Below are 54,513 nucleotides of genomic sequence, written 5' to 3' on the forward strand. Positions count from 1 at the left end.
CTCGGCGCTGCGCGGGGGGGGTTTGTCGGTGTTTGCGGGGGCCCCGCCGGGGTGGGGGGTGTTTTGGGGGGGGGGGCCCGGGGGGCTTCCCGGAGCGGGGGGGGGGGGGGGGGCCCCGCCCCCCCCCCCCCCGGCCGGGGGCTTTGCCCCCGGACCCCCAGGATATTTTCGCCAGAAGAAAGACCGGAAATGCGATGGGGCCGTCAACTGCCCGCGGGCCAGGGCAGGCTGGCCTTTCGATAGGGCGTCCAGTCGGTGATATCGGGGTAGTATCGCCGCCGCCAGGCGCGCACCCGCGGGTTCATCCGCCGCCGCCACAGCGGCGGGATCATCGCCAGCGCCGTCATCGCCGGGTAGCCCAGCGGCAGTTGCGGCGCCTCGCCCTCGGGATAGGTCTGCAGCAGCGGGAAGCGGCGCTGCGGCTTGGTGTGGTGGTCGGAATGGCGCTGCAGGTTGATCAGCAGCCAGTTCGACGCCGTATGGGCGGCGTTCCAGCTGTGGTGCGGCTGGACATGTTCGTATTTCCCTTCGCCCAGGTGCCGCCGGGTCAGGCCGTAATGTTCGACGTAATTGGTCAGCTCCAGTTGCCAGATCGCGACGAAGGCCTGGAAGGCGAACAGCGCAAGCCCGGCCAACCCGCCGATCCACAGCACCAGCGCGACCATGCCCAGTTGCAGCGCGGCATAGCGCCAGAACGGATTGGTGGCGTGCCAGACGGGGCGCCCGGCGCGGGCGAGTTTCAGCCGCTCCGCCCGCCAGGCCGATGGCAGCCCGGTGGTCAGCACGCGCCAGAAATAGCGGTGGAACCCCTCGTTATAGCGCGCGGTCACGCCGTCGCGCGGCGTGCCCACATGGGGGTGGTGGACCAGCAGGTGTTCGGTGCGGAAATGGCTGTACAGCACCGTGGCCAGCAGCAGGTCGCCCAGCCAGCGTTCCAACCGCGTGCGCTGGTGCAGCAATTCATGGGCATAGACGATCCCCACCGTCCCCGAGATCACGCCCACCCCGAAGAACAGCGCCACCGTTTCGCCTGCCGACAGGTGATCGGTATGGGTGACCCACCAGACCATCCCCAGGATCGTCGCCAGCTGGATCGGGAACCAGACCAGGGTGATCAGCCGGTGCCAGAACAGGTCGGCCTCGGGGGTTTCGGGGTCGGGGTTGCGCTCGTTCCGGCCCAGCAGCGCATCCAGCAGCGTGACCGAGACCCAGCCGTACAGCGGCAAGAGCGCCAGCGTCCAGCCGCCCTGGACCGCGCCGAGGATCGCCAGCGGGATCATCCCCAGCGACATCCAGAAGGGCAGCGCGGCGCGCAGGCGGGAAATCGGGGGGGTGTCGGTCATGGCATCGTCCCAGGGTTGCGCGCGCCCCTTGCGACAAGGGTATAGCGCGAAGCGTGGCCCGGGCTCAATCCGCCGCGAAGGCGCCGCGCGCCAGGTCGAAGGCCTTGCGCATCACCGTGGGCAGGTCCGAGGGGCGGAATGCGTGGCGGTCGACGAAGGCGCCCCGCGCAGGGGTGCAGCCCCCGGGCAGGTCGGCCACCATCACGCCCAGGCGCAGGTGGAAATGGGTGAAGGTGTGGCGCACCTCGGCCCCCAGCGGGCGCCAGTCGGCGGCGGCGGGGGGGGCGGAAACAGGCTCTGTTTCGGCCCATTCGGTGCTGGGCCAGCCCAGCATGCCGCCCAGCAGCCCACGCTCGGGGCGGCGTTCCAGCAGCCAGGCGCCATCGGCACGCCGGCCGATATAGGCCAGGCCCAGCCGCGTGGGCTTGGGCTTTTTCGGCAGCTTGCGGGGAAGGTCGGCGGCGATCCCCTGCGCCCGCGCCGCGCAGGCCCCCATCCAGGGGCAGATGCCGCAGGCGGGGCTTTTCGGGGTGCAGATCGTAGCGCCCAGATCCATCACCGCCTGCGCATGGCACCCGGGCCGTTCGTTCGGCGTCAGCCGGGCGGCCAGCGCGGTCAGTTCGGGCTTGGCCGTGGGCAGCGGCGTTTCGACGGCGAACAAACGCGCCATCACCCGTTCCACATTGCCGTCCACCACGGTTTCCGCCCGGTCGAAGGCGATCGCCGCGATGGCGGCGGCGGTATAGGGGCCGATGCCGGGCAGCGCCTGCAGCCCCTCGCGCGTGTCGGGGAACCGCCCGCCATGGTCCCCCGCCACCGCGCGCGCGCATTTCAAAAGGTTGCGCGCCCGGGCGTAATAGCCCAGCCCCGCCCATTCGCCCATCACGTCACCATCCTCGGCCGAGGCCAGCGCCGCCACATCGGGCCAGCGCGCCGTGAACCGGTGGAAATAGTCGCGCACCGCGGCCACGGTGGTCTGCTGCAGCATCACCTCGGACAGCCAGACCGCATAGAGATCGGGCACCATCCCCGCCGCCCGCGCCGCAGGCCCCACCCGCCACGGCAGGTCGCGCGCATGGGTTTCGTACCAGTTCAGCAGAACCCGGCTCAATTCCGCGTCACGCAATCTTTATGGCCCCCCGCTGGTCATTTGTCTGGCTGCCCGCCGTCCTGCCGCCTAAACTAGGGGCAGGCAAGCGAAAGCACAGGCAGGACGACAACGGGCATGGCCAACGCGGGCAACAGCCACGGCCGGCGGATGCGGGGCTTCGAACCCGCCTCGCGGCTTTTGGCGCAGCGCATCCGCCGCGCGGGCGAGTCGCGCGGATTCGCCGTGGCCAAGGTCCTGACCCACTGGACCGAGATCGTGGGCCAGGACATCGCCCGCATCGCCCATCCCGTCGACGTGAAATACGGCCGCGAGGGGTTCGGCGCGACGCTGACCCTGCTGACAACGGGGGCCAACGCGCCCATGCTGGAGATGCAGAAAGAGGCGATCCGCGACAAGGTGAACGCCTGCTATGGCTATTCCGCGATCTCGCGCATCCGCCTGACCCAGACCGCGCCCACCGGCTTCGCCGAGGGGCAGGCCAGCTTTGCCCACGCAACGAAACCGGCCAAGGCCACCGCCGACCCGGCGACGGCCGCACGCGCCGCCGACCTGTCCGCCCCGGTGCAGGACGAGGGCCTGCGCGCGGCCCTTGCGGCACTTGGCCAAAACGTCCTATCCCGCCCGAAACGCTAGGGAGACCCCTTCCATGATCCGCAGTCTTTCGATCTCGCTCGGCCTCGTCGCGCTCGCCGCTCTCGGCGGGTACTGGATGACCTCGCAGCCCAACGTGGGCCTGACCCCGGTCGCGGCCGCGCAGGCGCAAGAGGTGCCGCAGGTCGAATCCTTCACGCTGGGCGACCCCGACGCGCCGATCAAGCTCGAGGAATTCGCCTCCTTCACCTGCGGCCATTGCGGCAATTTCCACGAGGACGTGTTCAAGCGGCTCAAGGCCGACTACATCGACACCGGCAAGGTCCATTTCACCTATCGCGAGGTCTACTGGGATCCCTACGCGATCTGGGCGGGGCTTCTGGCGCGCTGCGGCGGCGAGATGCGGTTCTTCGGGATCGTCTCGGTCCTGTATGAAAAGCAGAAGGACTGGATCGACGCGAAAGATCCCGCCAAGACCGCCGAGAACCTGCGCCAGATCGGGCGGGCCGCGGGTCTGGGCGAGGCCGAGATGGAAACCTGCCTCAGCGACGCAGCGCTGGCCACCGCGCTGCGCGACCAGTCGGCAGCGACGACGGCGGCGGCGGGCGTGACCGGCACGCCCTCGATGCTGATCGACGGCGAGTTGTACAAGAACATGCGCTACCGCGACCTGAAAAAGATCCTCGACGAGAAACTGGCCGGCTGACGCGATGGCCACCCCGCTCGCGGGTCTGCGCGTCGTCGAACTGGCGCGTATCCTGGCCGGCCCCTGGGCGGGCCAGGTGCTGGCCGATCTGGGCGCCGAGGTCATCAAGGTCGAATCCCCCAAGGGCGACGACACCCGCCGCTGGGGCCCGCCCTTCGTCGACCGCCCGGGCGACCGCTCGGCCGCCTATTTCCATTCCTGCAACCGCGGCAAGGAATCCATCGCCTGCGATTTCCGCACGCCCGAGGGCCAGGCGCTGGTGCACGACCTGGTGGCCGGGGCGGACGTGGTCATCGAGAACTTCAAGCTGGGCGGTCTGGCCAAGTATGGACTGGATTACCCGTCTCTATCCCGCCTCAATCCGCGGCTGATCTACTGTTCGATCACCGGCTTCGGGCAGGACGGCCCCTATGCCCACCGGGCGGGGTACGACTTCATCATCCAGGGCATGTCGGGGCTGATGTCGATCACCGGCGAACCGGACGGCCAGCCGCAAAAGGTGGGCGTCGCCGTCACCGACATCTTCACCGGCATCTATGCCGCCACAGCGATCCTCGCGGCCCTGCACCAGCGCCAGACGACGGGGAAGGGCCAGCAGATCGACATGGCGCTGTTCGACGTGGCCACCGCGATCACCGCCAACCAGGCGATGAACCACCTGACGACAGGGGTGCCGCCCACCCGCATGGGCAACGCGCATCCGAACCTGGCGCCCTACCAGGTGTTCGATTGCGCCGACGGCCACATCATCATCGCGGTCGGCAACGACGCGCAATTCGCCCGGCTGTGCGGTCTTCTGGGCCTGCCGGGCCTCGCCGACGACCCGGCCTTCGCCACCAATGCCGACCGGGTGGAAAACCGCGCCGCCCTGACCGAGCGGCTGACCGCGGCGACGCGCGGCTTTGCCAAGGCCGACCTGCTTGCCGCCTGCGAGGGGCAGGGGGTGCCCGCCGGGCCGATCAACGACCTGGACGAGGTGTTCGCCGACCCGCAGATCGTCCATCGCGGGATGGTGGCGATGCGCGACGGGGTGCCGGGCGTGCGCACGCCGATCCGGTTCTCGGGGGCCGATCTGGCGCTCGACCATGCCGCGCCCAAACTCGACGAGCATGGGGACGCGATCCGTGCGCGCCTCAGGCGCGGCTAAGACCCAACCGGTCCAAAACAGTCTCTATCCCGGCCCAATCGTCCAGTTCCAGCCGCACCGGCAGGGTCAGCACCTTTTGCCGGAACGCGGGCGGCAGGCGCACCGCGTCCTTCTCGGTGGTTACCAGCTGCGCGCCCAACAGCCTGGCTTCGTTCTCCAGCCGGGCCATCAACGCGGGCGTCAGCGGCTGGTGATCCTCCAGCGCCTCGCCCCGCAGCAGCCGCGCCCCCTGCCCCTCGACCGTGGCAAAGAACTTTTCCGGGTGGCCGATCCCCGCGAAGGCCAGCACCGGCATTCCCGCCCAGTCCATCCCGGTTTCCAGCGGGCGCAGCGCGCCGGTGACATGCGGCACCGACAGACGCGCCCCCCAGGTCGCCGCGAAATGCCGCTGCGCCGGGCGTGGCCCGATCGACAGCACCAAATCGGCGCGGGCCAGCCCCACCGCGACCGGCTCGCGCAACGGCCCCGCCGGGATCACCCGCCCGTTGCCGAACCCCTTGGCCGCATCCACCACCACGATGGAACAATCCTTGGCCAGCGCCGGGTTCTGGAACCCGTCATCCATCAGGATCGCCTGCGCGCCTGCGGCCACAGCCGCGCGTGCCCCCGCCGCCCGGTCGCGCGCCACCCAGGTGGGCAGGAACGCGGCCAGCAACAGCGGCTCGTCGCCCACATCGGCGGCGCTGTGCACCCGTTCCTCGACCCGAACGGGGCCTTCCAGCCGCCCGCCATGGCCACGGCTGACGACATGGGCCGCCACGCCCCGCTCCATCAGCTTCAGCGCCAGCGCGATCACCGTGGGCGTCTTGCCGGTGCCGCCCGCGTTCAGGTTGCCCACGCAGATCACCGGCACGCCGACCCGTTCCGGCACACCCCGTGCCAGCCGCCGCGCCGTGCCCCTGGCGTAAAGCGCGCCCAACGGTGCCAGCGCGCGGGCGACGATGCCCGGCCGCTCGGGCGGCGTGAACCAGAAACCAGGCGCCCGCATCACCCGGCCTCCGCCAGGTCCAGCGCCTCGATCATCCGGCGCACCACGCGCTCGGTGGCCTGGCTGCCCTCGGTCGAGACCTCCCAGGCCGCACGCGCCATCTCGGCGGCGCGGTCGGGCGACAACAGGTCGGCCAGCGCATCGGCCATCATGTGCTGGTCACGCACCAGCCGCGACGCGCCAGCCGCGGCCAGCCAGCGGTAATGCGCCGGGTGCGCACCGGTCGCCGGGCCATGCACGATGGCCGAGCCCAGCGCGGCGGCGTGATAGGGGTCGGGCCCGGCATCGCCCACCAGCGTGCCCCCCAGAAAGCTTACCGGTGCCAATCGCAGCCACAGCCCCATCTCGCCCTCGGTATCGGCGACATAGATCTGCGTCTCGGTTTCGGGTTCCTCGTCCTCGGATCGCAGCGACACCGCCCACCCCTCGTCCCGCAACCGGCGGGCCAGCGCCGGGCCCCGGGCGGGATCGTCGGGCACCACGATCAGCAGCAACCGGTGCGCCATGCGGATCGCCCTGGAATGGGCCGCGACGACCACGGGTTCGTCGCTGCGCTGGGTCTGGGCGGCCAGCCAGGCGGGCCGACCGCCCATCAGCCGCGCCAGCGCGTCGCGCTCGGCCTCGCTGCACCGCAGGACGGCGCTGCCCTCGGACAACGGGCCGCAAGTGCTCAGTTGCACCGACGACACGCCCATCATGCGCATCTGATCGGCGCAGGCCCGGTTCTGGGCGAACACCCGGTCGAACCGGCGCAGCACACGCCGGGTCAGCCCGGCCCCAATCCGCCAGCGGCTGCGCCACGCCTCCGGCAACTCGCGCGCGATCAGGAACAGCGTGCTGCCCCGGGCATGGGCCTGCGCCGCCGCCCCCATCGGCAGGGTCTCGGGATAGAACACCCCCAGATCCGGCCGCCAGGCATCCAGAAAGGCGCCAATGGCCCGGGGCGTGTCGCGGGGCGCGACGTCCAGGTGCAGGTTCGGCAGACCGGCAAGGGCGGCGGCCCAGTCGGGCGGCGCAGCATCCCCGGTCACCAGGACGGCCAGGCCGGGCCGGGCCGCCTGCAGCGCACGGATCAGTTCCGCCGCGGCGGCGCGTTCCAGGGGGGGCGGCGCGTGCAGCCAGACCAGCGGGCCCGCGGCCCGCCCGCCCGGTCCCCCTTGTCCCCCGACCATGGCGCCCCCTTCCATCGCGGCCGCGTCAGCTGCCCAGTTCTTCGGTCGGGCCGGCCTCGGCCTCTTCGTCGCGCAAGCGGTGGATATGGGCGATGAAATAGCGCATATGCGCGTTGTCGACCGTGCGCTGGGCCTCGGCCTTCCAGGCATCGTAGGCGCTGGCATAATCGGGATACATCCCGACCATGTGGATGTCGTCGACGTTCTTGAACACCGTGCGGCTGGGGTCGACCAGCTCGCCTCCGAACACCAGGTGCAGGCGCTGGGTCATCTTGTGCCTCCGGGCTGGGCCATTGAAATCGGCGCCACCCTAGACCAAGGCCGGGGTCCGCGAAAGGGCACTCAGGCCAGCCGCCGGATCACCTCGGCATGCAGGTCCGCGGGCGCGGCGATCACCCCGCGCGAGATTGGCGCCTCGGTGTTGAAGACCAGCGCGCCGCCCGCCCGGTCGCTGACCCGCGCGCCCGCCTCGGTGGCGATCAGGCTACCGGCCGCGGTGTCCCAGTCCCAGCTGTCGCGCAGCGTCAGCATCGCGTCATAGCGCCCCTCGGCCACCAGGCACAGCCGGTAGGCCAGCGAGGCGCGCAGCGACCGGTGCAGCCGCGGCGGCGGCCCGTCCCAGTGCCGCGGGTCCAGCGCGGGCTTGGCGGTCAGCACCGCCGCCCCGTCCAGTTGCGCCCGCCCGCTGGCCCGGATCGGCGCGCCGTTCAGCGTGGCCCCCGCCCCCGCCGTCGCGGCATACAGCTTGCCGTGCAGCGGCAGGTAGACCACCGCGGCCACCACCCGCCCCGCCTCGGCCACGGCCAGCGCATGGGCAAAGGTCTTGTCGCCTTCCAGGAAGGCGCGGGTGCCGTCCAGCGGATCGACCACGAACACCCGGTCGGCCGCCAGCCGCTCCGGCGTGTCCTCGCTTTCCTCGGACAGCCAGCCATAGCCGGGCCGCGCCGCGGTCAGCCGCTCGCGCAGCATCGCGTCGATTTCCAGGTCGGCCTCGGTCACCGGGCCCTGGTGGCCGGGCTTGTCCCAAGTTTTGGGCTTGCGGGTCCAGTGGCGCTCCGCGATCCGGCCGGCCGCCTCGGCCGCCTCGGTCAACAGCGCCAGGTCATTCGCCGGCAAGCGTCAGCCCCTCGACCAGCAGGCTCGGCACCCGGCGCGCCTTGTGCTCTTGCGCGTCGTTCGCCGGCACGATCCGGCGCAGCATCTCGGGCAGGCTGCCCGCGATGGTGCATTCGTTGACCGGATAGGCGATCTGCCCGTTCTCGACCCAGAAGCCCGAGGCCCCGCGCGAATAATCCCCCGTGGTCGGGTTGATTGTGCTGCCGATCATCGAGGTCACCAAAAGCCCCGTGCCCATCTCGGCGATCAGGTCGTCGCGGCTGCGTGTGCCGGGGCTCAGCGTCACGTTCCCGGCGGACGGCGACGGCGGCGCCGACAGCCCGCGCGTGGCGTTCGCCGTGCTTTCCAGCCCCAGCTTGCGCGCGGTGGCCAGGTCCAGCACCCAGCCCCGCAACACGCCCTCCTCGACCAGCGCGCGCCGCGCGGTCGGCAGCCCCTCGGCGTCGAACGGGCGCGAGCCCGCGATTCGTGGCCGGTGCGGCTCGGCGATCAGCGACACGCCGTCGGGCAGCACGGCCTGACCCATCAGGTCGCGCGCCCAGGACGCGCCGCGCACGATGGCGGTGCCGTTGATCGCCGACAACAGGTGCCCGATCAGCGAGACCGCCACCCGTTCGTCATACAGAACCGGGTAGGCGCCGGTTTTCGGCCGGCGCGGATTGGCCCGCGCCACCGTGCGCTCGGCGGCGATGCGGCCGATCTCCTCGGGGCTGGGCAGGTCGGCCTGGAACACGCGCGATTCGCTGCACCAGTCGCGCTCCATCCCCGTGCCCTCGCCGCAGATCGCCACGCAGGACGTGCCCCGGCTGGTCCGCGCATAGCCGCCCGAGAACCCGTTCGTCGCGGCAAGGTGCAGCCTCTGGCGGTCGTATCCGGCGCCCGCCGACTCGATCTGGGTGATGCCGGGCACGGCCCGCGCGGCGGCCTCGGCGCGGCGGGCATCCTCTTCCAGCGCGGCGGGGTCGGGTTCGGGCGCGGGATCGGCCAGTTCCAGCGCCGCCGCATCCAGCGCGCGGGCCAGTTGTCCCGGATCGGCCAGCCCCACGGTCGGGTCTTCCGGCGCCTCGCGCGCCATGGCCACCGCCCGCTCGGCCATTTCGGCCAGCGTCGCGGGCCGCGTGTCGGATGCCGAAACACAGGCCTGCCGCCGCCCGATCATCACCCGCAACCCGATCTCGGTGCTTTCGGCGCGCTCGGCCTGTTCCAGCCGCCCGCCGCGCACGTCGATCGCCAGCGACGCCTCCTCGACGGCCATCGCGTCGGCGGCCTCGGCGCCGGCCTTGCGCGCGGCATCGAGCAGGGCCTGGGTCAGCGTTTCAAGCGTGTCGGGCATGGGGCCTCCGGCATGGGACTGCCGATCAGGTAGGCCGCCCGCGCCGCGGGTGCAAGCCTGCGCCCGCCCCCGATCAGCGCAGCCGCTGCCCGTTCGCCAGAACCTGCCCCTCGGGCGTGACCTCGATTTCCGAGGTCAGCGTGTCGCCCTCGCCCGAGGGCCGGGCGAACATGCCCAGCATCATCCGCATCCCCGTCGCCTGGTCCGCCGGGATCAGCCCCATGTTCACCAGCCGGTCCAGCAGCGTGTTCGCCCCGGTCAGCTTCAGCGCGACGCCCCCGGTGGGTTTCGGCACGCCGCCGAACGTCGTCTTGTCGGAATTGTCAAAGACAAAGGCCCCGTTGCCGGTCAGTTCCGCCCCGGCAAGGCTCAGTTGCAAATCCTTGACGTTCAGCTCGTGCAATTCGGCGGGCGGCGCCTCGGGCGAGGCGCCCGCCATCGTCTCGGGGTCGGTGATATCTACCAGCCAGCGCGCCTTGCCGCCCAGGTCCAGCACCAGCGTCGCCGGGTCGCGCGGCAATTGCCCCGCCGGATCCAGCATCGCCCAGATACCGTCGCTGACCGTCAGACCCTCGGTCCGCGTCAACAGCTGGAAATCGGCGGGCTCCTCGGTCTCGACCAGCGGCAGCCGCAGCCGGAACGCGCTTTCGGCAAATGCCAGGTCCAGCTGCGGCAGCGGCACGGCCGCGCCGCTGACCGTGATCTGCCCCGCATCGGACCGCAGGTCATAGACCATCCCGTCGCCCGCCAGCGCGAAATCGATCGACCCGCCGTCAAAGCTGGCCGCGACATCCGTCGCCCCGCCCCCGTCCGCAACCGACATTGCATAGGCGAACCCGCCATGGGTCACGCGGCCCTCGGACGCGAATCCCGCCTCCAGCATCGCCCCCAACTGCGTGGTGTCCATCCCCGGCACCGTCACCGCCGTCGAGGTGCCGGCAAGGTCGCTCACCTCGCCCGCGTAGCGGAGGCTGACATTGTCCTCTGGCGCATTGACGGCCACGTCGAACCGTGCCCCCTCGGCGGTGATCTCGCCCTCGACACGGGTGGTCTCGCCGCGGGCCACGGTATAGCGCCCGTTCATGCCGGTCATCCCCGACACCGCGCGCGCATCCACCGGCGCGCCATCGGCCACGGCCCGATCAAGCGTCAGCGTGATCTCGGCGGCCGACATGTCATAGGTGATCGCGTCGGGCGTGCCGCTGGCAACCATCGAGAACCCGTCCTGGGCGACCGTCATGTCGGCCTGCACCTGCGGGCCCTCGTCGGGCCGGACGTCCATCGCGATCCCGAACCTGCCGGGCAGCGTGACCTCGACCGACCCGTCGCCGCGGTCCCGGAACGCGATGGCGCCGTCCTGGCGGGCCACGGCGCTGCCCTCGGGCATCGCGGCGGTCACGGTCAGGTCGCTGATTGTCAGGGTGTCGCCCGAACGGGTCTCGGTCGCGCTGATCGTCTGGCCCGCCCCCTCGGCCACGGCCTTCCACGCGGCCCAGACCTCTTCGGCGGTCAGGTCGGCCCAGGCCGGCCCGGCCAGCACCAGCGCGGCGAAAATGGCCCCGGCAGAGGCCGAATTGCGGAACGACATGGGAAACCCCTTCATGGCCGGATGTTTGGGCGCAGCTTCGGCCCAAGCCCCGGGGGAGTCAACGCCACGTTGCGCTGGCCTGCAACGGATGGCTGGGCTAGGAAAGAACCCCGAAGGCGCGGTCGAGCGAGGAGGCGGCAAGATGGGTGAACTGGCGGGCAAAAGCGTCCTGATCACGGGGGCGAGCCGCGGCATCGGCGCGGCGGCGGCACGTGCCTTTGCCGAGGCGGGGGCGCATGTGGCGCTGGCCGCCCGCAGCGAGACAGCGATCACGACCATCGCGCGCGAAATCGGCGGCAAGGCCATCGCGCTGCCCTGCGACGTGGCCGATTTCGCGCAGGTCTCGGACGCGGTGCGCGGCGTGGTCAAGGCATTCGGCCAGATCGACGTGCTGGTGAACAACGCCGCCGTGATCGAACCCATCGCCCGGCTGCAGGACGTCGACCCGGCCGAGTGGTCGACCGCGCTGGACATAAACCTGAAGGGCGTTTTCCACGGCTTTCGCGCGGCGATGCCCGTGATGGCCGCGATGGGCGGCGGCACCATCCTGACCATCAGTTCCGGCGCCGCCCATAGCGCGATGGAAGGCTGGAGCGCCTATTGCACGTCCAAGGCGGGCGCCGCGATGCTGACCCGCTGCGCCGACGCGGAAGGCCGCGCGCAGGGCATCCGCGCGATCGGCCTGTCGCCCGGCACGGTCGCGACCGACATGCAAAAGACGGTCAAGGACAGCGGCGTGAACCCCGTCAGCCGGCTGGACTGGTCCGAGCACATCCCCCCCGCCTGGCCCGCGCGCGCGCTGGTCTGGATGTGCACGGCCGATGCCGACGAATTCCTGGGCCAGGAGGTGTCGCTGCGCGAACGCGCGATCCGGCGGCGGGTGGGGCTGCCCTCGTGATCGCGCTGGACAAGGCCGGCGCGCGCTGGAACGTGACCCTGACCCGGCCCGACAAGGCCAATTCGCTGACCCGCGCGATGCTGGGCGATCTCGACGACATCCTGGCCGAGGCGGCGGGCGCGGGCATCGCCGCGCTGGTTCTGACCGGCACGGGCAAGGTGTTCAGTGCCGGCGCCGATCTGGACGAGGCGAAAGCGGGGCTTGCCACCGATCCCGTCTGGGAACGCGTCTCGGGCCGGATCGCGGCGCTGGACGCGCTGACGGTGGCGGCGCTGAACGGCACGCTGGCGGGCGGCGCCTTCGGCATGGCGCTGGCCTGCGATCTGCGGCTGTCGGTGCCGGAGGCGAAATTCTTCTACCCCGTGATGAAGCTCGGCTTCCTGCCGCAACCCTCCGATCCGGGCCGGCTGGCCGCGTTGGTCGGACCCGCGCGCGCCAAGCTGTTGCTGATGGGCGGCGCGCGCCTCACCGCCGACGAGGCGCTGGCCTTCGGGCTGGTGGACCGCGTCGTGCCGGGCGAGGCGCTTTCGGCCGCGGTGGACGATCTGGTGGCCGACGTTCTGGCGGCAACGCCGGAACATCGATCGGCGATCAAGGCCCTGTGCGCGGGCCGGGACGCCTGAAGCCGCGGCAAAGGGGGGGCTCTGCCCCCCGTCCTTCGGACTCCCCCCGGGATATTTCGCGCCAGAAGAAGGGGGAGGCGAGACGAGGGCGGAGGCCTTAGCGTTTGCGCCGTGCGCCCGGCGTTTTCGAGTGGAACCCCGGCGGCCGCCTGGCCACCCAGGCGATGAACTTTGCCAGGCGCGGATGCCCCCGCAGCGCCGCGATCGTGTTATAGCTGCGCGCGAGTTCGCTTTCGCTGAGCGTTGCGTGGATTTCATTGTGGCAGATCTGCGGGCTTATGTAGCAAGCGCACCAAAAGAGCAGTCGAAATTATCGACGCTAAATCTCTTCCTTGATAGCCATTTGAGATGAAGATTCAGAATCTCATTAAAATCAAAGAAGCGGACTTAGTGGAGTTGTCTGCGGGTCGGCGGCCTGAACTTGAGGTTGGCATACTTCCAATTGAGGTGCGTCGGTACTTGGGTTGCTCGCGCGAGACCATTTTCTTGTCTGATCAATCGATACGGCACATTGTTCAAAAGCATGGGGACCACATTGGGAGCCAGCAACTTATGTCGCTTCCGGAAATCCTGAGCGCTGGTGTGTGGCTCGCCGACGACAGGCCCGCCCATGCTATAGCAACCTGTGAGATCGACGGCATCACGTTCAAATCGGTTGTCAAAGTGACGGTTGATCGAAGGCGCACTTATGTGAAGACGCTTCACCGTATGACCTCACGGCAAACTCGTGCGATGCTCCGAAAGGGGACCAGAATTCGTGATGGATGGTACTGAGTGCAGCCATGTGGTGGGGCCTGCCTGGAACCCCACAAAGCGCTCCCACCCGCGAGTGGTGCTACGGCCGGCAGAATATCACCGTGTCACACATGGCTTATGCACTGGTCAGCGGCCAAATTGCATGGTTTGACTTTAGGCTCTCTCGCGGCTTGCGTCAACGGGCCTGCGTGCGATTCTTGTTGATATTCCAACAGGTTACGTAACCCATTGAACAGACTCGCGATTTTCGCGAATACACAGTTTGCTAACACGCTCCAGAGCGTCTTTTCCACAGGTTTAGTCGCTAGCCAGCCTCCAATCTGGGCTCAAGTGGATCACGACGCCTCGTTTCTTCATGCCGTCAAGAGCTGAGTATACCTTACGGTATGCCTGCACTTCGGTAAGCCCGCCATGATGTGATCTCACCGCTTCAGCGATCTCCTTTCCGGTCTTCGGGCCTTCTCTTAGCGCTTTAACAATCAAGCGGCGCAGTTCGCCCTTCTTGAAGGCTTTTGGACGTTTCTCGGCAAACCCGAACGCCTCGGGATCATGCCCCCGCAGCCGAAGCAAGGCGTCCACATGCTCCAGGCCCTCAGCGCCATCCCGCAGGCACTCGGCCCGGATGTAGAGAAGGGCGTTGCGAATGCTGGTTTCGGTCACGCGGCCGAGGCGGATGTGCTCTTTCTTGGTCATGCCGCCCTCTGCCAGTAGCCTTTCCAATTCGCGCTGACCGGCGCGCCCATCGCGTTCGCCGCCAGCGTCATGGCCAGCCCGCCGTTGCTGACCCGGCGCTTGTCTTCCAGCCACGCGGCGTGGTTCGCATACTGGTAGAGATATTGCGGGCTGACGTGGTGGTGCTGGCCGTCGACCATGCGGCGCAGGCGGGAGAAGTAGCTTTCGGCCATGTTGGTATGCTTGCCGTGGTCGCTGTAGCTCAGCGAGTGGTTCACGCGATCCACCTGCCAGCCCATGTGCAGCAAGTCCCAATGGGACGCTTCGTCGGCCGACATGGTGGCGGTGCGGCACACATGCTCTTTCGCCAGATCGACGCCTTCGGCCTCGACCTTGGCGACGAAGGGCAGCGCCCGGCCCTTGCGCTCGCGCATCACGATCACGACGCGGCGCTTGCCGGTCTGGTGCGCTTTCAGGCGACGGTCTTTCCGGTTTTCCTTGCGGTTCTCGGGGCGAATGTGACCGCCAAAATAGGCCCCGTCGATTTCAACGTGCCCGTCCAGCACTTCGCCCGTGTGGACCTCCTGCGCCATGGCCTCGCGCAGCTTGTGCGCCAGAACGAAGGCGGTCTTGTATTGGCAATCCAGATCACGGGACAGTTGGATCATGGAAACGCCCTTGGAAGCGTTCACGATGATGCAGATCGCCGCCAGCAGGTCCACAAAGTCCATCTTGCGCGAGGCGAAGATCGTGCCGGACGTGACCGAGAACTGGTGATGGCAGCCCTTGCACTTGAACTTCCGGCGGGTGGTGATGCTGTAGGTTTCGCAGCAGCCGCAGCGCGGGCAGATCGCCTCGCCGTCCGTCTCGGGCCAGCGCATCTTGCAGAATGTGTCGTAAGCGGTTTTCTCGCCCGCCTTGTAGATTTGGCGAATGCTGAGGGTGCGGGACGCCGCGGAAAGAAGGAAGTGCTGGGCCATTTGTACTGTATCCGATGCCTATGCATCTCATATAGTACGTTGACGTATCCATTACAAGGGCATAAGTATCAAATATGATACTTTTAGCCTTGCAGGTGATACATGGCGGAGCAGTCCGAGTGGGAAGCCAAGGCGGCGAACCTCCTGAAAGCCGAGTTGAAGCGCCAGGGGGTGACATACGCCCAACTGGCCGAGCGGATCGGTGACAAGGAAGCCAATATCAGGAATAAGCTGTCACGCGGGAAGTTCAGCGCGGCGTTTTTGCTGGAGTGTTTGGCGGCAGTTGGGGTGAATAGACTTGCTCTAGACTGAGGCCATCAACCTCAGTACGGAACCCCAAGCCGGATCGACATGGCGCTCGGAGAAACCTGAAACTTATGGGCCAACGATTCCACAGAAGTATCGCCCGCGTCGATTTCTCGATTCAGAAGATGCCAAGGCATTAATATATCAGCCGCCATGCGGTTCGCCTCGGCTTCCATCTTGTTGCTCAACATGCTGCGATAGAGCGCATCATCAGCGATACCGTCACCAATGCTGTCTTCGTGCAAGATGAAGTGTGCGCACTCATGTGCGGTCGTGAAGCGGCGACGATTGACGTGGTGAGTGCCGTTCACGAAGATGGCAAAACCGGAGTCTCCACCGCGAACCTCGTCCCGAACGATCTTTCCAGAAAGATCGTCAGGCCAACCTTGCACATGATAAACCTTAAGCCCGAGATCTTCTGCAATCGGAACGGTCTGCACAGGCGGGGCAATCGGCGCGGTTTGATGCCTCCGAACAATCTCAAGCTTTTCTGCAAGCGTAAGCATTTTCATTCTCCTCCCCCGGCAGGCGTGACCTTCACACCGCCAACCTCTGGGGCGGGGGTGTAGTCGCCCGTCGTTTCAGTCAGGCCGCTTCCGTCTCGTCTACGCGCCTCCATTTCCCGGCGGAACTTAATCATCTGCTGGTTAGCCTCTTCCCGGGCCTCTTTTTCGGCTGCCGCGACGGCCTTCTCCACAGCGGTCGCCTTGATCTCAACATATCCGAATATGCCGAGAGCGGCGAGAACAAAGCCAGAAAGCGCGATCACGATCTCTAGGAACGTGACATTTAAGGCAAGAGTTTCGATTGTGTAGCCGCGCTCACTTGGCGGCATCTCTGCCGTCACCTCGATCATATTCCACCAAACGGCAAATAAGACTAGGTTAACGACGCCCACCAATGCCGCGGCAACGGCGGCCAGTGTTGCAGATTTGTTCACGGCGTCACCGCTTTTCAATGCGTAGCGAGTGACTACTTTCCGCGCGATGCTTGTGTCAACCAGCATGTCGCCGATGGTGCGTTTCCTACATAAGCCCGCAGATCTGGTGCAGCCGCACGGTCGGCCCGCCCTTGCCACCGCGCAGCTTGGGCGTCAGATGGTGCAGGCTCTGTTTCGCCTCCGGCGGGATGGGGCGGTCGCAGAGCGGGCAGATCGGCATGTCGGTCATGCCCGCAAGGATGGGGCGCGGGCCGCAATCGGGCAAGGGGCGCATGGAACGGATCGGGGCATTGGTGATCGGGGCGGGGCCCGCGGGCCTCATGGCGGCCGAGGCGCTGGGTGCGGCGGGCATTCCGGCCGTCATCGCCGAGGCCAAGCCCAGCCCCGCGCGCAAGTTCCTGATGGCGGGCAAGTCGGGGCTGAACCTGACCAAGGCCGAACCGTTCGACAGTTTTCTTTCCGCCTATGCCGAGGCCGCCCACCGCCTGCGCCCGATGCTGGCGGCGTTCGGCCCCGATGACGTCTGCGCCTGGGCCGAGGGGCTGGGCCAGCCGGTGTTCACCGGTAGCACAGGCCGGGTGTTCCCCCGGGCGATGAAGGCCTCGCCGTTGTTGCGGGCGTGGTTGCGGCGGCTCGACGGGTATGGCGCGACGCTGCGCCCGGGCTGGCGTTGGACCGGCTGGGACGGCGGCGCGGTCAGGTTCGACACGCCGGAGGGGGCGCGCGCGGTGCGGCCCGGGGTCACGATCCTGGCGCTCGGGGGGGCGAGTTGGGCAAGGTTGGGCTCTGATGGGCGCTGGACCGGGGCGCTTTCCGGGGCGGGCGTGCCGCTTGCGCCCTTCGCGCCTGCGAATGCCGGGCTGGCGGTCGAGTGGTCCGCGCCCATGGCCCGCCAGTTCGGCCAGCCGGTCAAGGGCGTGGCGCTGCGGGCGGGTGACGGGCCATGGCACCGGGGGGAATTCGTGATCTCGGCCAAGGGGCTGGAGGGCGGCGGCATCTATGCCCTGTCGCGCCCCTTGCGCGAGGGCGCCCCCCTCATGGCCGACCTGTTGCCCGACTGGCCGCTGGACAAGGTCGTCGCGCGCCTTGCCCGCCCGCGCGGCAAGGCCAGCCTGACGAACCACCTGCGCAAGGCGCTGGGGCTGGACCCCGCGCGCCTGGCGCTGTTGATGGAATTCGGCCGCCCCCTGCCCGAAGGGGCGGACCTTGCCGCGCTGGTCAAGGCGCTGCCCATCGCCCATTCCGGCCCCCGCCCGCTGGACGAGGCGATCTCGACCGCGGGCGGCGTGCGTTGGGACGCGGTCGATGCCGGCCTGATGCTGACCGCGCGGCCGGGCACATTCCTCGCGGGCGAGATGCTGGACTGGGAGGCGCCTACAGGCGGCTATCTGATCACCGCGTGCCTGGCGACCGGGCGCTGGGCCGGTCAGGCCGCGGCGCGCAGGCTTCAGGCGGCCTGAGCGCGGCGATAGGCCGGGCGCGCGCGCATCCGGCCCAGGTAGTCGGACAGCACCGGTTCGGTGATCGGGAAACAGGCCGTTTCGGCCCAGTCGCCGCAATGGGTCAGGATGATGTCGGGCACCGTCATCTCGGCGCCCATCAGGAACGGCCCGTCGCCCATCCGGTCCGCCAGCACCTTCTGGCTGCGGCCGAATTCCCATTTCAGGCTGTCCTTGATCGCCGATTGCCGCAGCGCCTCGGGCAGGACGAAACTGTGCCGCGCCGCCATCCACAGCGCCGAATCGAACTCGTCCAGCAGGAACTGGGTCAGGCTGTCCTGCCGGGCGCGGTCGATCGTGCCCGCGGGAAAGGTCAGCCGGCCATGCCGGTCGGACAGGAAGGTCAGGATCGCCGTCGAATCGGTGATCGGCACCCCGTCGGCGATCAGTACGGGCACCTTTCCGTTGGGGTTCAGCGCGACAACATCGTCCGAACGCGGCGGCGCGGGCACATGCTCATAGGGCAGGCCCAGCTCCTCCAGCATCCACAGAACCCTGCGCGCGCGGCTGTTGCCGCTGCCGATCACGCGATACATCGCTTTCCCCCGTTCTGACGTTAGGGGTTCCAGCAATCGCGGCCATCGTCAAGACCGCGGCGCGACCAGCCGGGCCAGCCGGATCAGGCAGCGCTCCATCAGCGCCATCTGCGGCGCCCGCTGCGAGGACCGCAACTGCAGGTCGGTGTCGATCAGCAGGCCAAGCGCCTGTTCCAGCCGGGCCACCCCGCAGGCCTGGGCCTGGCGCACCATCCGGTCGCGCGCCTTGAAATGCACCGGCGGGCGCAGCCGGGCGATGCCCTGGGCCGGCCCGGCCGGATCGCAGGCGGCGGCATGCAGCGCCCGGAAATGGCGCGTTGCCGCGATGCACAGCGTCACCGGCGTCACCCCCTGCGCCTCCAGCCGCTGCAACAGCGGGCCGACCGCGGTCATCCGGCCCTCGGCCACAACGTGAATCAACTCGTCGGCCTCGGCCTCGGTCGAGCGGGGCGCGCAGGCGGCCACGTCCTCGGGGGTGAGGGGCGCCGCGTCCCCCAGCTTGTAAAGCGACAGCTTTTCCACCGTCTGGCGGAAATCACCGGGATCCAGTTGTCCGGCCAGGTCGGTCAGCGCGCCCATCGCCGCCCGGTCGATGCCGGTCAGCCCGGCCTTGGCCAGCATCGCCTCGATCTCGTCGCGGCCCGGCGGGTCGTCGTAGATCGCCACGGCATAGGCGTTCGGATGCGACTCGAACCCCTTGCGCAGGGCCGAACGCGGGGTCAGCTGCTTCGCCGTCACCACCAGTTGCGCATCGCCCGGCTGCCAGTCGCCCAGCGCCGCGATCACGGTGTCGGCGATGCCGTCATTGGCCTCTTCCAGGAACACCACGCGCGGCCCGGGAAAGAACCCGCGCGCCTTGATCGCGTCGGTCAGCGCCGCCTTGTCGCCTCGCAGATCGCCCGCGCCCATCCGCGTCAGGCGCATTTCCTCTTCGGCATTGGGGCCCAGCAGCTTGGCGATCGCCTCCTGCCGTTTTAGCGCCACCCGCATCGCGTCGGGGCCATAGATCAGCACCCCCGCCCGGTCGGGCTCGGGCCGGGCGAAATAGCGCGCCGCCTCGCGGGGCGACAGCTTCATCGCGCCCGGACGCCCGCCGTCGCGACCAGCCGCGTCACCAGCTGGTCGGCCAGCATCACCATCAACCGCTCAACGGCATCGTTTTCGGCCGCGCGGGTGGCCACGGTCGTGCCGCTCGCGGAATAGGCACTGAAGGCCGTCACCATGCCCGAGTCCACAACCGCGCCGCTGTCCAGCGCGCGCAGCTGATAGGTCAATTCCCCCAGCACGGTATAGCGCGTGGTTTCCTGCGACCCGGTGATGCCCAGGGATTCGCGGTCCAGCGCGATGCGATAGCTCAGCCGGTAGACCGGCGCCTCGGCCCGGCCCAGCCGTTCTTCCAGCCGCGCCACCAGGGCAAAACCGTTGCGCGTGTCGGGGGCGTCGATCGCAACCCGGCCGCGCAGGTCGCCGGCCACCCCGCCGGGGCCATAGGCCGGGCGAAAGCCGCAACCGCCCAGCGCCAGCGCGCCCAGGCCCAACAGGAAAGTGCGGCGATCAGATGACGACATTGACGATGCGCCCCGGCACGACGATCAGCTTTTTCGGGGCGCCGCCCGCCAGCGCCTTGATCACAGCATCGTCGGCAAGCACCAGCTTTTCAACCTCGTCCTTGGGCAGGTCCTTGGCGACCTTCAGTTCCGACCGCCGCTTGCCATTGATCTGGATCGGCAGCGTCACGGTATCCTCGACCAGCAGCGCGGGGTCGGCCTTCGGCCAGGGCGCATTCGCGATCAGCCCCTCGCCACCCAGCATGGCCCAGATTTCCTCGGCCAGGTGCGGGGTCATCGGGGCCATCAGCTGCGCCATGACCATCGCGGCTTCTCGCCGCGCGGCAAGCGCGGCCTTCGATTTGGCCAAAACGTTGGTAAAGGCGTACAATTTCGCGACCGAGGTATTGAAGCCAAAGCTTTCGATCCCCATCGTCACATCATGGATCGTCCGGTGCAGGGCGCGGCGCAGGTCCAGGGTGTCTCCCCCATCTGTCGCCGCGCCTTCACCTTCCGATTCGTAGGCGGCGATGCCGCCCCCGCTTTCCATCTCTTCGACGATGCCCTGCGCGATGCGCCAGACCCGGCCCAGGTGCTTGAACGCCGCCTCGGCACCGGCGGCGGTCCATTCCACGTCGCGCTCGGGCGGGCTGTCCGACAGCATGAACCAGCGCGCGGTATCGGCGCCATAGCTTTCGATGATGCTGACCGGGTCGACGACGTTCTTCTTCGATTTCGACATCTTGGCCGAGGGCACGATCTCGACCGGCTCGCCCGTGGCCTTCAGCTTTCCGCCCTCGACATCCTCGGGCAGGTGATAGACCGGACGGCCCTTGTCGTCGCGGGTCATGTAGATTTCGTGCGTCACCATCCCTTGGGTGAACAGCGCGTCGAACGGTTCGCGGGCCTTCTCGGGCAGGTGGCCGGTGATCTGCATGGCGCGCGCGAAGAACCGCGAATACAGCAGGTGCAAAATCGCGTGCTCGATCCCGCCGATATACTGGTCGACATTCATCCAGTACTCGGCCTCGGCCATGTCGGTGGGCGTGGCCGCGTGGGGCGCGGTGAAGCGGGCGAAATACCACGAGGAATCCACGAAGGTATCCATCGTGTCGGTTTCGCGTTTCGCAGGCGCGCCGCATTTCGGGCAGGCGCAGTCGCGCCATGTCGGGTGGCGGTCCAGCGGGTTGCCCGGCTTGTCGAAACTCACGTCATAGGGCAGCTCGACCGGCAGGTTTTCCTTCTTCTCGGGCACCACGCCGCAGGCGTCGCAATGCACCACCGGGATCGGACAGCCCCAATAGCGTTGCCGCGACAGCCCCCAGTCGCGCAGGCGGAACTTGGTCACGCCCTGGCCCACGCCGTTTTCCTCGCAGAACCGAATCGCGGCATCCACGGCCTCTTCGCCGGTCGCCACCTCGTCCCAGGCGAACGCTTTCAGCCAGCGGACCTTTTCGGTCTTGGGCGGCACGAACGCCACATCGCCCACCGGTGCGCCGCCCTCCAGCGCGACGAAGGTATCGGTCACCGGCAGCCCGTATTTCCGCGCGAAATCCAGGTCGCGCTGGTCATGCGCCGGGCAGCCGAAGATCGCCCCGGTGCCATAGTCCATCAGGATGAAATTGGCGATGTAGACCGGCAATTCCCACGCCTCGTCAAAGGGATGGCGCACCTTCAGCCCGGTGTCGAAGCCCTTCTTCTCGGCGGTTTCCAGTTCCTCCTCCGACGTGCCCATCCGCCGGCACTCGGCGCAGAACGCGGCCACCTCGGGGGTGTCCCGCTCCAGCGCGCGGGCCAGCGGGTGATCGGGCGAAATCCCGATGAAGCTTGCCCCCATCAGCGTGTCGGGCCGCGTGGTGTAAACCTCGACCCGGTCGAATCCCTCGGGCCCGTCGACCAGACCGAACGCCATCTGCAACCCGCGCGACTTGCCGATCCAGTTGCGCTGCATCAGCTTGACCTTCTCGGGCCAGTTCTCCAGCCCGTCCAGCGCCTCCAGCAATTCCTCGGCGAAATCCGAGATCTTGAAGAACCACTGCGTCAGCTCGCGCCGTTCCACCGGGGCGCCCGACCGCCAGCCCTTGCCCTCGATCACCTGCTCGTTGGCCAGAACCGTCATGTCCACCGGGTCCCAGTTCACGGTGGCGTTCTTGCGATAGACCAGCCCCGCCTCGAGGAAGTCGATGAACATCGCCTGCTGCTGGCCGTAATATTCGGGGTCGCAGGTGGCGAATTCGCGGCTCCAGTCGATCGACAGACCCAAGGGCTTCATCTGCGCGCGCATGTCGGCGATGTTGCCATAGGTCCAGTCCCTGGGATGGCCGCCCCGCTCCATCGCGGCGTTTTCCGCGGGCATCCCGAACGCATCCCAGCCCATCGGGTGCAACACGCTGAATCCGCACGAAGATTTGTACCGCGCCACCACGTCGCCCATGGTGTAGTTGCGCACATGCCCCATGTGGATGCGCCCGGACGGATAGGGGAACATCTCCAGCACGTAATACTTCGGCCGCCCCTCCTCGCGTGTCGCGGCAAAGGTGCCGTCGGCCTCCCAGGCGGCCTGCCACCTGGGCTCGATCTCGCTGGGGTCATAGCGCGCCATGCTGTCCGTCCTCGTCGAAAGTAAAACGCCGGGCCCGCTGGCCCGGCGTCGTGAATAGTCGCCGCGGGACGTGGCGTCCAGTGCGGCCTAAAGCTTGCTGTCGCGGATGCGGATCTGGCGTGCCCGGGTCAGGATCGCGTCCTCGACCGCGCGCACGGTGGCCGCGTCGACCGGCCCGCCGCGCGATTGCAGCGCCACCTTGAGCGAGCGCGCATCCAGCGCCGGGTCCTGCACATAGACGGTCGCGCGATAGGCACGGCCCCCGCCCGGCGGCGTGCCGTACCCCGTGACGATCACGCCCGAAAACGGATCGACCGACCGAATCGGCAAGAAGTTCAGAACCTCCAGCGAGGCCTGCCAGAGGTACTTGTTCACCTCGACCGTGGTGTTCGGATCGTCGGCATTGGTGAACAGGTCAAAGATCGACCCGCGCCGCGCGCGGTCCCGCTCGATCTCGGCCATGGGGGTATTCTCGTATTGCCGCGCGATATTGGCATCGCGGGCCGACTGGCGCTCGGCGCTTTCCTCGGGCGTCAGAACGCGGGGCTCGGACTGGCCGCCGAACATCCCGCCCAGCCCGCCGCCACAGCCCGACAGCCCGACAGCGATGGTCCCGATCAATGCCCCGCGGGCGATGCGGTGGAAGGTCATGGCCTGCGCCCTCTTTGTCCTTGGGCGGTCTTAGCCGAGGCGGCAAAGGCGGACAAGGTTTTTCCCTTTGGCCACGTTTGCTTGGGGCGCCGGGCGGTGTGGCATTGCTGCATCAATCAGGGGCAGCGTTCCGCCCCCCCTTCCGAGCGCCTTGCAATTCGGGGGGGCAAGAGCGAAACCCACAACATACTCAGATCGGATGCTCCGGCCTGAGGTGCATCTTAACCGAATGAGGGAAAAACCATGAAAAAGGTTCTCCTTGCGTCGACCGCCCTGGCCTTCTCGGCCGGTATGGCCGCTGCGGAAATCACCATCACCGGCTCGGCCGAAATGGGTATCAAAGGTGGCGATCGCTACGCTGATACGGACCCGGCCGTTACCGAAGACAAGACGCGCTTCCACTCCGACTTCACGATCAAGATCGTGGGTTCGGGTGAGACCGACAACGGCCTGACCTTCGGCATGAACGTCGAACTCGACGACGCCGGCGACGAAGACATGAACGACGGTGTCAACACCGACAACGAGTTCGTGTTCATCTCGGGCAACTTCGGCACCCTGACCCTGGGTGAAACCGATGGCGCCTTCGACAAGGTGATGTCGGAAGTCGCGCTGGCCGGTGGCTCGATTGCCGACGACGAAACCGAACATGCCGGTTTCAGCGGCAACAGCGGCTTTGACGGCTTCGGCCTGCCGGCGGATGAAGACGGCGACAACCAGATCCTGCGCTACGACTACGCGTTCGGCGACTTCGGCTTCTCGGCGTCGCTCGAGCAGGAGAATGACGGTCAGGATCTCGTCGGCGACGACTCCGACATGATCTACGCCATCGGCGTTACCTGGGCCGGCCAGTTCACCGGCGTGGAAGTTGGCGTTGGCCTCGGCTACACCAGCTGGAATGACGATGCCGATCAGGGTGGCGACATCTGGGGCATCTCGCTGACGGGTGATTTCGGCAACGGCTTCCAGGCTGGTCTGAACTACTCGAACTTCAACGCGGATGCGGCGGACTCCGACATTGAACACTGGGGTGTCGGCGTTGCCTACACCATGAATGCTTGGACCTTCGCGGCGAACTACGGCGACTTCGACCGTGAAGTTAACGCTGGCGACGACACCGACGGCTACGGCCTGCTCGTGAACTACGATCTCGGCGGCGGTGCCGTCATGCAGTTCGGCTATGGCGACGGTGATGACACCGAAAGCTGGTCGTTCGGCGTGGCGATGTCGTTCTAAGTCGCAAGACTTTTCGACTAGGGAAGAGCGGGCCTTTGTGCCCGCTCTTTTCCTTTGTGGGGCGGCAAATCGACAAGCCGCCCGCCCCGTGCTATGGCCCGCCCGGACACCCCCGGAACCCCGCGCCCATGCCCCCGACAGACCCGACACAGATCGCCCAACTCTACCGCCAGGCCGTCGCGCGCCAGGCCGCCGGCGATCTTGACGGGGCCGAGACCCGCCTGCGCCAGGTTCTGGCCGCCCGCCCCCGCCAGCCCGAGGCGCTGTTCCAGATGGGCCGCATCGCGCTGGCCCGCGGCGCGGCCAAGCGCGCGGTCCAGCATCTCGACCGCGCGGCGGATGCCAAACCCGGCGAACCCGCGATCTGGCTGGCATATGCCCAGGCCGTCGCCGCGCTGGGCGACAAGGCCCGCACCCGCGCCTTCCAGAAAAAGCTCAAGGCCGCGAAACCGCCCGCCGACCTGCTGTCCCGCGTGCGCGAGGCTCTCTCGGGCGGCCCCGCCCCGGCCCTGGGCGACGCGCCGCCCGACCAGGTCCAGGCGCTGATCGGGCTGGTCAATTCCGGCGAGTTCCAAACCGCCGCCGCCCGCGCCGCCGACCTGCGCGCCCGCCACCCCGGCGTGGCCCTGCTGGCCGACATCCACGCCAACGCGCTGGCACGCCTTGGCCACCGCCCCGAGGCCCGCGCCGCCTTTCAGGATGCGCTGCGCCTCGACCCCGGGTTCCTCGAAAGCCGGCTGGCCTTTGCCCGCTTCCTCGCCGAAACCGGCGACCTGGCCGAGGCCGCGCAGCAGTTGCGCGAGGCCACCGAAACCCACCCCAAATCCGCCGAGGTCCAGCGCCTTCTGGGCCAGACCCTGTTGCGTGCCAAGGATTTCGCCGCCGCCGCCGATGCCTTTGCGCAGGCCATCGCCCTGGGCGACCGCCGCGCCGACACCTATGCCGCCCAGGCCCGCGCACTCGACGGCGCCGGCCGCCCCGACGACGCGCTGGCCGCCCATGACGCCGCCCTTGCCGCCGCCCCCGACCGCGCCGAGGTGCATGGCCGCCGCGCGATCCAGCTTCAGCAGATGGGCCGCTTCGACGAGGCCGAGGCCGGATTCCGCCGCGCCATCGAGCTTGCGCCGGGCAATGGCGAGCCCTACCGCCTGATGGTCCAGACCCGCAAGCTGACCGATTCCGACCCGCTCATCGCCGAGATGGAAACGCTTTGGGCGCGCGGCGACCTGACCGACCACAGCCGCATGAACCTGGGCTTTGCCCTCGCCAAGGCGATGGAGGATACCGGCCGCCACGACCGCGTTTTCGCCTATCTGCACCCGGCCAACGCCCTGATGCGCAAGCTGTTCCCCTATGACATCGCCGAACGCCGGGCCGAGATCGACGCGCTGAAAGCGGCCTGCGCGGGCACCGATTTCACCGCGCGGCGCATCGCGAACGCCCCCGATTACGCGCCGATCTTCGTCACCGGCATGCCGCGGTCCGGCACCACGCTGGTCGAACAGATCGTGGCCAGCCATTCCCGCGTCACCGGCGGCGGCGAGCTGGGCTTCGTCATGCCCGAGGCGATGCGGCTGCTGTCCGACGGCGCGGGCGGGTTGCGCCCCGTCACCGACCTGTCCGATGACGAAATCTCCGCCTTCGGCCGCGCGATCGAGGCGCATTTCCGCATGCGCCTGCCTGGGTCCGACATCGTCACCGACAAGTCGATCCAGACCTACATGGTGGCGGGTCTGGTGCGCCTCGCGCTGCCCAATGCGCGCATCGTCGTCGTCCACCGCGACCCGCGCGACACCTGCCTGTCGATCTACAAGAACATCTTCGCCGAGGGCACGCATCGCTATGCCTACGACCTGCGCGACCTCGGCCTCTATTACCGCATGTTCCTGGAAACCGTCGATTTCTGGCGTGACCGCATGCCCGGCGGTTTCCACGAAATCCGCTACGAGGATCTCGTCGCCGACCCCGAACCCCAGGCCCGCGCGCTGATCGCCGCCTGCGGGCTGGACTGGGAGGAGGGGTGTCTGAACTTTCACAAGACCCGGCGCCGCGTGGCCACGCTCAGCCTGCACCAGGTGCGCCAGCCGATCTATGCCTCGTCGATGAAGGCGTGGGAACGCTATGGCGACGAACTGGCCCCGCTGATAACCGCGCTGGGCGATGCCGTCGAAGAGGGAAAACCATGAGCCTTGAAGAGATTCGTGACCGCGTGGCAAAGGCCGAGGCCGAGGCGGGGCGTGCCCCCGGTTCGGTGACGCTGATCGCCATATCCAAGGTGCAGCCGCTGGAACGGGTCGAGGCCGTGCTGCAGGCCGGGCACCGCATCTTCGGCGAGAACAAGGTGCAAGAGGCGCAGGGCAAGTGGCCCGAGCTCATGGAACGCTTCGCGGGCGTCGAACTGCACCTCGTCGGCCCGCTGCAAAGCAACAAGACGCGGCCCGCGGTCGAACTGTTCGACGCGATCCATTCGCTCGACCGGATCAAGCTGGCCCGCCGGCTGGCCGACCACGCCCAGGAACGCGGCGCCTGCCCCGAGTTGTTCATCCAGGTCAACACCGGCGAGGAACCGCAAAAGGCGGGTGTCCTGCCGGGCGAGGCCGACGATTTCGTGGCCGAGTGCCGCGCGATGGACCTGCCCGTGCGGGGGCTGATGTGCATCCCGCCGGTGGACGAAACGCCGTCGCTGCATTTCGCGCTGTTGGCAAAGATCGCGGAACGCAACGGGCTTTCGGGCCTGTCCATGGGCATGAGCGGCGATTTCGAACAGGCCATCGCGCTGGGCGCGACCCATGTGCGTGTGGGGTCCGCCATTTTCGGCGAACGCAGCTACGGCTAGGGCACCCGCGCTTACGGCACGATCAGACGTCCGCCATGGCGCAGCCGCGCCGCGATCCAGCGCAAATGCTCGGGCCGCAGCGCGATGCAACCCTCGGTCGGGTGGCGCGGCTTGCGCCAGCGGTGCAGAAAGATCGCCGAACCGCGCCCCCGTTCCGCCCGCGGCCAGTTCCAGTCGGTGATCAGCACCAGATCATACAAGGGGTCCGCCCGGCGCAGCCGTTCGTGGCTATGGGGATAGGGCGCGCGAACCATCAGGTTGTAATCCTCGTGGCCCGGATCGTCCGACCACAGGTCCGACGGCCCGATCGGCACCGCCCAGTCGGCGGGCGGCGCCATCCGGTCGGGGCGATACAGCATCCCCACGATCCGGTGCACGCCCCTGGGCGTCGCGCCGTCCCCCTCGCGCTTGTCCCCCGTCACCCCGCCGCGCCCGATGGCGCGCGGAAACCGGCGCCCGGCAAAGCGCAGGTGGGTGGGCGTCAGCACAAGGTCGTCGCGTGTCATGCCGACAGCTTGCCCCAGCCACGGGTGCGGCGAAAGCCCGGTCTTGACCCCCATCAAGCGCAAGCCCCCCGGCCCGTGTTAGTCTGTCGCCCGCGGGCATCGCCCGCATGACCGCAACAACGGAGGTTCGAGATGGAAACGGCCAAGGTGATGGAATACGCCCGCTCTCTCCTCAACGCCCATGGCGACAAGGCCCAGGCCGAGGCGGCGCAGAAGGCCGCCGCCCACGAGGCCGCAGGCGAGGCGGACGAGGCCAAGACCTGGCGCGCGATCGAGGATGCGATTCGCCAGATGCGCCCGCCGCACCAGGGCTAGGCGCGCCCTATAACAGGTGCCCGGATTTCTCGGCCTTGGTGGCCAGGTAACGGGCATTCTCGGCCGTGTGCCCGACCTTCAGCGGCACGCGGTCGGTCACCTCGATCCCGTTCGCGCGCATCATCTCGATCTTGGCGGGGTTGTTGGTCATCAGCCGCACCGCGGAAAACCCCATCTCGCGCAGGATCGCCGCGCCGATGCGGAAATCGCGCTCGTCATCCTCGAAACCCAGCCGGTGGTTCGCCTCGACCGTGTCGAACCCCTGGTCCTGCAACGAATAGGCGCGCATCTTGTTGGCAAGGCCGATGCCGCGCCCCTCCTGGTTCAGGTACAGCAGAACCCCCGCGCCCTCGGCCCCCATCTGCGCCAGCGCCGCGTTCAGCTGCGCGCCGCAATCGCATTTCAGGCTGCCCAGAAGATCGCCGGTGAAGCACGCCGAATGCAGCCGTGCCAGAACCGGCTCGGCGCGCGGCGGGCTACCGATCTCGACGGCGTAATGTTCCTCGCTGCCATCGGCGGGGCGAAAGACGTGCACGCGCCCGGCCCGGGACACCGCCAGCGGCACGCGGGCCGAAACCACCTCGGCCAGGTGCGTTTCCTCGGCCAGCGCGGCGGCCGCCTCGGCCAGGGTCACCCGCGTCAACCCCTCCGCATCGGCCAGCGCCGTCGGGTCGGCCACCTCGACCGCCAGGACCGCGGGCAGCAGCTGCGCGGATTTCGCCAGGCCGATCGCCGCCCGGTGCGCCGCCGCGTCACCGCCGCGCAACGCCACGAACGGCCCCAGCAATGGCTTGGCCAGGTCGTCGGCGGGTTCGGCCACCGACCGCACCCAGTCGGGGCCCACGTCCTCGGGCAGGCGCAGCCGGGCGATGTCGCCGTCATAGGGCCGCGCCTTCAGCGTCGCCGCCCGCCGCGCCGTGATCGCCAGCACCGCGCCGCCCAGGCCCCGCAGCGCCGTCAGCCTGTCGGGCGTCAGCGTCTCGGCCGCGGCCACCACCAGGCCGCCCACCACCACGGGCACGCCCATGCGCAAGTCGCCGCGGGCGCGGGCGATCCGTTCGGTACTGTCGGGGCCAAGGGGCATGGGCGATCCTTTCCGTGCGCCCGGGTCTAGCGCCAAATCCGACAGATATGAAACAATTCCCTTCCCCGCCACACGCTTGCGTGAAAACCCTGTTGCAAATCTTGTGCACGGACCGGTCCGCGACATCTCAGCGCCACAACACAGAGGAGGGAACCCGATGAGCACCCTGAAGAAAATCCTGCTGGTGGACGACGACGACGACCTGCGCGAGGCGCTGAGCGAACAGTTGGTGATGACCGAGGATTTCGACGTGTTCGAAGCGGGCACCGGCGCCGAGGCGATGGAAAAGGCCAAGGCCGCGATCTACGACCTGGTGATCCTCGACGTGGGGCTGCCCGATACCGACGGGCGCGAGCTGTGCCGGCTGATGCGCAAGCAGAACGTCAAGTGCCCGGTGCTGATGCTGACGGGCCATGACAGCGATGCCGACACGATCCTGGGGCTGGACGCCGGCGCCAACGATTACGTGACCAAGCCGTTCAAGTTCCCCGTGCTCTTGGCCCGCATCCGCGCCCAGCTGCGCCAGCACGAACAATCCGAGGACGCGGTGTTCCAGCTGGGGCCGTATACCTTCAAGCCGTCGATGAAGATGCTGATCACCGAGGACGACCGCAAGATCCGCCTGACCGAGAAGGAAACCAACATCCTCAAGTATCTCTACCGCGCCTCCGAGGGCGTGGTGGCGCGCGACGTGCTGTTGCACGAGGTCTGGGGATATAACGCGGGGGTGACGACCCACACGCTGGAAACCCATATCTACCGCCTGCGCCAGAAGATCGAGCCCGATCCCTCGAACGCGCGGCTGCTGGTCACGGAATCGGGCGGCTACAGGCTGGTCGCCTGATCCGGGCGCGGCGCGGGCGCGCGGCTCAGAACCGGTAGGCCAGACGCAGCCCGCCCCAGTGCCGCCCCTTCACCTCGATCGGGGCGGACAGGTCCTTCATCAGGGCGAACTGCCCGCCGCCCATGTCCCGGCGATAGACCTGCAGCAGGAACGGCTCGCGCGACTGGCCCGCGCGCAGGCCCACCCGGTCGTCGAAGATGCGCCGGTTGCGGCAGTTGGCGGTGTTCCACACCGGGTCGTTGCCCTGCGGCTGGGAATACGTGCGGTTATGCGTCGGCAGATAGCCGTTCCGGTCCACCGCCGCGCAAAACACGATGCGCGGGTCCAAATCCAGCGCGGGTTCCTGGATCGCGGGCAGCACGGCATCGGTCAGGTCCGTGTAGGGCGCCATGACCTGCTGCGGGTCGGTATTCGGAATCGCCACGTAGCGCTGGTCGAACAGCGCCTCGGCGCGGATGCGGCCGGTCTCGATCGCCTTTTCGAACAACTGGCCGATCTGGCCCGCGGCCTGGCGCACGAAGTCGATCAGCGCGGAATCGGCATGCGACGCGCCCGCCAGCACCGAGTTCTGCACCACCGATTCGCCCATCGCCACCAGCCCGTCGACCTGGGCGCGGGCGTCCTTGACGCCCTGGGCGGTCTTTTGCGTGGTGCCGATCAGTTCGTGGAAATAGGGGGCGAAACTCTCGTTGGCGGCGCGCACCTCGTCCGCCCGTGCCGCGATATCCACCGCCGAAGAACGTGTCACCTCGACCGAGCCGGTCATCCGCCCCAGCATCTGGTCGGTTTCGGTGGCCGCCGACAGCACGGCGCCCGCATCCCCGGCCGCGGTGCCCGCCTCGGTCTGCAGGGTCTCGATCGTCTCGCGCAGCCCCTCGACCGCCTTGGAAATCTTGTCCGCCGCGGTGGCGGTCTGGTGCGACAGCTGGTTGATCGCCTCGGCCACCACGGCGAACCCGCGGCCCGCGTCGCCCGCCCGCACTGCCTCGATCTTGGCGTTGATGGCCAGGATGTTCACCTGTTTCGAGATACTCACGATCTCGGCGTTCGAGTCGTGGACCGAGCTCAGCGTGCCCACCACGTCGGCCATCCGCGAATCGACCGATTGCACCCAGGTCGCCAGATTCTGGCTTTGATGCCCGGTGTCGCGCAACAGCGTGGCCGAGCCCGACACCGCCTCCAGCGTTTCCTCGGCCGAGCGGGTGACCTCGTCGACGGCGTCCTGCACGCGGGCGTTGGCCTCCGCGACCATGGCCGCGGCCGCGCGCGCGGCCTCGATATGGCCAAGCTGCGCCTCGGCCGACGATTCAAGGTCGTCCAGAAAGCCCGCGACCTCGACGATGTCGCGGCCCAGCACCTCGCCGGTGGTGACCAGGGCATTCAGGTAGACGTCGTTCTCGCGCCGGTCGAATCCGGGGTCCAGGGGCATGCGGTCTATCCGTTTCTGGGGCTCTGTCCGTTGTCGCATCCACGGGTTGCCCATCTGTTAACGCGCGCGCCTTCGACTTGAGGCCCGACGCCCCGGACACTAGCTTGCGCCGAACCGCCCCGAACGGAGACGCCGATGCCCTTTACCCTCGCCACCTGGAACATCAACTCGATCCGCCTGCGCGAGCCGCTGGTCAAACGCCTGCTGACCGAGGAGGCGCCGGATATCCTGTGCCTGCAGGAATGCAAGAGCCCGGTCGAGAAGATGCCGCTGGAGACATTCCGGGCCTTGGGCTACGGCCACGTCGTCGCCCGCGGGCAAAAGGGGTACAATGGCGTCGCGATCCTGTCGAAACTGCCGCTGGAGGATGCGGGCGAGCTGGATTTCGCGGGGCTGGGCCATGCCCGCCACGTCGCCGCGCGGCTGGAGAACGGCACCACGATCCACAATTTCTACGTGCCCGCGGGCGGCGACGTGCCCGACCGCGCGGTGAACGAGAAGTTCGGCCAGAAGCTCGACTACCTCACCGACATGCGCGACTGGTTCCGCGACAGCCGCCCCGAACGGGCGATCCTCGTGGGCGACCTGAATATCGCGCCCCGCGAGGATGACGTCTGGTCGCACAAGCAACTGCTCAAGGTGGTCAGCCACACGCCGATCGAGGTCGACCACCTGGCCGACGCGCAACAGGCCGGCCACTGGGTCGATGTCACCCGCGCCGACATCCCCCAGGGACAGCTGTATTCCTGGTGGTCCTACCGCGCCCGCGACTGGGACGCCGCCGACAAGGGCCGGCGGCTCGACCATGTCTGGGCCTCGTCCGACATCGCCGCCGCGGCGCATTCCAGCCGCATCCTGCGCGCCGTTCGCGGCTGGGACCAGCCCTCGGACCACGCGCCGGTCTTCGCCAGCTTCGATCTTTAGGATTCACCCTTGGGTTTTGCGCGGCAAAGCTCATATAAGGCGCGAAATCGCCGATAACGCGGAGACGACGACATGCTGGAACTTGGCGGCAACACCGGCGGCGCCCAGCCGCAGGGCGACCTGATCAAGGACATCACCGAAGCGACCTTCATGCAGGACGTGATCGAGGCCTCGAAAGAGGTGCCGGTGATCGTTGATTTCTGGGCGCCCTGGTGCGGCCCGTGCAAGACGCTGGGCCCGATGCTGGAACAGGCCGTGACCGAGGCCAAGGGCCGCGTGAAAATGGTCAAGGTCAATGTCGACGAGAACCAGCAGATCGCGGCGCAACTGCGCATCCAGTCGATCCCCACGGTCTATGCCTTCTTCCAGGGCCAGCCGCTGGACGGGTTCCAGGGCGCGCTGCCGCAATCCGAGATCAAGGCCTTCGTCGACCGCATCGCCGGCGCGGCGGGCGATGGCGGCCTGGGCGAGGCGCTGGAGGCCGCCGAACAGATGCTGGCCGAGGGCGCCGTGGTCGATGCCGCGCAGACCTTTGCCGCCATCCTGGGCGAGGATCCGAACCACGCCGGCGCCTATGGCGGGCTGATCCGCGCGCACCTGGCCCTGGGCGAGACCGACCAGGCCGAGGGGCTTCTGGCCTCGGTGCCGGCCGAGATCGCGAAATCGCCCGAGGTCGAGGCCGCCCGCGCCCAGCTGGAACTGGCGCGCCAGGCCGCCGATGCCGGCCCGGTGGCCGATCTGCGTGCCGCCGTCGACCATGACCCCGACGATCACCAGGCGCGGTTCGACCTGGCCAAGGCCCTGCACGCCTCGGGCGAGGTCGAGGCGGCGGTCGACGAATTGCTGGAACTGTTCCGCCGCGACCGCGAATGGAACGAAGGCGCGGCCAAGGCCCAGTTGTTCACCATTTTCGACGCGCTGAAACCGCAGGACCCGATCGTTCTCAAGGGCCGGCGAAAACTGTCGTCGATGATATTTGCCTGACCGTTGGGTCGGCCTAGCTTGCCCTATATGTTTTCATCGGCCGACCTGCCCGACACCATCCCCGTCTTCCCGCTTCCGGGCGCGCTCTTGCTGCCGCGCGCCCGGTTGCCGCTCCATATCTTCGAGCCGCGCTACCTCGCGATGCTCGACGATGCGCTGAAGACCCCGCAACGCCTGATCGGCATGATCCAGCCGCGCGAGGTGCCCGGCGGCGGCGAACGCAGGCTGCATGCCATCGGCTGCGCGGGCCGCGTGACCGCCTTCTCGGAAACCGAGGACGGGCGCTACATGATCACGCTTTCGGGCGTATCGCGCTATCGCATCACGCGCGAGATGTCGGGCTTTACCCCCTATCTCAAGGCCGACGTGTCCTGGGACGGGTTTGCCCGCGACCTGGGCGGCGGCGAGGACGATGACAGCTTCGACCGCACCCGGTTCATGGACCTGCTGCGGCGGTTTTTCGCAAGCCGGGGCCTTGCCACCGACTGGGACAGCCTGCAGGAGGCAGAGGACGAGCTTCTGATCAACTCGCTGTCCATGCTGTGCCCCTTCGCCCCCGAGGACAAGCAGGCGCTTCTCGAGGCGCCGTCGCTGACCACGCGGCGCGAGACATTGGTCACGCTGATCGAGTTCGCACTCAGAAGCGGCACCGACGAGGAGACGATGCAGTGACCGAAACGCCCCATTCCGACCGCAAGATGCTTGAATCGCTGGTCTGCCCGGTGACCCACGCACCGCTGGCCTATGACGCGGCGCACCAGGAACTGGTGTCCAAGGCCGCGGGCCTCGCCTTCCCGATCCGCGGCGGCATCCCGATCATGCTGGTCGACGAGGCGCGGCAACTGGACTGAGGCCCGCCCATCACGTCCCCCGGTCTTTTTCTTGGTTCAAATACTCAAATGGCCGGGGGCGCAGCCCCCGGCCCCGGCGCCGGATGTGCCCACGGCACCCTTTATTCGGACCTTGGACAGGACCGCGCGGCGGCGCGTGTGGACATGCGCCAGTGCCGGGTCGCGGGCGCGCTGGCGCCGGGGGCGGCCGGGCGAAACCTCATATCGGAGTCATATGCGATTCATATGGGAATCATATGCGATTCATATCGCCGATTCCGGCCCGTCCGGGCGGTGCGTCACAGCGGCCGGCCGGTCATCAGCCGCGGCAGATCGCCGGTCAGCCCCGCCGCCTCGCGGATGAACCGGCGGCGCAGTCCGGGCAGCGCGTTGACCACCCCCAACCCCAGGTCTCGGCCCAGCCGCAGCACCGGATTGTCGTTTGAAAACAGCTTGTTGACCGCGTCCGTCCCGACCGCCATCAGCGCCGTGTCGAACCGCCGCCAGGTCTGGTAGCGTTCCAGCACGTCGATGGCGCCGATATCCTCGCCCCGGCGCCGCGCATCGACCAGCACCTCGGCCAGCGCGCCCACGTCGCGCAGCCCCAGGTTCAGCCCCTGCCCCGCGATCGGATGCACCCCATGCGCCGCATCTCCCAGCAATGCCAATCGGTTAGCGACGAATTCATTGGCGATGGTCAGGTTCAGCGGATAGGTGAACCGCTCCCCCTCCAGCGCGATTTCCCCCAGGAAATCCCCGAACCGCGGCCGCAGCGCGGCCAGGTATCCGTCATCGTCCAGCGCCTGGATCGCGGCGGCGTTGGCATGGGTCTCGCTCCACACGATGGAACAACGATTGCCCGGCAAGGGCAGGATCGCCAAGGGCCCCGCCGGCATGAAGAATTGATGCGCGGCGCCGTTATGGGGGTGCTCATGCGCGATGGCGCAAACCAGTGCCGTCTGCCCGTAATCCCACCCGGTCCGCTTGATCCCGGCCCGTTCCGCCGTGCCCGATTTCCGCCCGTCGCAACCCACCAGGACCCGGCCCCTCAGCCTGCCGCCCGAGGCCAGCGTCACCGTCGCCCCCGTCGCGTCAACCTCCTGTTCCACAACGGTTTCCCCCGACACCGTGGTGATCCGCGGACTTGCCGCCATGGCGTCCAGGAAGGCCCGGCGCAGATAGCGGTCCTCCAGCATATAGCCCATCGGGCCTTCCTCGATCTCGCCATGGTGGAAATCCAGGAAGAACGGCGCCGGCCCCTCGCCCGCGCGCCCGTCGGACGCGACGATCTCCAGGATCGGCTGGCTCTGGTGGTGCACACCCTCCCAGATGCCGATCGCCTTCAAAAGCCGCATCGAGGCCAGCGCCAGCGCATAGGCCCGCCCGTCGAAACGCTCGCCCGCGCGCGCGTCTTCGGGCAGCGCGTCGATCACGGTCACGGACAGCCCGCCCTGGGCCAGCGCAAGCGCCAGCGCGGGACCGTTAAGCCCCCCGCCGACGATCAGGATATCGCTATCGAATGCCATGCTTCGCTATATGGCCGCGCGGGCGGGATTGTCCATAAGCGCGGCGCCCGCTAGCCTCGCGCCGACACCGGACCAAGGGGGCAGGCGATGACGGGTGACTGGCTGAAGATGAGCGCGGGCGCGTTGGGCCGGGGGATCGGCGCGGGCCAGATCGACCCGGTGGAGCTGGCAGCGGCCTTCCTCGATGCCATCGCGGCGCATGACCATGCCGACCGCATCTATGCCCGCCTGACCCGCACCCGCGCCCTGGCCGAGGCCGAGGCCGCGCGCACCCGCGCGAAAACCGGGCACAGGCTGGGGCCGCTCGACGGGGTGCCGATCTCGTGGAAAGACCTGTTCGACAGTGCGGGCGTGGCGACCGAGGCGGGCTCGGCGCTTCTGGCGGGCCGCGTGCCCGACCGCGACGCCGAGGTTCTGGCCAACGCGACCGCCGCGGGCCTCGTCTGCCTGGGCAAGACCCAAATGACCGAACTGGCCTTTTCCGGGCTGGGGGTGAACCCCGTCACCGCCACACCGCCCAACATCCATGACACGGGCGCCGCGCCGGGGGGGTCATCTTCGGGGGCGGCGGCCTCGGTGGCGTTCGGGCTGGCGGCGGCGGGGATCGGGTCCGACACCGGCGGGTCGGTGCGCGTGCCCGCGGTCTGGAACGACCTCGTGGGGCTGAAAACCGGGGCCGGACGGCTGCCGCTGACCGGTGTGGTCCCGCTGTGCGCCCGGTTCGACACGGTCGGCCCACTGACCCGCAATGTCGAGGATGCCGCCCTGCTGCTGGCCGCGCTGGAGGGGGAAAAACCGGCCGATTTGAGAGGGGCGACGCTGAAAGGCACGCGGCTCATGGTGCTGGAAACCGCGGCCTTCGACGATATCCGCGACGCCCCCGCCGCGGGCTTTGAACACGCCGTGGACCGGCTGGCCCAGGCGGGCGCGACGATCGTGCGGGGCGAAATCCCAGAGGTGGCCGAGGCGATGGCCCTGTCCGGCGTTCTGTTCGCGACCGAGGCCTATGGCACCTGGGGGGCCACCATCGAGGCCGCGCCCGACAAGATGTATCCCGAGATTCTCAAACGCTTCCGCGGCGGGCGCGATTTCTCGGGCGCCGATTACGTGGCCGCCTGGCAGACACTCGACCGGCTGCGCGCGGCCTATGCGGCGGCGACGGCGGGCTTCGACGCGGTGCTGGTGCCGACCTGCCCGATCCTGCCGCCGTCCGTCGACAGGCTGCTGGCCGACCCCGAATTCTTCGTCGCCGAGAACCTGATGACCCTGCGCAATACCCGCATCGGCAACCTGATGGGGCTGGCTGTGCTGACGCTTCCGGCCGGCGTACCGTCCACCGGGGTTTCCCTGATGGGGCCGCCCATGTCCGAGGAACGGCTGCTGCGCCTGGGCACGGCGGCCGAGGCGGCGCTGGCCTAAATGCCACAACTTCGCCCCGCAAGCCGCGCGGGCCGGGGCGTTTTCTGGACCGGGGCCATTCCTGCCGGTATCGTTGCGGGCAAACGGGGCGCATCAAGACGACCCCGATCCGAGGCAGTAAATACAGATTGGGGTCCATGACCTTTCCCGAGCGGTTCTCGAACCTGCCAGAATACGCGTTCCCGCGGCTGCGGCGTCTGTTGGATTGCCACGGCCCCGGCGGCGCGCCCGTGCACATGACCATCGGCGAGCCACAGCACGCCTTCCCCGACTGGGTGGCGGGCGTGATCGCGCAGCACGCGCATGAATTCGGCAAGTATCCCCCGAATGACGGCACGCCCGAACTGCTGAGCGCGATTTCCGACTGGCTGGCGCGGCGCTATGGCGTGATGATCGACCCCGACACCCGGATCACCGTGCTGAACGGCACGCGCGAGGGGCTGTTCAACGCCGCCCTCGCGCTGTGCCCCGAGGAAAAGGCGGGCAAGCGGCCCGTCATCCTGACGCCGAACCCGTTCTACCAGGTCTACGCGGTGGCGGCCCTCGCCGTCGCCGCCGACCCGGTCTACGTGCCCGCGACCGCCGAAACCGGGTTCCTGCCCGATTACGCTGCGCTGGACCCTGAAATCCTGAACCGCACCGCCATCGCCTATCTCTGCTCGCCCTCGAACCCGCAGGGCGCGGTGGCCGACCGGGCCTATTGGGCCGACCTTCTTCGGCTGGCCGAAAAGCACGATTTCCAGGTCTTCGCCGACGAATGCTATTCCGAGGTCTACCGCGACACCCCGCCCCCCGGTGCGCTTGAGGTGGCCCGCGAAATCGGCGCCGACCCGGAACGGGTGGTCATCTTCCACTCGCTGTCGAAACGGTCGAACCTGCCGGGGCTGCGCTCGGGGTTCTGCGCGGGCGGGCCGGAAAGCCTGCGCCGCATTCGCCAGTTGCGCGCTTATGCCGGCGCGCCCATGCCCCTGCCGTTGCAGCGGGTGGCCGAAAAGGTCTGGGCGGACGAGGCGCATGTCGTGGCAAGCCGCGCGCTGTACCAGCGCAAATACGCCATCGCCGACGAACTGTTCGGCGATGTGCCCGGCTATCACCCGCCCCAGGCGGGGTTCTTCCTGTGGCTGCCCGTCGAGGATGGCGAGGCCGCCGCGCTCAAGGCCTGGCGCGAAACCGGGGTCCGGGTGCTGCCCGGGGCCTATCTTTCGCGCGACGTGAACGGCGAAAATCCCGGCGCGGGCTATATCCGCGTCGCGATGGTCGCCCCAGAACAAGAAATGCGGCACGGGCTGACACGGCTGCGTGACTGCCTCTACGGGTAAGGACGGCAAGGGTATGGCTTCGTATCAGATGAAACGGCGGGAACCGCTGCTCGATTCCACCACGCAGGCGGCGATCGAACGGCGCGGCAAGGAACTTCTCGGGTTCACGCTGATCGGTGCGGCGCTGGTGATGGCGCTGATACTGGGCAGCTACGTGCCCGACGATCCCAGCTGGCTGTCGGCGACCGATGCGCCCGCCGAAAACGTTCTGGGCCGGTTCGGCGCCTCGATCGCCTCGCCCTTGTTCATCATCGTCGGCTGGGGCGCCTGGGGCCTGGTGGCGATCCCGGCGGCCTGGGGCCTGCGCCTCGTCACCCATGTCGGCGAGGACCGCGCGCTGTCGCGGCTGATCTTCGCGCCCGTCGCGGTGGCGCTGGCCGCGGTCTATGCCTCGACCCACGTGCCGCCCGCGTCCTGGACCCACAGCTTCGGCATGGGGGGACTGTTCGGCGACACGGTGCTGGGCGCGATCCTGGGCGTGGCGCCGGTGGACACGGTGTTCGGCCTGCGCGTGGTCGCGGCGCTGGTCTGGCTGGCCGCGCTGGCCATGGCGCTGTTCGTCCTCGGTGCCGACCGGGACGAGTTCCGCCGCTTTGCCCGCTTCCTGCTGATCGGCGTGATCCTGACCTATGCCGGGCTGCGGCGCCTGGCCGGGCAATCGGCCCGCGGCGCGCTGGCCGCGGCCCAGCGGGTGGGCGAGGGGGTGCAGGCCCGCCGCGCTGCCGCCGCCCAGCCCGCCCGCAGCCACCGCGCAGAACCTGCCGTCGCCACGCGCAACTGGACGCCCACGCCCGATCAGCCCCGCACCCGCGACGGCCTTCTGTCCCGGATCCCGCTTCTGAACCGGCGCATGGCCGAACCCGAGATGGAACTGGTCGAACCCGAACCGCCCGAGGGCCTGGACCGGATCGGCCCGATCTCCGAGGACCGGATCAAGGCCCGCATCGCCGACGTGATCCGCAACCGCGCCCGGCAGGACCGCCCCGCCGTCCGCACCGAACCCCCGGTCGTGCGGGGGCGGGCGACCGACCCCGCCGATGTGCTGGACGATGAACCGCCCTTGACCGCCGGAACCGCGTTCCAGGCCGGAACAGAGCCTGTTCTGCCCCCGCGCCCCGCCGCCGAAGAGGCCCGGCGCGTGGTCCAGCACCCGCCCAGGAAACCCGCCCAGCCCTCGCGCCGGGCCCAGGAAGAGGCGCAGCCCGCCCTGCAATTCGACGACCCCGCCGCGGGCTACTCCACGCCGCCCCTGTCGCTTCTGGCCAGCCCCGACGCGGTCGAACGCCACGTGCTGTCCGACGAGGCGCTCGAGGAAAACGCGCGGATGCTGGAAAACGTGCTGGACGATTACGGCGTCAAGGGCGAGATCGTCAGCGTCCGCCCCGGCCCCGTCGTCACCATGTACGAACTGGAACCCGCCCCGGGCCTCAAGGCGTCGCGCGTCATCGGGCTGGCCGATGACATCGCGCGGTCCATGTCGGCGCTGTCGGCCCGCGTCTCGACCGTGCCTGGCCGCAGCGTGATCGGCATCGAACTGCCCAACGCCAACCGCGAAAAGGTGGTGCTGCGCGAAATCCTGTCCTCGCGCCAGTTCGGCGATACCTCGATGCGCCTGCCGCTGGCCTTGGGCAAGGATATCGGCGGCGATCCGATCGTCGCGAACCTGGCCAAGATGCCCCACCTGCTGATCGCCGGGACCACCGGGTCGGGCAAGTCGGTGGCGATCAACACCATGATCCTGTCGCTGCTCTACCGCCTGACCCCCGACGAATGCCGGCTGATCATGATCGACCCCAAGATGCTGGAACTGTCCGTCTATGACGGCATCCCGCACCTTCTGTCGCCCGTCGTCACCGACCCGAAAAAGGCCGTCGTCGCGCTGAAATGGGTCGTCGGCGAGATGGAGGAACGCTATCGCAAGATGTCCAAGATGGGCGTGCGCAACATCGAGGGCTATAACGGCCGGGTGCGCGACGCGCTGGACAAGGGCGAGATGTTCAAGCGCACGGTGCAAACCGGCTTCGACGATGAAACCGGCGAACCCGTCTTCGAGACCGAGGAATTCCAGCCCGAAACCCTGCCCTATATCGTCGTGATCGTCGACGAGATGGCCGACCTGATGATGGTCGCCGGCAAGGAAATCGAGGCCTGCATCCAGCGCCTGGCGCAGATGGCGCGCGCCTCGGGCATCCATCTCATCATGGCCACCCAGCGCCCCTCGGTCGATGTCATCACCGGCACGATCAAGGCGAACTTCCCCACCCGGATTTCCTTCCAGGTGACGGGCAAGATCGACAGCCGCACCATCCTGGGCGAACAGGGCGCCGAACAGCTCCTGGGCATGGGCGATATGCTGTACATGGCCGGCGGCGGGCGAATTTCCCGCGTGCACGGCCCGTTCGTGTCCGACGAAGAGGTCGAGGAAATCGTGACCTTCCTGAAATCCTACGGCCCGCCCGATTACGTCGGCGGCGTGGTCGAGGGCCCCGACGAGGACAAGGAAAACGATATCGACATGGTGCTGGGCCTGGGCGGCAACACCGACAGCGAGGACGCGCTGTACGACACGGCCGTGGCCATCGTGCTGAAAGACCGCAAATGCTCCACCTCCTACATCCAGCGCAAGCTGGCCATCGGCTACAACAAGGCCGCGCGCCTCGTCGAACAGATGGAGGAGGAAGGCGTGGTCAGCCCCGCCAACCATGTCGGCAAGCGCGAGATACTGGTGCCCGAACAGGCCTGATCGGCGGGGGGTCGCGCCCCTCGCCCTTTCGTGACGCGATTGCAGGTGCATTGCGCCCCGGGCTTGCCTAGATTGGCGCCATGATGAACCGACGCTCCGTTCTGACGCTGGGCGCGGGCCTGATGGCCCTCGCCGCCGCCCCCGCCCGGGCCGACAAGCTGCCGCTTTCGGCGATCTCGGCCTATCTGAACAGTTTCACCACCGCGCGCGCCGATTTCACCCAGGTCAACGCCGACGGCTCGATCTCGACGGGGCGGCTGTCGATCCGGCGGCCGGGCCGGGCACGGTTCGAATACGACCCCCCGAACGAGGGGCTGGTGATCGCGGGCGGCGGACAGGTGGCGATCTTCGACGCCAAGTCGAACCAGCCGCCCGAACAATACCCGCTGGCCAAGACGCCGCTGAACATCATCCTGGAACGCAACGTGGACCTGTCCCGCGCGCGAATGGTGGTGGGCCATGACGGCGACGCCACCTCGACCCGCGTCATCGCGCAGGACCCCGAGCATCCCGAATACGGCACCATCGCGCTGGTCTTCACCGGCAACCCGGTCGAACTGCGCCAATGGGTCATCACCGACGACACCGGGCAGGCGACCACCGTGATCCTGGGCGAGATGCAGACCGGCGTTCAGCTGTCGGCGCGGATGTTCAACATCGTGCAGGAAACCGCCGACCGGATGGGCAACCGCTAGGCCGGCCCCGCCGCGCGGGCCTGCTTGGACAACTGAACCGCCAGGATGCCCGCCATGATGACGGCGACCCCGGTCACGTCCAGCGGCCCCAGCCGTTCACCCAGCAGAAGCGCAGCGATCGAGACGCCGAAGAACGGGCTGAGAAAGTGGAAGGTCGCGGCCCGCACCGCCCCGATCCGGCGCACCAGCAGGAACCAGATCAGCGTGGCGACCAGCCCGGGAAAAAGCGTGGTATAGGCAAAGGCCGCGACCAGCTTCCAGCTCCAGGTGACGTCCCAACTCTCGCCCGCGGCCAGCGCGGCCACGCCCAGCGCCGCCGCCCCCATCAGCATCTGCAACCCCACGATCATCAGAACGTTGCCCCCCGACGACGCGCTGCGCACCGCCAGCGTCGCCGCGGTCAGCGCGAAGACACCGCCCACGCACAGCGCCAGCCCGTACAGGTCGACGCCCCCGCTGATCCGGCTGCCCATGATGATCGCCACACCCACGAACCCCACGACCAAGCCCAGCACGCCCAGGGGCCGCACCCGCTCGCCCAGCACCAGCCAGCCGAACAGCGCGACCAGCAGGGGCATGGTCGACGCGATGATCGCCGCCATCGACGCCTCCAGCGTCTGCATCGCGACGAAGTTCAGGCCAAGGTAAAGGCCGTTCTGGCTGATCCCGAAGATCGCCGTCGCCTTCCACTGCGCCCGCGTCAGCCGCCAGCTTTGGCCCAGCGCCGCCGCGATGCCCACCCCCAACAGCCCCGAGATCAGGAAGCGCAGCGAAAGCGCCGTCAAGGGCGGCGCATCGGCCACGATGATCCGCGCCGAGGTAAAGGCCGAGGCCCAGATGAAGGCGAAGGCCAGGCCCATCGCCAGCGCGCGGAAATCCATGCATCCTCCCGAAGGGCAGGGCCAAAAGAAAAGGGCCGCCCCGAGGCGACCCTAAACCGTTTCCGGTGTCTCAGAAAGACGCGACGGCTCAGCCGTTCACGCTGTCTTTCAGGGCCTTGGCGATGGTCATCTTGACGACCTTGTCCGCCGGCTTCTTGAACTGCTCGCCGGTGGCGGGGTTGCGCACCATGCGCTCGGGCCGCTCACGGCAATAGATCTTGCCGACGCCCGGCAGGGTCACGGCGCCGCCGGCGGCGACTTCGCGGGTGATGATGCCCGTCACCGCATCCAGCGCCGCCGTGGCGGTTTTCTTGTCCGCGCCCATTTCCTCGGCCAGGGCCGCGACGAGCTGGGTCTTGGTCATCGGTTTCGCCATGTACGATCTCCTCGTTCGTGCCCTCTGTGGGGGCTGATCGTGGCAATGTAACTCCATCTTGCGGAAACACACAACGATTTGTGGTCTGAAAAGCCCGTTTTTCACGCATTTTGTGGGCGTTTTCCGCCGAAATCGCCGCTACAGGAACGCCGTTTCCTCGAAGCTGCGCAGTTTGCGGCTGTGGATCCGTTCCAGCGGCATGTCGCGCAACCGTTCCATCGCGCGGATCCCGATGGCCAGGTGGCGCGACACCTGCGTCTTGTAGAAATCGCTGGCCATCCCCGGCAGCTTCAACTCGCCATGCAGCGGCTTGTCCGACACGCACAAAAGCGTGCCATAGGGCACCCGGAACCGGAACCCGTTCGCCGCGATCGTGGCGCTTTCCATGTCCAGCGCGATGGCCCGCGACTGCGACAGGCGCTGTACCGGGCCGGACTGGTCGCGCAGTTCCCAGTTGCGGTTGTCGATGGTGGCGACCGTGCCGGTGCGCATGATCCGCTTCAGCTCGAACCCTTCCAGCCGGGTGATCTCCTCCACCGCGTCCTCCAGCGCCACCTGTATTTCCGCCAGCGCCGGGATCGGCACCCAGACCGGCAGGTCGTCGTCCAGAACGTGATCTTCGCGCAGGTAACCATGGGCCAGCACGAAATCGCCCAGCCGCTGGGAATTCCGCAGCCCCGCGCAATGGCCCACCATCAGCCAGGCATGGGGGCGCAGCACCGCGATATGGTCGGTCGCCGTTTTCGCGTTCGACGGCCCCACCCCGATATTGACCAGGCTTACCCCCTGCCCGTCGGCGCGTTTCAGGTGATAGGTCGGCATCTGCGGCAGTTTCGCGGGCGCGGGCAGCGGCGCCTGCGCATCCGTGATCTCGGCATTGCCGGGGCCGACCAGCGCCACGTACCCGCTGTCGGGGTCGGCCAGCGCGGCGCGGGCAAAGGCCTCGAACTCCTCGACATAGAACTGGTAGTTGGTGAACAGCACGTGGTTCTGGAAATGCCCGGGCCGGGTCGCGGTGTAATGCTCCAGCCGCGCCAGCGAGTAATCCACCCGCTGCGCGGTGAACGGTGCCAGCGGCCGCGGCGCGCCCTCTGGCGCGGCCCAGGTGCCGTTCACGATATCGTCGTTCGTGGTGTTCAGGTCCGGCACGTCGAACAGGTCGCGCAGCGGGAAATCCAGCACGCCTTCCTGCGGCACGGTCAACCCGCCCTCGCCCGCCACCGCGAAATGCACCGGGATCGGCGTGTCCGACGGGCCGATCACCACCGGCTGGCCGTGATTGGCGATCAACAGGCCGATCTGCTGGCGCAGGTAGTTGGCGAACAGGTCGGGCCGCGTCACCGTCGCGGCATAGGTCCCAGGTTCGGCCACGTGGCCGAAACTCAGCCGGCTGTCGACCCGGGCGAAGGTCGCCGTGGTGAACCGGATCTCGGGATAGACCGCGCGGAACCGGGCCTTTCGGGGCCGCCCGGTCAGCGTTTCTTCGAACCGCGCCCGCAGAAACGCCCGCGAGGCGTCGTAGATCTCGCACAGCCGCGCCACCGCCGCCTCGGCATCGGTAAACGCCTCGGCGCCGGGCAGGTCCGGGCAGTCAAGCGGCAGTTCGGCGGCGTGCTCGGGCATCTTGCGTCCCCGTTGTCCTGGGCCTCATCACGGCATCGCGCCAAGTGTCACGCTTCGCCAAACTTCCGCAACCCCTGCGTGCCCTTGCCGGGCGGCCCCGCAAGACCGATGTTAGGGCCATGACACAGACGCTTCTGTCCATCGGACACGGTTATTCCGCCCGCGCGCTGGCGCGCGGGCTTGGCCCCGGCTGGCGGGTCATCGGCACCACGCGCAGCGCCGGCAACGCCGCCACGCTGCGCGCCGAGGGGGTTCAGCCGCTGGTCTGGCCCGGCACCGACCTTGGCCCCGCGCTGGCCCGGGCCACCCACCTGCTCAGCTCCGTGCCCCCCGGGCAGGGCGGCGATCCGGTTCTGGCGGCGCTGGGTGACGAATTGCGCGACGCGACCCACCTGCGCTGGGTCGGCTACCTTTCGACCACCGGCGTCTATGGCGACCACGGGGGGGGCTGGGTCGATGAAACCACGCCGCTGACGCCCTCCACCGCCCGCGGCGCGGCCCGCGTCGCCGCCGAGGCCGCCTGGGCCGATCTTGGCCTGCCGCTCCACATCTTCCGGCTGGCGGGTATCTACGGCCCCGGCCGCTCGCCGCTGGACCGCGTGCGCGACGGCACCGCGCGGCGCATCGTCAAGCCGGGGCAGGTCTTTTCCCGCATCCATGTCGACGACATCGCGCAGGTGCTGGCCGCCTCGATGGCGCGGCCCGACCCGGGCGCGGTCTACAACGTTGCCGATGACGAACCGGCCCCGCCGCAGGACGTGATCGGTTTCGCCGCCCATCTGCTGGGGCTGGACCCACCCCCCGAGGTGCCCTTCGACCAGGCCGACCTTGGCCCGATGGCCGCCAGTTTCTATGCCGAGTCCAAGCGCGTGGCGAACGACCGGATCAAGACCGAACTGGGCGTGCGGCTGCGCCACCCGGATTACCGCGCGGGCCTTGCCGCGCTGCTGGACCGGGCGCGAACGACCTGACCCGCGGCAGCCGGCCCCCGGGCCATGAATTTGCCCCCAAGGCAACGGCTTGGTGACCGCGGCGCGGGTTTCATGCCAGGCTCGCACAACTGGAGGTTGCGTCGCATCGCCCGGATCTTCGCATCCGAACGCCCCACCGGCCGCCGGCCCAAACCCGCCGCGCCCGGCCGTGCGGCCCCCGGCGGCACGCTCGACGCGCTGCGCGACGCCGCCGGGGCCAGCCGCGCCACCCGCGATCTTGTTCAGCTTCAGGCCATGGCCGACGCGCTGCAACGCACCCCCGAAGAGGACGAGGAACTGCTTCAGGGCAAGGCCAGCGGCGCGTCCGGCCTGCCCACCCGGCTGCGCGCCGGGGTCGAACGCCTGTCGGGCCGCGACATGCGCGGGGTCAACGTCCACTACAACTCCCCCAGGCCTGCCGCGGTTCAGGCCCATGCCTTCGCCCGGGCCGCCGACATCCACCTGCCCCCCGGCCAGGAGCGCCACCTGCCGCACGAGGCATGGCACATCGTCCAGCAGGCCGAGGGCCGCGTCGCGCCCACCGCCGAAATCGCTGGCCAACCGGTCAACGACGACGCGGGCCTCGAACGCGAGGCCGACGCGATGGGGGCCCGCGCACCGCAGGAAGGCAGCCGCCGGGGCTGATCCGACCACCCGCCTTGATTTACCAGACCAAGTAGTGCTCTACTTCCGATTGCGCGCCGTTACCGATTTTCGCGGTCCCGCCAACGCCCTTGCGAAAGGGGCACGACGCCGGTGTCCGCCCGCTCTCCCGTCCCCGCCCTTCTGGCCCTTGTCCTGTCCGCTGCCGCCGCCTTCGCGCAATGCGGCCAGGCCACCCGCGATGTCGACGTGGTCGTGGCGATCCGCGATGCCCCGCCGTTTTCCGCGATGTCGCCCAGCGGTTTCGCCGAGGGGTTCGCGATCGACATCTGGACCTCGGTCGAACACGATCTGATCTCCGAGGGTGCGATGACCGCGTCCGAAATCGTGCTCTGCCGCTCCATCGCCGAGCAGGAGGCCGCGCTGATCGACGGGTCGGTCGACGTGGTGATCTCACCGCTGACCATCACCGCCCAGCGGATGCGCAGCTATGACTTCTCGTAACAATACCTGCCCTCGGGCCTGACGCTGGCCGTCCCCTCGACCAGCGCCATCGACTTTGCGAACGCGACCCGGGTGATCGTTCAGACCGTGACCCAGCCCGGCGTGGTCAAGGCGGTGCTGGTGTTCCTTCTGGTCAACCTGGTGCTGGCCGCGCTGATCCGGCTGGCGATCCGCCACGAGATGCGCGGCCGCGCGGGGCAGGGCGGCGTCGACGCGCCCGGCTGGGTGACCACCCTGCTCGAAGCGATCGTCAGCACCTCGGGGCTCAAGGGGCTGGGCGACCGGTTCAACACGGTGCTGGGCCGACTGTTGGAAATCTTCATGGCCGTCGTCGGCACCGTCCTGTCGGCCACCATCTTCGGCGTGCTGACCTCGGCCTTCGTCGGCTCCATTGGGGCAAGTTCGACCGTGCCGCCCGAAACCTTGCCCGACATGCGCATCGGCACGCTGGAAGGGTCCACCGCCCAGCAATTCTTGATCGCGCAATACGCCGCGGCAGACCTGTCGCAAACCGGCGCCGTCTGCGTCCCCGCCGCGCAGGCCACCGAGGAGTCCGGCTGCCTGCTTTACCCCGGCTGGCCCGCCGCGGTGCAGGCCCTGGACAAGGGCGAGGTCGCGGCCGTTCTGGGCGACTGGATCGCGCTCAGCTACCTGTCGCGGCTCGACCGCTACAATGGCCGGATCGAGGTGCAATCGGGCGTCTACCTGAACGAACCCGATGGCTGGGCCGTCGCCCCCGACCGCCCCGCCTTGCGCGAAGGCGGCGACAGCGGGCGCCACCTGTTGCGGCTGCAGGGCCGGGCGGGGCGCGCGGCGGGCTATGACATCAGCCCCGGCGCGCTGAACCTGTTGCGCGCGCGGGCCGGGGCGGCGGCTTGGCATGACCTTGCGATCCTCGGCCCCGATCCGGGCGATCTGGATCGCCAACTGGCCGACTGCGGCCCCGCCGACCTGGTGCTGTGCCTGTTCGGCGTGCTGGGCCATATCGAAACGGCCCCCGCCCGGCAGGCGGCGCTGGCCCGGATGCGGCACGCGCTGAAACCCGGCACCGGGCGGTTATTGATCTCGGTGCCGAACCGCCGCCGCGGGGTTCGGCCACGTGACGCTGCACCCCGAAAGCGTGCTGCCCGAAAGCTGGCTTTTGAACCATGGCGCGCTGCGTTGGCTGGATGGGCTGCTGACCCCGCTTTGCCCCGCGGGGCTGGGCTATGGCATCCTCGCGGTGGCCGCGCCATGAGGTGGCTGACCCTCCTGCTTCTGGCGTTGCTCTGGTGCGCCGCGCCCACGCCCGCCCAGCCGCAAGATACGCTGCGCGCGGAACTGCCCGCCGATCCCTCCGGGCGGCTGGCCCACATCCTGCGGCGCGGCACGCTGATCGTGGGGGTGAAATCCGACTATCCCCCCTGGGGCATGGTCGACCCCGACCCGGCCTCGGACGCCCTCGTGGGCATCGAGCCCGACCTTGCCCGCGACATCGCCGACCGTCTGGGCGTCGGCCTGAAACTCGTCTCTGTCACGGCCCGAAACCGTATCGGGCGGGTCAATGACGGCACGGTCGACCTTGTGATCGCCACCATGGGCGACACCGCCGTGCGCCGCACCCAGGCCGACCTGATCCAGCCCAATTACTTTTCCTCGGGCGTGGTGGTCTATGGCCGCATCGATCTTGGCCTGTCCGGCTGGGACGCGCTGCGCGGCGCGCCGGTCTGCCTGACCCAGGGGGCCTATTTCAACCGCACGCTGGAATGCGATTACGGGCTGAAGGGGCAATACTTTCCCGGCAACCGCGAGGCCCGGCTGGCGCAATTGGTGCTGGCCGAGCCCGACCCCGAATTCGGCGTGATCGTCCCCACCATCCTGAACGTGCCCTGGGCGATGGCCGTGGCGCAGGGAGAGGGGGACGGCGACTGGGGCCGCTTCCTGTCCGACACGGTGGGCGAATGGCACGCCACCGGCCGCATCCTGCAGCTTCAGCGCGAGTGGGCGTCGGCGAGACCGCGTTCGTGCGCGCCCTGCACGACACATGGTCCCGCGTCGAGGATGGCCGCCCGGCCTGCGCGCACAATCCCGAAACCGGGCAGCCCCCGCCCGCCTGCCTGGTCCAGGCCAGCTTCAGCGCCGCCGCCCCGGTCGAGATGCCCCCCGGGCGAACGCCCTGCACAAGGCCACCGGCATCGACCTGCGCGTTCTTTTCGATGCCTATGACCGCGCGCGGCTGATGCGGGGCCTCGCCCTGACCGAACTGGTGTCGACGGTGAACACGCTGGTGTCCGAGGGCGGCGACACATCCACCCTGATGAACGGCCTTCTGGTGTTCTACTTCGTCTTCGTCCTGGGGGTGATCTGGCTCGTCGACCGGCTTAGCGCGCGGTTGCATACCGGGGGGGGGCGGCGAAATGATCGACGTCTTGATCGAACGCACCCCCTACCTCGCCGGCGGGTTCGTCCGCAACCTGCTGATCTCGGCGGTGTCGATGGGGCTGGGCACGGGCATCGGCGCCACGCTCGGCTGGCTGCGACATCACCGGTTCCGCGCAACGCTGCGCACCGAGGACATGCTGACCAACCTTTGCCGCAACGTGCCCAGCTTCGTGCTCCTTTACTACATGGCCTTCATGCTGCCCGCGGAGGTGGAGATCGCGGGCCGTATCCTGGCCGTGCCGGTCTGGATCAAGGCGAACCTCGCGCTGACCTTCCCGGCCATCGGCTTCGCCTCGGACCAGGCGCTGGGCTATTTCCGCCAGCGCGCGAACGGCATCGCGGGCGCGGGCGAAACCTTCACCGTGGCCTGGAACCAGTATTTCCTGATCATCATCATGGCGTCCGCCACCGCCTCGGTGATCGGCGTCGACGAAATCGTGGGCCGCGCCAACATGGTCATCGCGCGCGACGACCGCCCGGTCTTCATGCTGGTGACCTACCTTTACGTGTCGCTCTGGTTCATCGGTGCGGGGCTTCTGGTGTCGCGCGGCACGCTGTGGGCCGTCCGCCGGCGCGGCCCCCGATTGACCTAGGGGCACAACGAATTCTTGCTTTTCTTTAGGGAACTCTTACGCTGGTTGCATAACCGGAACGGTTACAAGGGAGGGATCGGTGAACGACCGAAACCCCGATGGTGCGGCCGGTGTGCCCCGCCCGTCGGCAATTCCCGGCCCGCCATGATCGACAGCGCCCTCGGGCTGGTCGTCGCCCGCCTGAACGCGCATCTTTCGGCGCGCTACAAGGTGGCCGACGACCTGGTGGTGCTGTCCCCGCTGGCCGATGCCGAGGGCAAGCCCGCCGCCGAGGTGCGCAACCGCCTTGCGCTGTTCCTGATCAACATCGCCCATGACGCGACCCCCCGCCGCCCGCTGGCCCCCGCCGCGGGCCAGGTCGAGCGGGCGCCCCCGGTCCATCTCGACATCTATTTCATGCTGGCCTCGGGCCACGACCCCGACACCTATGGCGAGGGGCTGAAACTGATGTCGGCGGCCTTGATGTTCTTCCAGGCCACCCCGGTGATGACCCCGCAGACCACCCCCGAGATGCCCGAGGGCCTCGGCCAGCTTTCGGTCGAGATCTCCAACCTCCGGGTCGAGGAACTGGGCCAGCTCTGGGGCAACCTGGGCGGGCGCTACGTGCCGTCCGTGATGTTCAAGATGCGCTCGGTGATGATCGATTCCGGCGTCATCACCCGTGTCGTGCCGCTGGTCGAGAAACCCCGGGCCGGCGTCCAGCCCCGCAAGGAACGGGCCTGATGGACTTCGCACCGATCCTCTCTCTCGATCTCATGCACGCCTTCTACGGCGCATCGGTGCCGCCGATCCGGGTGGCCCCCGTCGACCCGGGGGCGTTCGCCCGGGCGGGGCTGGTCCTGCGGCAGACGGGCGGGCGCGCGATCCTCGCGGCCGAGACGGGCACCGACGACCGCCCCCGGACCGTGGCGCTGTCGCTTCAGGCGCTGGACCCCTCCGCGATCGGCGTCACCTGCCGGGCGGACAGGTCCACCATTCCCACCTGCGCGCTGCCGCTTGGACAGGACGAGGTCGCCTTTGACGGCCTGCCCGCCACCGAAACCCGGCAGCGCAAGGTCGGCGTCGAACTTGCCCGTCTCGACATCGCCCTGCCGCCCCGGGGAACCCGCGCCCTGCCCGACGGCACCCCGGCGCGGGTGCTGCGTTCGACCCGGCCCATCGCGGCGCGCGCGCGCCCGGACCGGGCCTTCGCGCTTCAACGACCGGGCCCGTCCGGCCCCGAGACGGTGATACCAGTGCTTCCCGCAGCGGGGACGAGTTTCAGACCTGCCGATGAACCAGGCGGCGCTGCGCGCCTGCAATCCGACATCTTCGTCACCCTGTGGTAGAGGAGAGCCGCTGATGGTCATGAAAACCCCGGGCGTCTACGTCGTCGAGAAGAACGCCTTCCCCAATTCCGTCGTCCAGGTGGCCACGGCCGTTCCGGCCTTCATCGGCCATACCCACAGGGCCAATAACGGCAACGTGCCGCTGCACATGACCCCCTGGCGCATCACCTCGATGTCGGAATTCCACACCTATTTCGGCGGCGCCCCGCACCCGGTCTTCAAGATCGTGCCCTACGATCCCGACGCGACGCCGGTCTCGCCCCTGTCCGACGACGGCGCGAACAAGCCCGCCGCGCTGCCACGCGCGACCTTCACCGCGCAGGGGCCGCGCGGCCCCGAGAAATACGAACTGGTCCAGACCAACACCGCCTATGCGCTCTATGGCGCGATGCGGCTGTTCTTCCAGAACGGCGGCGGGCCCTGCTATGTCGTCTCGATCGGCGGCTATGACGATCCGCTGGATGCCAACGCGATGATGACCGCGCTCGACCGGCTGAAAAAGGAAGCCGAGCCGACCATGGTGGTGATCCCGGAAACCACCCGCCTGACCCGGCAGAACAGCCAGAAGGTCCAGCAGGCGATGCTGGCCCATTGCGGCACGGTGATGAAGAACCGCTTTGCCATTCTCGACATGTTCGCCGGCCACCTGTCGCAACAGGATCCGCTGGGAAACCCGGTGGCGCGCTTCCGCAACGATATCGGGATCAACGACCTGGATTTCGGCGCGACCTATTACCCGTGGCTCAACACCTCGATCTACCAGTCGCGCGATTTCAGCTATGAAAACATCGACCCCGACAGCCGGCAAAAGCTGATCGCGCTGATGAAGCGCAGCGTCGGGCAGGTCACGGAACTGACCGAGGAAATCCGCCGGATCAGCGCGCCCGTGGTGGCGGGCGACTTCACCATCTCGGTGCCCCGGGGCGGCACCGTCGCGGTCACCACCGCCGACATCTCGGCCCGCGACGACCAGAGCGCGGCGGCGGGCCTGACCTACACGGTCGAGGGCGACGCCGCCGCGATGGGCGGCACGGTCCAACTGGACGGCAACGCCGCCGACAGCTTCACCCAGGCGGACCTGGAGGCCGGCAAGGTCAGCTTTACCCATGACGGGCAGGCCAGCGCCGGCCGCTTCGACCTGGTCGTCACCGACGAAGGCGACATCGCCACCGACGCGCTGAAGATCGGGGTCGAGGTGGTCGGCGCCGTGATCGACGCCCCCGCCGTCGCCGCCCGGACCGCGGTGGAAATCGACGTCCCCGCCGATCACCCCGACGGCGACAAGGCCACGGTCAGGCTGGTCGATGCCGACGACGACACCGGCAAGACCCGCACCGTGCCCGAGATCGGCACCTGGAAGGTGGCCAAGACCGGCAAGGTCAGCTTCACCCCCGAAACCACCTTTGCCGGGCCGGAAACCCGCGCGAGTTACACCATCGAGGTCAACGGCGCCCCCACCGCCCCGAACACGCTGCGCGTGCTGATGTCGGGCGTGCCCACCGCCGAACGCCAGGGCGGCCCCTCGCCCGCGACCATCGACAAGACGCTGCGCGCCGTGGTGCCGATGTATGGCGACGTGATGAACGAGATCACGGCGCTGATGAACACCATGCCGCCCGCCGCGGCGATGGCGGGCATCTACACCATGGTCGACAACACCCGCGGCGTCTGGAAGGCCCCGGCGAACGTCTCGCTGAACTCGGTCGTCTCGCCGCGCCTGAACATCAGCCACGAGGAACAAGAGAACCTGAACGTCTCGACCACCGGCAAGTCGATCAACGCCATCCGCCCCTTCGTGGGCGAGGGCACGCTGGTCTGGGGCGCGCGCACGCTGGACGGCAACAGCCTGGACTGGCGCTACATCAACGTGCGCCGGACCATGATCATGATCGAGGAATCGATCCGCCTGGCGTCCAAGGCCTATGTCTTCGAACCGAACACCGCGAACACCTGGGTCACCATGCGCTCGATGATCGAGAATTTCCTGACCTCGGTCTGGAAACAGGGCGGCCTGGCCGGCGCCACGCCCGAGGATGCCTTCAGCGTCCATCTGGGACTGGGCGAAACGATGACACCCGTCGACATCCTGGAAGGGATCCTGCGGATCACCGTCCTGGTCGCCGTGACGCGGCCCGCGGAATTCATCGAGATCACGTTCCAGCAGCAGATGCAGAAATCCTGAGACCGAGGGAGGTTTGAACAATGGCAGATGACGGTTCCGCCCAGTCGCAGACGGTATGGCCGCTCCCCAAGTTCTATTTCCAGGTGAAATGGGACGACACCGAACTGGCCTTCCAGGAGGTCTCCGGGCTCGACATCGAATCCGAGCCGATCGAGTATCGCGCCGGCAACAGCAAGGTGTTCTCCAAGGTCAAGATGCCGGGGATGCTGAAATCCTCGAACATCACCATGAAAAAGGGCGTTTTCGCCACGGACAACGCGATCTTCGACTGGTTCAACGAGATCAAGATGAACACCATCAAGCGCAAGGCGCTGACGATCTCACTGCTCGACGAAGGGGGCAACCCGACCATGGTCTGGAAGGTCCGCAACGCCTTCCCGGTCAAGATCACGGGCACCGACCTCAAGGCCGAGGGCAACGAGGTCGCGGTCGAAAGCATCGAGATCGCGCATGAGGGCTTCACCATCGAGAACGCCTGATGACGGCCCTCGGCGACCCGCCCGTCGCGTTCCATTTCTCGGTGACCTTCCTGGGGGACGATCCGGCGGTGCCGGACATGGCCTTCCAGGAGGTCAGCGGGCTGGACAGCGGATTCGACACCGAAACGGTGGTCGAGGGCGGCGAGAACCGGTTCGTGCACCAGTTGCCGAAACCGGCGAAACACGACCCGCTCAGGCTCCGGCGCGCGCTGACCACGCAGGCCAGCGGGCTGGTGCGCTGGTGCAAGGCCACGCTGGAAACCGACCTCGCCCAGCCGATCAAGCCCAAGGACCTTGTGGTTTCCCTTCTGGATCAGAACGGCGCGCCGGTCGCCAGCTGGTCGGTCGGCCGCGCCTATCCCGTCAAATGGTCCATGGGCGGGTTCGACGCGATGAAGAACGAACTGGCGGTCGAAACCGTCGAACTGGCCTATGCCACGCTGAAAAGGACGCTGTGATGGCGATCGAGATCGGAACCCTGGTGGTGCGCGGCACCTTCGGCACGGCGCCGCGCACCGCCGCCCAGGACGGTCCCGAAGCCGAGGAACGCCTGCGCGCCCTGCGCGAGGAGATCCTCGACGAGGTGCGCGAGATGATGGCCGAGGCCGAGCGGCGGGCAAGGGAACGCTAGGCCATGGCCAGGCTCAAGATCATCCGCTGCAAGATCCAGAACGACCAGATCCGCGAACAGAAGGGCGCCGCCAACACCTTCGAGGCGACGATCAACCCCGAAAGCTATTCGCACAAATACGGGCTC

The 54,513-nt window shown here is 68.4% G+C and carries 56 protein-coding genes and 2 pseudogenes (1 of these 58 only partly in view); 32 read left to right on the forward strand and 26 right to left on the reverse strand.

All coding sequences use genetic code 11. The features are described 5' to 3' along the window. Positions 1–203: 203 nt before the first annotated feature. Together EV662_RS12545 and mutY are read right to left on the reverse strand one after the other, a co-directional pair. Positions 204–1,343 (reverse strand): alkane 1-monooxygenase, encoded by a 1,140-nt coding sequence (locus EV662_RS12545; protein WP_132462899.1) that lies wholly within the window; start codon positions 1,341–1,343, stop codon positions 204–206. Positions 1,344–1,407: 64 nt separating this feature from the next. Further along, entirely contained in the window at positions 1,408–2,469 is a 1,062-nt protein-coding gene (mutY, locus tag EV662_RS12550) for an A/G-specific adenine glycosylase (RefSeq protein WP_132462902.1), read from the reverse strand. A gap of 99 nt (positions 2,470–2,568) precedes the next feature. On the opposite strand from mutY, the gene EV662_RS12555 reads away from it, so the two are divergent. The 3 genes from EV662_RS12555 to EV662_RS12565 are packed head-to-tail and all read left to right on the forward strand — an operon-like array spanning position 2,569 to position 4,898. Then, positions 2,569–3,087, forward strand: coding sequence for a DUF721 domain-containing protein (locus EV662_RS12555; RefSeq protein ID WP_132462905.1), 519 nt, complete (start codon positions 2,569–2,571; stop codon positions 3,085–3,087). Positions 3,088–3,100: 13 nt separating this feature from the next. Continuing rightward, on the forward strand, positions 3,101–3,751 hold the full coding sequence (locus EV662_RS12560) for a thioredoxin domain-containing protein (RefSeq protein ID WP_132462908.1): 651 nt from the start codon (positions 3,101–3,103) through the stop codon (positions 3,749–3,751). A 4-nt stretch (positions 3,752–3,755) separates the two neighbouring features. Next, positions 3,756–4,898, forward strand: a complete 1,143-nt coding sequence (locus EV662_RS12565) for a CaiB/BaiF CoA transferase family protein (protein ID WP_132462911.1) — start codon at positions 3,756–3,758, stop codon at positions 4,896–4,898. Here EV662_RS12565 and lpxK read toward each other — a convergent pair. The 6 genes from lpxK to EV662_RS12595 all read right to left on the reverse strand — a co-directional run bounded on the left by lpxK (position 4,885) and on the right by EV662_RS12595 (position 11,095). After that, a complete protein-coding gene (gene lpxK / locus EV662_RS12570) occupies positions 4,885–5,886 on the reverse strand; it encodes a tetraacyldisaccharide 4'-kinase (protein WP_132462914.1) in 1,002 nt (333 codons plus the stop codon). The two genes, EV662_RS12565 and lpxK, sit on opposite strands and share 14 nt — an antisense overlap. Beyond that, on the reverse strand, positions 5,886–7,058 hold the full coding sequence (locus EV662_RS12575) for a 3-deoxy-D-manno-octulosonic acid transferase (protein WP_165915590.1): 1,173 nt from the start codon (positions 7,056–7,058) through the stop codon (positions 5,886–5,888). Before EV662_RS12575 ends, lpxK begins: the two co-directional genes overlap by 1 nt. A 25-nt stretch (positions 7,059–7,083) precedes the next feature. Beyond that, the gene (locus EV662_RS12580) at positions 7,084–7,329 is read right to left on the reverse strand and encodes a DUF4170 domain-containing protein (protein WP_132462920.1); all 246 of its coding nucleotides are present in this window, start codon (positions 7,327–7,329) and stop codon (positions 7,084–7,086) included. Between the two features lie 71 nt (positions 7,330–7,400). Then, positions 7,401–8,174 (reverse strand): 3'(2'),5'-bisphosphate nucleotidase CysQ, encoded by a 774-nt coding sequence (locus EV662_RS12585; RefSeq protein WP_132462923.1) that lies wholly within the window; start codon positions 8,172–8,174, stop codon positions 7,401–7,403. After that, positions 8,161–9,507, reverse strand: coding sequence for a TldD/PmbA family protein (locus EV662_RS12590; protein ID WP_132462926.1), 1,347 nt, complete (start codon positions 9,505–9,507; stop codon positions 8,161–8,163). The genes EV662_RS12585 and EV662_RS12590 overlap by 14 nt, the downstream gene beginning before the upstream one ends. A gap of 73 nt (positions 9,508–9,580) precedes the next feature. Then, positions 9,581–11,095: a DUF2125 domain-containing protein gene (locus tag EV662_RS12595; RefSeq protein ID WP_132462929.1), complete on the reverse strand. Its 1,515-nt coding sequence runs from the start codon at positions 11,093–11,095 to the stop codon at positions 9,581–9,583. Between the two features lie 142 nt (positions 11,096–11,237). Here EV662_RS12595 and EV662_RS12600 point away from each other — a divergent pair, with 142 nt between their 5' ends. Next, entirely contained in the window at positions 11,238–11,993 is a 756-nt protein-coding gene (locus EV662_RS12600; protein WP_132462932.1) for an SDR family oxidoreductase, read from the forward strand. Continuing rightward, the gene (locus tag EV662_RS12605) at positions 11,990–12,616 is read left to right on the forward strand and encodes an enoyl-CoA hydratase/isomerase family protein (protein WP_132462935.1); all 627 of its coding nucleotides are present in this window, start codon (positions 11,990–11,992) and stop codon (positions 12,614–12,616) included. The genes EV662_RS12600 and EV662_RS12605 overlap by 4 nt, the downstream gene beginning before the upstream one ends. Positions 12,617–12,713: 97 nt before the next feature. Here EV662_RS12605 and EV662_RS19905 read toward each other — a convergent pair. From EV662_RS19905 to EV662_RS12620, 3 genes and pseudogenes are all read right to left on the reverse strand, one after another. Continuing rightward, positions 12,714–12,887 (reverse strand): annotated as a pseudogene (locus EV662_RS19905) (HNH endonuclease); the annotation flags it as partial. Positions 12,888–13,669: 782 nt separating this feature from the next. Then, entirely contained in the window at positions 13,670–14,065 is a 396-nt protein-coding gene (locus EV662_RS12615; RefSeq protein ID WP_132462938.1) for a hypothetical protein, read from the reverse strand. Beyond that, positions 14,062–15,024, reverse strand: coding sequence for an IS1595 family transposase (locus EV662_RS12620; RefSeq protein ID WP_132462941.1), 963 nt, complete (start codon positions 15,022–15,024; stop codon positions 14,062–14,064). Before EV662_RS12620 ends, EV662_RS12615 begins: the two co-directional genes overlap by 4 nt. 102 nt (positions 15,025–15,126) lie before the next feature. On the opposite strand from EV662_RS12620, the gene EV662_RS12625 reads away from it, so the two are divergent. After that, the gene (locus EV662_RS12625; RefSeq protein WP_132462944.1) at positions 15,127–15,336 is read left to right on the forward strand and encodes a DUF6471 domain-containing protein; all 210 of its coding nucleotides are present in this window, start codon (positions 15,127–15,129) and stop codon (positions 15,334–15,336) included. Between the two features lie 11 nt (positions 15,337–15,347). On the opposite strand, the gene EV662_RS12630 is transcribed toward EV662_RS12625, so the two are convergent. The 3 genes and pseudogenes from EV662_RS12630 to EV662_RS12640 form a co-directional block, all read right to left on the reverse strand. Then, a complete protein-coding gene (locus tag EV662_RS12630) occupies positions 15,348–15,836 on the reverse strand; it encodes an ImmA/IrrE family metallo-endopeptidase (RefSeq protein WP_132462947.1) in 489 nt (162 codons plus the stop codon). A 2-nt stretch (positions 15,837–15,838) separates the two neighbouring features. Next, positions 15,839–16,336 carry a hypothetical protein gene (locus EV662_RS12635; RefSeq protein ID WP_132462950.1) on the reverse strand — a complete coding sequence of 166 codons (498 nt, stop codon included), beginning with the start codon at positions 16,334–16,336 and terminating at the stop codon, positions 15,839–15,841. A 31-nt stretch (positions 16,337–16,367) separates the two neighbouring features. Continuing rightward, positions 16,368–16,499: pseudogene (locus EV662_RS12640) on the reverse strand (HNH endonuclease); the annotation flags it as partial. On the opposite strand from EV662_RS12640, the gene EV662_RS12645 reads away from it, so the two are divergent. Further along, positions 16,498–17,730, forward strand: coding sequence for a TIGR03862 family flavoprotein (locus tag EV662_RS12645; protein ID WP_243695854.1), 1,233 nt, complete (start codon positions 16,498–16,500; stop codon positions 17,728–17,730). The pseudogene EV662_RS12640 and the gene EV662_RS12645 overlap by 2 nt on opposite strands. Here the strand turns inward: EV662_RS12645 and EV662_RS12650 are convergent. From EV662_RS12650 to EV662_RS12670, 5 genes are all read right to left on the reverse strand, one after another. Next, complete coding sequence (locus tag EV662_RS12650; protein WP_132462956.1) at positions 17,718–18,305, reverse strand: glutathione S-transferase family protein; 588 nt, start codon at positions 18,303–18,305, stop codon at positions 17,718–17,720. The two genes, EV662_RS12645 and EV662_RS12650, sit on opposite strands and share 13 nt — an antisense overlap. Positions 18,306–18,353: 48 nt before the next feature. After that, a complete protein-coding gene (gene holA, locus EV662_RS12655; RefSeq protein WP_132462959.1) occupies positions 18,354–19,382 on the reverse strand; it encodes a DNA polymerase III subunit delta in 1,029 nt (342 codons plus the stop codon). Beyond that, positions 19,379–19,873, reverse strand: a complete 495-nt coding sequence (gene lptE / locus EV662_RS12660; RefSeq protein WP_132462962.1) for an LPS assembly lipoprotein LptE — start codon at positions 19,871–19,873, stop codon at positions 19,379–19,381. The genes holA and lptE overlap by 4 nt, the downstream gene beginning before the upstream one ends. Continuing rightward, positions 19,860–22,454, reverse strand: coding sequence for a leucine--tRNA ligase (leuS, locus tag EV662_RS12665; protein WP_132462965.1), 2,595 nt, complete (start codon positions 22,452–22,454; stop codon positions 19,860–19,862). Before leuS ends, lptE begins: the two co-directional genes overlap by 14 nt. An 87-nt stretch (positions 22,455–22,541) precedes the next feature. Continuing rightward, on the reverse strand, positions 22,542–23,105 hold the full coding sequence (locus tag EV662_RS12670; protein ID WP_132462968.1) for a DUF3576 domain-containing protein: 564 nt from the start codon (positions 23,103–23,105) through the stop codon (positions 22,542–22,544). Positions 23,106–23,348: 243 nt separating this feature from the next. On the opposite strand from EV662_RS12670, the gene EV662_RS12675 reads away from it, so the two are divergent. The 3 genes from EV662_RS12675 (at position 23,349) to EV662_RS12685 (ending at position 27,177) form a co-directional block, all read left to right on the forward strand. Continuing rightward, complete coding sequence (locus EV662_RS12675) at positions 23,349–24,341, forward strand: porin (RefSeq protein ID WP_132462971.1); 993 nt, start codon at positions 23,349–23,351, stop codon at positions 24,339–24,341. Between the two features lie 128 nt (positions 24,342–24,469). Beyond that, positions 24,470–26,527, forward strand: coding sequence for a tetratricopeptide repeat-containing sulfotransferase family protein (locus EV662_RS12680; RefSeq protein ID WP_132462974.1), 2,058 nt, complete (start codon positions 24,470–24,472; stop codon positions 26,525–26,527). Next, entirely contained in the window at positions 26,524–27,177 is a 654-nt protein-coding gene (locus EV662_RS12685; RefSeq protein WP_132462977.1) for a YggS family pyridoxal phosphate-dependent enzyme, read from the forward strand. Before EV662_RS12680 ends, EV662_RS12685 begins: the two co-directional genes overlap by 4 nt. 11 nt (positions 27,178–27,188) lie before the next feature. On the opposite strand, the gene EV662_RS12690 is transcribed toward EV662_RS12685, so the two are convergent. Then, positions 27,189–27,683, reverse strand: coding sequence for a L,D-transpeptidase family protein (locus tag EV662_RS12690; RefSeq protein WP_132462980.1), 495 nt, complete (start codon positions 27,681–27,683; stop codon positions 27,189–27,191). 132 nt (positions 27,684–27,815) lie between these two features. Here EV662_RS12690 and EV662_RS12695 point away from each other — a divergent pair, with 132 nt between their 5' ends. Beyond that, positions 27,816–27,998: a hypothetical protein gene (locus EV662_RS12695; protein ID WP_132462982.1), complete on the forward strand. Its 183-nt coding sequence runs from the start codon at positions 27,816–27,818 to the stop codon at positions 27,996–27,998. A gap of 7 nt (positions 27,999–28,005) precedes the next feature. On the opposite strand, the gene ribA is transcribed toward EV662_RS12695, so the two are convergent. After that, positions 28,006–29,082, reverse strand: a complete 1,077-nt coding sequence (gene ribA / locus EV662_RS12700; RefSeq protein WP_132462984.1) for a GTP cyclohydrolase II — start codon at positions 29,080–29,082, stop codon at positions 28,006–28,008. Positions 29,083–29,239: 157 nt separating this feature from the next. Here ribA and EV662_RS12705 point away from each other — a divergent pair, with 157 nt between their 5' ends. Continuing rightward, on the forward strand, positions 29,240–29,926 hold the full coding sequence (locus tag EV662_RS12705) for a response regulator transcription factor (RefSeq protein WP_132462986.1): 687 nt from the start codon (positions 29,240–29,242) through the stop codon (positions 29,924–29,926). Positions 29,927–29,951: 25 nt separating this feature from the next. Here the strand turns inward: EV662_RS12705 and EV662_RS12710 are convergent, their stop codons facing one another. After that, positions 29,952–31,355 carry a methyl-accepting chemotaxis protein gene (locus tag EV662_RS12710; RefSeq protein ID WP_132462989.1) on the reverse strand — a complete coding sequence of 468 codons (1,404 nt, stop codon included), beginning with the start codon at positions 31,353–31,355 and terminating at the stop codon, positions 29,952–29,954. A 135-nt stretch (positions 31,356–31,490) separates the two neighbouring features. On the opposite strand from EV662_RS12710, the gene EV662_RS12715 reads away from it, so the two are divergent. The 4 genes from EV662_RS12715 to EV662_RS12730 all read left to right on the forward strand — a co-directional run bounded on the left by EV662_RS12715 (position 31,491) and on the right by EV662_RS12730 (position 34,114). Further along, on the forward strand, positions 31,491–32,279 hold the full coding sequence (locus tag EV662_RS12715; RefSeq protein ID WP_132462991.1) for an exodeoxyribonuclease III: 789 nt from the start codon (positions 31,491–31,493) through the stop codon (positions 32,277–32,279). 72 nt (positions 32,280–32,351) lie between these two features. Continuing rightward, positions 32,352–33,263, forward strand: coding sequence for a thioredoxin (trxA, locus tag EV662_RS12720; RefSeq protein ID WP_132462994.1), 912 nt, complete (start codon positions 32,352–32,354; stop codon positions 33,261–33,263). A 27-nt stretch (positions 33,264–33,290) separates the two neighbouring features. Continuing rightward, a complete protein-coding gene (locus EV662_RS12725) occupies positions 33,291–33,935 on the forward strand; it encodes an LON peptidase substrate-binding domain-containing protein (RefSeq protein ID WP_132462997.1) in 645 nt (214 codons plus the stop codon). A 26-nt stretch (positions 33,936–33,961) separates the two neighbouring features. Then, complete coding sequence (locus tag EV662_RS12730; protein WP_132463445.1) at positions 33,962–34,114, forward strand: Trm112 family protein; 153 nt, start codon at positions 33,962–33,964, stop codon at positions 34,112–34,114. A gap of 278 nt (positions 34,115–34,392) precedes the next feature. Here EV662_RS12730 and EV662_RS12735 read toward each other — a convergent pair whose 3' ends face one another. Beyond that, complete coding sequence (locus EV662_RS12735) at positions 34,393–35,619, reverse strand: FAD-dependent monooxygenase (RefSeq protein WP_132463000.1); 1,227 nt, start codon at positions 35,617–35,619, stop codon at positions 34,393–34,395. Positions 35,620–35,706: 87 nt separating this feature from the next. On the opposite strand from EV662_RS12735, the gene EV662_RS12740 reads away from it, so the two are divergent. From EV662_RS12740 to EV662_RS12755, 4 genes are all read left to right on the forward strand, one after another. After that, entirely contained in the window at positions 35,707–37,038 is a 1,332-nt protein-coding gene (locus EV662_RS12740; RefSeq protein ID WP_132463003.1) for an amidase, read from the forward strand. Between the two features lie 137 nt (positions 37,039–37,175). Continuing rightward, complete coding sequence (locus EV662_RS12745; RefSeq protein ID WP_132463006.1) at positions 37,176–38,357, forward strand: aminotransferase class I/II-fold pyridoxal phosphate-dependent enzyme; 1,182 nt, start codon at positions 37,176–37,178, stop codon at positions 38,355–38,357. Positions 38,358–38,370: 13 nt separating this feature from the next. After that, positions 38,371–41,100 carry a DNA translocase FtsK gene (locus EV662_RS12750; RefSeq protein WP_132463009.1) on the forward strand — a complete coding sequence of 910 codons (2,730 nt, stop codon included), beginning with the start codon at positions 38,371–38,373 and terminating at the stop codon, positions 41,098–41,100. An 80-nt stretch (positions 41,101–41,180) separates the two neighbouring features. After that, positions 41,181–41,795: a LolA family protein gene (locus tag EV662_RS12755; protein WP_132463012.1), complete on the forward strand. Its 615-nt coding sequence runs from the start codon at positions 41,181–41,183 to the stop codon at positions 41,793–41,795. Here EV662_RS12755 and EV662_RS12760 read toward each other — a convergent pair. The 3 genes from EV662_RS12760 to EV662_RS12770 form a co-directional block, all read right to left on the reverse strand. Beyond that, a complete protein-coding gene (locus EV662_RS12760) occupies positions 41,792–42,676 on the reverse strand; it encodes a DMT family transporter (RefSeq protein ID WP_132463015.1) in 885 nt (294 codons plus the stop codon). The two genes, EV662_RS12755 and EV662_RS12760, sit on opposite strands and share 4 nt — an antisense overlap. Positions 42,677–42,764: 88 nt before the next feature. Further along, on the reverse strand, positions 42,765–43,052 hold the full coding sequence (locus tag EV662_RS12765) for an HU family DNA-binding protein (protein WP_132463018.1): 288 nt from the start codon (positions 43,050–43,052) through the stop codon (positions 42,765–42,767). Positions 43,053–43,190: 138 nt separating this feature from the next. Beyond that, on the reverse strand, positions 43,191–44,675 hold the full coding sequence (locus tag EV662_RS12770) for an AMP nucleosidase (protein ID WP_132463021.1): 1,485 nt from the start codon (positions 44,673–44,675) through the stop codon (positions 43,191–43,193). 119 nt (positions 44,676–44,794) lie between these two features. Between EV662_RS12770 and EV662_RS12775 the strand changes: the two genes are divergently transcribed. The 12 genes from EV662_RS12775 to EV662_RS12825 all read left to right on the forward strand — a co-directional run. Continuing rightward, a complete protein-coding gene (locus tag EV662_RS12775) occupies positions 44,795–45,646 on the forward strand; it encodes an SDR family oxidoreductase (RefSeq protein WP_132463024.1) in 852 nt (283 codons plus the stop codon). A 72-nt stretch (positions 45,647–45,718) separates the two neighbouring features. Further along, the gene (locus EV662_RS19745; RefSeq protein WP_243695844.1) at positions 45,719–46,291 is read left to right on the forward strand and encodes an eCIS core domain-containing protein; all 573 of its coding nucleotides are present in this window, start codon (positions 45,719–45,721) and stop codon (positions 46,289–46,291) included. 111 nt (positions 46,292–46,402) lie between these two features. Further along, entirely contained in the window at positions 46,403–46,753 is a 351-nt protein-coding gene (locus EV662_RS12785) for a transporter substrate-binding domain-containing protein (RefSeq protein ID WP_132463027.1), read from the forward strand. A gap of 72 nt (positions 46,754–46,825) precedes the next feature. Then, on the forward strand, positions 46,826–48,958 hold the full coding sequence (locus tag EV662_RS12790) for a transporter substrate-binding domain-containing protein (RefSeq protein ID WP_132463030.1): 2,133 nt from the start codon (positions 46,826–46,828) through the stop codon (positions 48,956–48,958). Positions 48,959–49,149: 191 nt separating this feature from the next. Beyond that, on the forward strand, positions 49,150–49,767 hold the full coding sequence (locus EV662_RS12795) for an ABC transporter permease (RefSeq protein WP_132463033.1): 618 nt from the start codon (positions 49,150–49,152) through the stop codon (positions 49,765–49,767). Between the two features lie 144 nt (positions 49,768–49,911). Next, positions 49,912–50,490: a Pvc16 family protein gene (locus EV662_RS12800; RefSeq protein ID WP_132463036.1), complete on the forward strand. Its 579-nt coding sequence runs from the start codon at positions 49,912–49,914 to the stop codon at positions 50,488–50,490. Continuing rightward, complete coding sequence (locus tag EV662_RS12805) at positions 50,490–51,095, forward strand: hypothetical protein (protein WP_132463039.1); 606 nt, start codon at positions 50,490–50,492, stop codon at positions 51,093–51,095. The genes EV662_RS12800 and EV662_RS12805 overlap by 1 nt, the downstream gene beginning before the upstream one ends. 13 nt (positions 51,096–51,108) lie before the next feature. Further along, entirely contained in the window at positions 51,109–53,277 is a 2,169-nt protein-coding gene (locus EV662_RS12810; protein WP_132463042.1) for a cadherin-like domain-containing protein, read from the forward strand. A gap of 20 nt (positions 53,278–53,297) precedes the next feature. Next, positions 53,298–53,756: a phage tail protein gene (locus EV662_RS12815; RefSeq protein WP_132463045.1), complete on the forward strand. Its 459-nt coding sequence runs from the start codon at positions 53,298–53,300 to the stop codon at positions 53,754–53,756. Continuing rightward, on the forward strand, positions 53,756–54,214 hold the full coding sequence (locus EV662_RS12820; RefSeq protein WP_132463048.1) for a phage tail protein: 459 nt from the start codon (positions 53,756–53,758) through the stop codon (positions 54,212–54,214). Before EV662_RS12815 ends, EV662_RS12820 begins: the two co-directional genes overlap by 1 nt. Then, the gene (locus EV662_RS19570) at positions 54,214–54,387 is read left to right on the forward strand and encodes a DUF5908 family protein (RefSeq protein WP_165915591.1); all 174 of its coding nucleotides are present in this window, start codon (positions 54,214–54,216) and stop codon (positions 54,385–54,387) included. Before EV662_RS12820 ends, EV662_RS19570 begins: the two co-directional genes overlap by 1 nt. Before the next feature lie 3 nt (positions 54,388–54,390). Further along, positions 54,391–54,513, forward strand: the beginning of a protein-coding gene (locus EV662_RS12825; protein ID WP_132463051.1) for a CIS tube protein. Its footprint extends 567 nt past the window's final position; only the first 123 of its 690 coding nucleotides appear in the window; it begins with the start codon at positions 54,391–54,393; the stop codon falls past the right edge of the window.

The organism is Rhodovulum marinum, from assembly GCF_004343075.1.
Taxonomy (GTDB): domain Bacteria; phylum Pseudomonadota; class Alphaproteobacteria; order Rhodobacterales; family Rhodobacteraceae; genus Rhodovulum; species Rhodovulum marinum.

Bases quoted from the DNA above. Each gene is read 5' to 3' on its own strand.
- EV662_RS12670 (WP_132462968.1), bottom strand. From the start codon at position 23,105: ATGACCTTCCACCGCATCGCCCGCGGGGCATTGATCGGGACCATCGCT.
- EV662_RS12730 (WP_132463445.1), top strand. From the start codon at position 33,962: ATGCTTGAATCGCTGGTCTGCCCGGTGACCCACGCACCGCTGGCCTAT.
- EV662_RS12740 (WP_132463003.1), top strand. From the start codon at position 35,707: ATGACGGGTGACTGGCTGAAGATGAGCGCGGGCGCGTTGGGCCGGGGG.
- lptE (WP_132462962.1), bottom strand. From the start codon at position 19,873: ATGTCGTCATCTGATCGCCGCACTTTCCTGTTGGGCCTGGGCGCGCTG.
- EV662_RS12770 (WP_132463021.1), bottom strand. From the start codon at position 44,675: ATGCCCGAGCACGCCGCCGAACTGCCGCTTGACTGCCCGGACCTGCCC.
- EV662_RS12810 (WP_132463042.1), top strand. From the start codon at position 51,109: ATGGTCATGAAAACCCCGGGCGTCTACGTCGTCGAGAAGAACGCCTTC.
- EV662_RS12595 (WP_132462929.1), bottom strand. From the start codon at position 11,095: ATGTCGTTCCGCAATTCGGCCTCTGCCGGGGCCATTTTCGCCGCGCTG.
- EV662_RS12635 (WP_132462950.1), bottom strand. From the start codon at position 16,336: ATGCTGGTTGACACAAGCATCGCGCGGAAAGTAGTCACTCGCTACGCA.
- EV662_RS12750 (WP_132463009.1), top strand. From the start codon at position 38,371: ATGGCTTCGTATCAGATGAAACGGCGGGAACCGCTGCTCGATTCCACC.
- EV662_RS19745 (WP_243695844.1), top strand. From the start codon at position 45,719: ATGCCAGGCTCGCACAACTGGAGGTTGCGTCGCATCGCCCGGATCTTC.
- EV662_RS12680 (WP_132462974.1), top strand. From the start codon at position 24,470: ATGCCCCCGACAGACCCGACACAGATCGCCCAACTCTACCGCCAGGCC.
- EV662_RS12630 (WP_132462947.1), bottom strand. From the start codon at position 15,836: ATGCTTACGCTTGCAGAAAAGCTTGAGATTGTTCGGAGGCATCAAACC.
- ribA (WP_132462984.1), bottom strand. From the start codon at position 29,082: ATGCCCCTTGGCCCCGACAGTACCGAACGGATCGCCCGCGCCCGCGGC.
- EV662_RS12795 (WP_132463033.1), top strand. From the start codon at position 49,150: ATGATCGACGTCTTGATCGAACGCACCCCCTACCTCGCCGGCGGGTTC.
- EV662_RS12580 (WP_132462920.1), bottom strand. From the start codon at position 7,329: ATGACCCAGCGCCTGCACCTGGTGTTCGGAGGCGAGCTGGTCGACCCC.
- EV662_RS12565 (WP_132462911.1), top strand. From the start codon at position 3,756: ATGGCCACCCCGCTCGCGGGTCTGCGCGTCGTCGAACTGGCGCGTATC.
- trxA (WP_132462994.1), top strand. From the start codon at position 32,352: ATGCTGGAACTTGGCGGCAACACCGGCGGCGCCCAGCCGCAGGGCGAC.
- EV662_RS12685 (WP_132462977.1), top strand. From the start codon at position 26,524: ATGAGCCTTGAAGAGATTCGTGACCGCGTGGCAAAGGCCGAGGCCGAG.
- EV662_RS12725 (WP_132462997.1), top strand. From the start codon at position 33,291: ATGTTTTCATCGGCCGACCTGCCCGACACCATCCCCGTCTTCCCGCTT.
- EV662_RS12815 (WP_132463045.1), top strand. From the start codon at position 53,298: ATGGCAGATGACGGTTCCGCCCAGTCGCAGACGGTATGGCCGCTCCCC.
- EV662_RS19570 (WP_165915591.1), top strand. From the start codon at position 54,214: ATGGCGATCGAGATCGGAACCCTGGTGGTGCGCGGCACCTTCGGCACG.
- EV662_RS12705 (WP_132462986.1), top strand. From the start codon at position 29,240: ATGAGCACCCTGAAGAAAATCCTGCTGGTGGACGACGACGACGACCTG.
- EV662_RS12800 (WP_132463036.1), top strand. From the start codon at position 49,912: ATGATCGACAGCGCCCTCGGGCTGGTCGTCGCCCGCCTGAACGCGCAT.
- lpxK (WP_132462914.1), bottom strand. From the start codon at position 5,886: ATGCGGGCGCCTGGTTTCTGGTTCACGCCGCCCGAGCGGCCGGGCATC.
- EV662_RS12625 (WP_132462944.1), top strand. From the start codon at position 15,127: ATGGCGGAGCAGTCCGAGTGGGAAGCCAAGGCGGCGAACCTCCTGAAA.
- EV662_RS12695 (WP_132462982.1), top strand. From the start codon at position 27,816: ATGGAAACGGCCAAGGTGATGGAATACGCCCGCTCTCTCCTCAACGCC.
- EV662_RS12735 (WP_132463000.1), bottom strand. From the start codon at position 35,619: ATGGCATTCGATAGCGATATCCTGATCGTCGGCGGGGGGCTTAACGGT.
- EV662_RS12765 (WP_132463018.1), bottom strand. From the start codon at position 43,052: ATGGCGAAACCGATGACCAAGACCCAGCTCGTCGCGGCCCTGGCCGAG.
- EV662_RS12615 (WP_132462938.1), bottom strand. From the start codon at position 14,065: ATGACCAAGAAAGAGCACATCCGCCTCGGCCGCGTGACCGAAACCAGC.
- holA (WP_132462959.1), bottom strand. From the start codon at position 19,382: ATGAAGCTGTCGCCCCGCGAGGCGGCGCGCTATTTCGCCCGGCCCGAG.
- leuS (WP_132462965.1), bottom strand. From the start codon at position 22,454: ATGGCGCGCTATGACCCCAGCGAGATCGAGCCCAGGTGGCAGGCCGCC.
- EV662_RS12600 (WP_132462932.1), top strand. From the start codon at position 11,238: ATGGGTGAACTGGCGGGCAAAAGCGTCCTGATCACGGGGGCGAGCCGC.
- EV662_RS12715 (WP_132462991.1), top strand. From the start codon at position 31,491: ATGCCCTTTACCCTCGCCACCTGGAACATCAACTCGATCCGCCTGCGC.
- EV662_RS12575 (WP_165915590.1), bottom strand. From the start codon at position 7,058: ATGGTCGGGGGACAAGGGGGACCGGGCGGGCGGGCCGCGGGCCCGCTG.
- EV662_RS12620 (WP_132462941.1), bottom strand. From the start codon at position 15,024: ATGGCCCAGCACTTCCTTCTTTCCGCGGCGTCCCGCACCCTCAGCATT.
- EV662_RS12745 (WP_132463006.1), top strand. From the start codon at position 37,176: ATGACCTTTCCCGAGCGGTTCTCGAACCTGCCAGAATACGCGTTCCCG.
- EV662_RS12775 (WP_132463024.1), top strand. From the start codon at position 44,795: ATGACACAGACGCTTCTGTCCATCGGACACGGTTATTCCGCCCGCGCG.
- EV662_RS12820 (WP_132463048.1), top strand. From the start codon at position 53,756: ATGACGGCCCTCGGCGACCCGCCCGTCGCGTTCCATTTCTCGGTGACC.
- EV662_RS12650 (WP_132462956.1), bottom strand. From the start codon at position 18,305: ATGTATCGCGTGATCGGCAGCGGCAACAGCCGCGCGCGCAGGGTTCTG.
- EV662_RS12590 (WP_132462926.1), bottom strand. From the start codon at position 9,507: ATGCCCGACACGCTTGAAACGCTGACCCAGGCCCTGCTCGATGCCGCG.
- EV662_RS12555 (WP_132462905.1), top strand. From the start codon at position 2,569: ATGGCCAACGCGGGCAACAGCCACGGCCGGCGGATGCGGGGCTTCGAA.
- EV662_RS12710 (WP_132462989.1), bottom strand. From the start codon at position 31,355: ATGCCCCTGGACCCCGGATTCGACCGGCGCGAGAACGACGTCTACCTG.
- EV662_RS12675 (WP_132462971.1), top strand. From the start codon at position 23,349: ATGAAAAAGGTTCTCCTTGCGTCGACCGCCCTGGCCTTCTCGGCCGGT.
- EV662_RS12805 (WP_132463039.1), top strand. From the start codon at position 50,490: ATGGACTTCGCACCGATCCTCTCTCTCGATCTCATGCACGCCTTCTAC.
- EV662_RS12560 (WP_132462908.1), top strand. From the start codon at position 3,101: ATGATCCGCAGTCTTTCGATCTCGCTCGGCCTCGTCGCGCTCGCCGCT.
- EV662_RS12545 (WP_132462899.1), bottom strand. From the start codon at position 1,343: ATGACCGACACCCCCCCGATTTCCCGCCTGCGCGCCGCGCTGCCCTTC.
- EV662_RS12760 (WP_132463015.1), bottom strand. From the start codon at position 42,676: ATGGATTTCCGCGCGCTGGCGATGGGCCTGGCCTTCGCCTTCATCTGG.
- EV662_RS12755 (WP_132463012.1), top strand. From the start codon at position 41,181: ATGATGAACCGACGCTCCGTTCTGACGCTGGGCGCGGGCCTGATGGCC.
- EV662_RS12690 (WP_132462980.1), bottom strand. From the start codon at position 27,683: ATGACACGCGACGACCTTGTGCTGACGCCCACCCACCTGCGCTTTGCC.
- EV662_RS12645 (WP_243695854.1), top strand. From the start codon at position 16,498: ATGCCCGCAAGGATGGGGCGCGGGCCGCAATCGGGCAAGGGGCGCATG.